Origin of the sequence: Arthrobacter sp. 2MCAF14 (assembly GCF_052115645.1) — a bacterium.
GTDB lineage: Bacteria > Actinomycetota > Actinomycetes > Actinomycetales > Micrococcaceae > Arthrobacter.
The window spans coordinates 1-57,553 of sequence record NZ_JBFRHB010000026.1; the positions used below are offsets into that span (position 1 = coordinate 1).

A 57,553-nucleotide genomic window follows, 5' to 3' on the forward strand; every position below is an offset into this window, starting at 1 on the left:
GCGAATGTCAGCCTGACACTGCAGTCGGAAAAACGACTCGCCCGCACAACACCACAACCGGCCGGTACACGATGAGCGGCCTCCGGAACAAAACCCAGGAGCCGCTCATCCATGCACTCTTGACAACCAGACCTACATATCAGTGCGTGCTTTCCCCGGTTCGTGTCGCAGAAAACAGATGCGCCCCCTTCATGACCACCGGGTTCTTCATCACAGGATTCGACGCCAAGAACAACCCAAACCCGGACGACGAGAACGCCGGAATGAAACAGGTCACCGACCCCATCAAACAATGCAGCAGCGTGGGACACGGGACTGATGAACGCCGACGGGATCACCAACGACCTCATCCCCGCCGGTTTTAAATTCTGATCGTTACCTTGACACAAAATAGTGATACGTACGTGGCAACATACGCTGATGACAAGCGTCGCTAATCAAGTAACTGCTTCTTGCGCCGCGGCGGGCGAGGTCGAAGCCAACACCGCCATAAAAGACATCGAGCGAACCGTCCGCGGGGTTAATGCACCTCACCAACTACAAATCGGTCATTCAATTGTGAAGTGCCTCGAGCACCATAAGCCGTGCTGTTCATGCACCAGCTTTCCGTCCAAGCGCCCTGTCAAGAGAAGTGAGCAGGAACTCTGCCACGCTGCACGACTCTCGCACCACGAGCAGAGCTAATTCCCTTGAGACTCCGGTAGGCAGTGTCCGACCGTGCCCAGTCCCCTGCAGCTTGCGCAATTCGTTGACTTGGTCAGCAATTTTCCACGATGCCTGCAACACTTCGCGGATCGCCTGGTGGCCAGGGATGTTCGGGTCAATGTTATTGGGCAGGAGGCCCAGTCGATCGCGAGCCATGTACCAAAGCTGGTTGAAGCTCTCTTTGCCGGACATCGGGAATCTCAACTCTTCGAGTACGAATTTCGCCACTGCTTCCAGAACGTCTTTGGCTGAGCCGATAAGCAGCCCAGGGTCGTCAGTGCTCGCCCGCATCCTAGCAAGCTGTTCATCAAGGGCATCACGGCCGCCGGTCGAAAGATCTATCCCGGCAAGTGGCGAGAGCATTCCCTCGTCGCTTAGTGTCCAGCCGATGCGCGCGAAGGCCCGCCGAGCCGTCTGGACATTCTGATGACTGAAGTCTTTCGAACCGTCTGTAAAGCAGCCGTGAATGCGCAACTCGCTCAGCATCGCCTCAACCAATGCCTTGGATCCGGAAGGCTTACGCGCCCCAACAGCGAACACTTGCAACACGCGCTGCTGCTTGTTTGGGCTCGCGGGGCGGCCATTTTGCGCAGGGACATACGGGTCGTCGTCGCCATATCCACCAGCCATGAACACTCTGGTCAGCTGAGAGTGCGAAGGACCCGCGCCGCCAAAGAAGAACTTTCCGATGGCCGATCCAACGTCTTGGCTGATCGGATTCTCCCCCATGCCCGCACCTTCCCCAGAGATCCATATTGAACATAAACATAACGCTACCGGCTGCGATGGAGGAGCTACCCCACACATAGCGCTGGATAACCTTACCGCCCACGAGCTCCGAACGCGCTGGGAGATGGCAGAGCAGGACGCGCTTGATTTACTCGATATGTCATCGTCATATACGAAGGACGCCCACCCGTTTCACACCTGGGTGAGCTGCGTGAACTTGTTGATGCGCCCCTTCGGAAGTTGCATGCATGGAAGCACGCACTCCTGGTGCCCTGAACAATGGCGGGGATGCCTGTTGACCCATCGGCCGTTCGACGGCACACTAACGACTATCGTTATATCGATAGTCGTTAGTGTTTGGGGAAAAATGAAGCTGATCCAGTGTTTTGTTCGGTGGCTGGGTGGCACCAGGGCCATTTCGGCAGCGGACGCCGTCGCGATCATCGCATTGGCAGGAGTGGTGGCCCTCATCTTCACGATGACCACGGTGGCCGACATCGTCGGCAGATCCTCCGGTTCAGTGACCTTGTCGATGCCGCTGGAGTCCGACGGGCAAGACCCGTTACGGCTGGGGGGCGGTGCCACAGCCCGGTACACGCGGATGGAGGCCGCGATCCCGGCCCTTCCCGAAACCGAAGTGACACTGCTTCTCTGGTCTTCGGTCCTGAACCTGGTTGGCGTCCTTGCTGTGGCCGGCTTGGTTGTCCTGGTGACCTGGCGGTTGTGGGTCGGTAACCTGTTCACAGCCGGATCCGCCGCATTGATCGCCGCCTGCGGCGCGGTCCTCGCCCTGGCGGGAAGCGCGGGGCAGATTCTGGACTCCACGGCCCGGAACCGGCTTGCCGAGCTCATCGGGGCGAATCCACGGTTCCCAGGGGAATCCGTCGTCTACGTCACGGATTTCAACGTAGTCCCGCTGGTTGCCGGCGCCTCGCTCGTCCTCATTGCCGGGGTCTTCCAATTCGGCCGCAAGCTGCAGAAAGATACCGAGGGTCTGGTCTGATGCGGGCAGACGAGACGACGACAATTCACTGCAGGCTTGACGAGCTGTTGGCAGAACGTGGAATGACCGTGGCCGGACTCAGTCGCCAGATCGGCATCAGTCAAGTAAATCTGCACGTTCTGAAAAACGATCGGGCCCGGGCCGTCCGCTTCTCGACGCTGACGGCGATCTGCGAGGCACTGAGCTGCCAGGTCGGCGACCTGCTGATCCTCCGGGGACCCGGATGACGAAGAGAGCGGGATTGGCAGCCACGCATTTCCTGGCTTGTGGCGGAGGGCGGTTTCTGTACGTTTGCCTAGATCCGGGCCATTCCTTCCCCGTTGCATTTCCATCCTTCACGGCTTTCGAATGTGCGTTTTGTGATCAGGCTTCTTCTGTCGGCGTCTCACCAAGGTCGACGGCCGCAATTCGTTCTGCAGTTTTCCTGTATGCATCGTCAATGTAGTTCCGCAGACCATCGGCCCCGATGCGCCAGATGTTCCTCCCGCCCAACTGAAAACCACGCAGTTCACCGTTCTTCAGCAAGGCACGTATCAGAGGTTGGCCGATGTTCAGCTCCGTAGCCGCCTGTTCAATTGTCCGGAAGCGCGGAGCCGGTTTGTTGTCTTCGGGCATTGACCAATCGTATGGGGCCGAACGGGAAGCGACAGCGAACAACCGTGACATGTGGATAACGACACCTGTCGGGAACGTGGGCACTGCGGGTCAGGGGCCTTTCTGAGGCCCTTTGTCGCACCTCAAGACGCGCTGTGTGCATGACAGATTTCACTCGTAGTGCGGTCTGTAATGCCCTATTGCCCCCTAGCGGCCCTGTTGGTCAGAGCCTCTCAAGCCAGCCTGGACACTACACGTTCAAACCTCAGGGCGCGGTCCGCCCCTTATATCGATTGGAACTCAGACCGTCCAGCGGGAAGCCCTCCCCACGGTGTTGGTGTCATTTTCAATGAGTCGTCTGCGCCGCTCCCGGAAGCGAGCAGGGAAATCCTATCGGGTATGTTTACTTGATGATCAGTCATTTCCCGAAAGATGCGAATTCGTCTACCGGGGTATCGGGTGTGTCAATCTTGCGTGACAAACTCCAGTCCCATGACGTTGTGAGTTTCGTTTGGCCGCAGGAGGTGGATCGAGGGATTGACTTGGTGGCCTTCGCGGTCTCCAAAGACGGGACAAATGACGGCGTACATACGGCGTTTCTCGGCGCATTCCAATGTAAAGCTTCCGGCAATGATCAGAAGAAGCGCACAGTTCCGGTGGACCAGCACCATGGCTACTGGTCGTCGGCCACACCCCCAGTATTCGTTGCCAACGTTGACACCTCCACGAAGGAAGTCTTGGTAGAAGACGCGCAGTCGTTTCTCGCCGCCGACAAGACTGCAGCTAAAAACCAGACGAGCGTCAGGACCACGGTTACGCTTGAGGACGCCATGCCGGACATTCGTCTTCGGATGTACGCCCAGGCGCTGGCGCCGTGGGCGTCGCGGCATCTTCGTTCACGAACCCTTGCTCATAGGGATTCGAGTAACGGTCTGGATCCAAAGTCGACATGGTCTCTCATCGCCTATGCAGGGACCGCGTTTCGGCCCGGTGAGCCTAGCGACGGTATGACGCCCGGGAACTGGTATGAATGCAGCCAGTACTTCACTTTGATCGATTCCCTCTATCACGACCAAAAATGCAGGGATCAACTGCTCGCCGGATTCCCGTCCAACAAGGCTGCAGAATCGCAGCATGAGGGTGCCTCGTCCTTCAAGTTCCTGCTTCATTTGCTTGACGTCTACACGGCGTTCGGAGAGTTGCACATGTCAATGCCTGACAGGGAGGCAGCGAAAATTGATCTAGACCGGGCTGTCCTGATCATTCCTAGAATCTGGAACGATTCTGTGGATTCGACCCTTTGCAGTTCTTCGAAACTCGCGAGCAGGATCCTTAGTATCGGAAAGTTAAAGCGAGCCCGTGGCCGTAACCGTCCTAGGGATGTCAACTACCTGCTGACGGCCCTAGCCGACGGCCAACCTATGGAGGATGCACTGCGGCAACTAATTGAGCCGTGGTGGGACGCCGGGCACTCATTCGTGGATCCCAACTGGAGTTCGTCATGCTCCCAAGTGTGAAGGGAGAGCCTATGACGGAGATGGCGACCAAACCTGGGTTGTCCCGAATACTGCACGGCCACGTTCGCCCCTCCCTTCACATTACTGCCGCTGAATAGTCGGCAAGCCTGTACGCGCCATTTACGGGAAGCAGCTAGTCGGACCTAGGCGATGACCCTTTTGGGGCGGCCCGCTCTACCGGATCCGCCTGGACCCTGCAGATCGCGCCGAACACCTCACCGTCAGCTCTCTTCGCGCTGGATACGGAACTCACCACCGGCGACCCGGCCAGGGACTGCCCCCGGTTTTGTTGACTCCTTGACCTAGCGAGCTTGTGCTCGTGGAAGGATGTTGACCATGCCCACGGCTTATGGGGCGGAGTTCCGCCAGGATGTTATTGATGTGGCCCGCAAGGGCGAGGCGCCGTTGGCGCAGATTGCGAAGGATTTCGGGCTGTCGGTCACGACCTTGAAGCGCTGGATTGCCATCGCCGAACGCAGGGAAAACCGGGGCCGGGCCGGCGGCGGAGTCGGCCGAGATGCGGGAACTCAAGAAGCGGAACCGCCTGTTGGAGCAGGAGAACGAGATCCTGCGCCGGGCTGCCGCCTACCTGGCCAGGGACATCAACCCAAAATGACTCTTCTATGGGTTCTGTCAAGCCATGATGGTTTGGAGCTGGCGGAAGATGGAGCGGCAGACGTAGCGTTTGAGGTTCCGGCGGATCTCCCGGTTTGATTTCCCTGTTGCCCGGCTGCGCGTCACGTAGTCCTTGGTTGTGGGGTCGAAGCTCATGCGGGTGCGGACGATGACGTCGAAGGCCCGGTTGAGTTGGCGGTCTCCGCTGCGGTTGAGCCGGTGTCTGGTGGTGTTGCCGGAGGACGCAGGGCGTGGCGCAACGCCGCCCAGGGCGGCAAAGGCTGCCTCTGAACGGATCCGGCCATGATGGGAGTAGGCGCAGATGATGATCGCCCCTGTTACGGGACCGACTCCTGGCGTGGTTTGCAGTCCAGGAGCGAGTTCTTCGGTAAGTCGGGCCAATTCCTTGTGATTTTCGGCGAGCTGGATCGTGATGTCTTTGACGGCCAATGCCAGGCGTTTGGCCTCGGCGCGCGCGATCCGAACCATCGGGTCGACGATGTTTGAGCTGCGCCAGGCCGCGATCGTGCTGATCTGAGCGTCCCGCAGGGACGACCGGGCGTCGATCCCGAGGTCTGTGCCGCGGAGCAACGCTGTTAGGGCGTTGCGGTTCGCCGTGCGTTGGTGATCCAGCAGGGACCGGGAGGCCAGCAGGATCCTGATCGCCGCCCGGGTTCCGGCCGCGCGTGGTTCCATGACTTGCTCGCGGGGACGTCCGAGGACCGAACGGGCAGCGGCTTCGGCGTCGATGAGATCGGACTTGCCGGTCATGGCACGTGATGAACGTGTCGGTGGCCTGACTTCGCCTACATCGATGCCGGATGCAAGCAGTGCTTGGGTGAGCCGAGCGCCGTAGGAAGATGTGCCCTCGACGGCCGCGAAGACGCTCTGCCCGCCGGTGCGGCGCCGGATCCAGGTGATAGCACGGTCCATCCCCGCGGAGGTGGCCGGAAACGCCGCAGTGTCGACCACTGCGCCGGTTGCGGCATGCACGGCTGTGAATGTGTGGGTGCGGGCATGGGTGTCGACCCCGACGACGAACTCAAATTCCTCGGCGACAATCGCCATAGCGCTCTCCATTTCCTTATGAACCGGACAGGTGGCAGCAGCCTGCCGTGGGTCGCTTGGAGACGCTTCTGTAACGGGTCACACCCAAGTGGTGGACAGTCTTCTGATCAGGTCATCCGCGCGGGCAGGCCGGTGTCCGGAGAATGGTGCGGACGAGTCATTTTCAAGACACCGCCTGAGCGGGTCGGATATACCCTGAGTCACACGCCATCCTCCGGGACCAGCCTGCCAGCCAACCTCGGGCCGGCTACTGACCATTACAGATCTACCCGCTGGTCACGGATCTTGCCGCCGACGGTGTCCCCGTGGCGGTGACCTGCAGGGTGTTGGAATTCAGCAAGCAAGACTATTACCGGTGGAGATCCAGCCCGGTGACGGAACGGGACTGGGCGGATGCGCATCTGGACAACGCCGCCCTGGACATCCACGCGGACGATCCTGCCTTTGGTTATCGTTCATCGCCGACGAGCTCCCGGAGAAGGGCATCAGCGCGGGTGAGAACAGGGTCCAGCGCTTGTGCCAGGACCACGGCATCCGGTCGGTCTTCTCCAAGAAACGTGGTCTGAATCGGAAGCCGGGACCACCGGTTCACGACGACCTGGTGGAACGTGACTTCACCACCGCGGCGCCGAACGAACTGTGGCTGACAGACATCACCGAACACCCCACCGGTGAAGGAAAGCTCTACCTCTGCGCGGTGAAGGACGTTTACCCCCATGCCCCCTCACTTAAGCGCACCGCAATTGGGATGAGTGCCTCATCTCATGAATGCTTGCGAAATCCCGGCCACGGTTCATGTCACGTGCTGTCGATTTTGCTGGGCCAAACTCCAGAGCGTGCTGCTGTTGCATCGATGCCCGCAATTTGGCGTTGTGCTAGCCGGACCACGGCGAAATGCGGGGCGGGCGTTGTAATGCGGTGCGGATCTTTTGCGCTGACGAGAGCAACCAGGTCGGCTCGTTCACGGCCGCCAGATCTTCTTCCAGTTCCCTGAGCGCGGCCGCTTTCTGAATCTTCTCACGAACACCGGCCATGGGGTCTGCAGATTTATCTGGGCGGGCAAGCTCAGTGCGGACTCTGTCCGCGGCAGCCTGAAGGCTGTTCTTCTGGGAGGCGGACCTGTGGACCTCGCCTTCAGCCAAAGATAGTGGTAGTTCAGCGCACTCCCTGTAGTAGTGAAGCAAGTCTGCGGCGGCAAGAAGTTTGAGCGGCCCTCGAGCTTCATCAACCCGTTGCCTTGCGGATTCGCTTTCACGGGCAATGCCGCCTAGCCGCTCATCCGTTGGCCTGACGTTCATGACATGTCCAAGGAGCAATCCAAGTTCATTGCCGGCAGTCCGAGAGATCGCTACCGGGCCATCATCCGCCTCGCACGTGCCCTCGATGATGGGCTCTACTCTTGTCGCCGCATCGGGAGACAACGTGGCAGCCAGTTCAGGCGCAGCGCGCAAGGCTTCCTCCAAAGAACTCGTGTCGCCGCCCAGATTTATGGTCATTACGACCAGCTCGGGACATTCGGTGTGGAGTTCCTGGGTCGCGTCGAGGATTTCAAGTCCGGACTGCATGTCTCCGAGACTCATCGATGTGCGGGCTCCGAGAAGGGCAGCGCCGGCTGCGGTTGACGGGAAGTGCCGGATCCCATACTTAACGGCAAGACGGAAATCTGGGAGTGCCTCCGCTGCTCTGCCCAATCGGACCTTTACGAGCCCGAAGTACGCATGGCCTGGTGCAAAGTAGCGATCTTCTGCCACCGAGAGAGCCAGTTCCTCCAGGGCGTCGTCCGGCCAGTCGTTTTGGAGCGCGTAGATCCCTCGCCGGTAAGCTTCGGCGGCGGATGTGGATCGCGGGTTGCGCAGGGCGTCATCGATTGACGTCGTGTTCCTACTTAGCTCGGCCACTCCGGAAGCAATCAGCCCGAGATCTCGATCTAGGAGCGTGGCAACGGCAGTGAAGTTGTCACCCAAACTACGACCGAGTTGATCGATACCCGCCTGAACGCCGGAATTACCTCGCATCACCCCCTCGGCGATGAGAGCGACACCGCGCTCCGAATCTTGCCAGTTGTAAGAAGTCTCACGCCAGTGGGACCGCAGTGCTGCGTAGACCTCGTTCTGAAGACTCGCACCGGTCATTACGCTATCTCTCCAACCCGTGTTACGCGCCCGACTCCAAATGGGCGATCTTCCAGAAGCACAGCGAACTCAAGACCGGATTCCAGAATTGCTGGCCCACTGAGGTCAACCCGCACCATTGAATCCATGCCCGCCTCAACCAGTACGGCCCCATCGACGGCAGTCATCGTGCCTGTGACCTGCGTCGAACGAATGGCCAGCTGAACGACGGTGCTTGGAAAGATTTGACGGTCAGGGCCTCCTTCGTATGAAGTCAAGAGTCGAACAGAGGCCTCAAAATGCCTGTATGCCGCAACTGTCCCGACAGCAGCCAACACTGACCCGGGCTCGATCTGCTCTTTTCGGATCTTCGGAAGCAAGATCGATCGCATCTGGCCCGCGGACGCAACGCGATAAGGCTTGTGAAAGAGACTCACTCTGGCGATCCGCGCACAGATTCTTCGAGTCGGTCCCACTAGTTCGACGTCGTCGCCCTCTTCAATCCGACCCCTCTCAACGGTCCCGACGATCTCGGTTCCTTGGCCAGTAAGGGCAAAGACTTCATCGGCTGTGAAGGGCATGAGGAAGCCATCCATCGGATCAGGAGACTTTCCGATCATCGTGGCTGGCTCGATGTTGGGCTCGGACGAAGAGCTATTTGCGCCGAACCAATTTCTAATACCCACGGATAGCACATCCCTTTTCCCTGGCAGAATCACTGGACCTTCTGACTTTCGTCGTCAAAGCACTTGGTTGCCGCCGCCGTGTGCCGATGAATCATTTTGCGAGCACCGCGGTCTCGATTTTGTCTAGTCCGAGCTGAACAAGCTGGTCAGCAGTCCTCGGCGATACTCTAGACGATGTGTAAACGACCTGCCGTCCTGACACGACAGACTCTCCAATCTCCGTCACCTTGCCGCGTTGGTTCTTCGTAGGCGAAAGCACCCTTGATGTTAATTAGGGGGTTGAGGATGCTTTTGAAGACGTGGCGGACGATGATGAGGCTGATGACGGCGCCGGCCGGTCACCTTGGGGGTAGAGCTTGCCGTTATTCCACAAGACAAATGCATCGACGGAAAGAATCGGCATCATGCCGTCGTTGTCGCTCACGGTCTTTCCAGATCGGGCATCCACCACAGGTTTCCCGTCGGTGGTTCCGAGGTAGAGCAGGCCGTCATAGAATACGCTAATACCGAGTTTGAGCAGCCGGACCTGTGCGAAATCCACCCAGTACATCTTGGTGCCGGTAGCGGGATCGATGACTCCCAGCCCTTCATTTGGGGAGGTGTCATAGCTGTTGTATGGAACTCCGGCGAGAATCAGTCCGGACACCGGATCCAGCTCGATAATGTGCTCCGGCAGCGTTCTAGGCGCACCGGTCTTGATATCGAAATACTGGTATTTATTCTGATCTGTAACGACTTGGAGGTACGGCCCGAAGAATCCCGCACCGAGCATATTGCAGTGCTGATTGTTGATCGTTCTGTCGTCCAGAGTCAGGACGACCGACCCCGTCTCCACCGACATCAAGGACAGCCGGTTGCACGTGTACAAGCGGCTCGATTCACCAGTGATTTCCATCACCACTGCATTTCCCTCGGAGGCGTTGTGCAGTCGGCCCCCGTGACGCCACAGCTCCTTACCTGTCATGACATCCAATCCACGGGTCAGCGACGCGGCGTTGTACTCTGTCGTTGCTGATCCGTCGTCGACGGCAACAACGGACCCGTTGGAGCCCACCAGCCTGGCGGGGAAGATCTTCTCATCCGGTCCCCGATAGATCTCCGACTTGCTCAGGACTTTCAGAGTCTGCGGGTCAACCACGACCAGATACACGACATAGGCATTGGCCTGCATCCCCTTGGCCACTTCACGGACCTGAACCAACCCGGTGAGAGACGGCGAAGACTCGGTGCCCGTGCTCGTCCACTTTTCCTTGCCAACCTTGACATCCTGAAAGAACGTCTGGGCACTGATCGACTTCTTGAATCCCGGCGGCACAAGGAAATCGAAAGGCCCATCGATGCTGATCACGGAATCCCCCGTGGACACGCCGTATCGATTGACCAGAAAATGCCCGAGAACCGCATTCCACTCAGTACCCACTGTCACGGCCTCTCTCGAGGGTGTGGGTGAGGAACTGGCCGCAGGGGTCGTTGCTTCTGCAGCCGAGCCGGTTGTCGCCGGTGCCACCGTCACGGCCGGTCTGGCTTCCGGTGCACAACCACTAACTGTCAGGGCCAGGAGGACCACGGCGAGTAAAGCAGCGCAGGTCAATCCGCTGAAACGCCTCATGATGCACCGCCGATAATGGTGCCTTTAAGAGTCAGTCCGCGCGGGCTGATACTTGCCGACCCATTTCCTTCAATGTCGTGGTAAATGCTTGACGGGTCTTTAGCGTCGCCTGCCTGCATCGGACGAATCACCATCCAGTCCAGCAGCGCTGCGTCACCGTTGGGGGTCGCCGGACTGTAATAGTTCTTGATGACGATAAAGAACTCAAACCTTCCATGCTGACCTCTCTGGAATGGTTTCTCCCATTGGACTCCGAAGCCGCCTTCCTGGCCGTACCCGACACCGTTGGTGCTCGAAAATGTCGAGCAGACCACTCCGTCGTTGTAGGACCGCTCGACAGCAATCCTGTCGTCGCCGTCGGCAGGTGCGACCCCGGAACCGCCGTATGGAAGTTGCTTGTTGCCGCTTGTAATGGTCGGGCCAGCACCTCTGTTCAAGATCATCTGAGCGTTGATCGGCGTGTCGAATTTATCGGTGGTTGCCGTGACAAAAGCAGCCCCGGGGATAAGAACGTCGCGCTTAGGGTCTGCGGTGCATTTTAAGCCGAACTCAAAGTTCGCGTCCAGAGGATGGGCGAGTTTCCCAGAAGTAGGTATGGGCACCGGTGAGGCAACATCGATAGAGAGATCGTAAGTAAACCCGTTTGCGTTCTTCAGCGACCAAGTTGCCGTGTAGCGAAGCGTCGTGGTGTGCCTTGCAGGCCCGGATGGCGCCGGCTCAGGCGTGGGCGTTATGGACGCTTGCCGCGTGGGATCGGGGGTGGGCGAACTGCTGGACACTGGGGCTTCGGCGTGGGTCACCTGCTCAGTCCCGCAGCCGGCCAAAACCACGGAGCCGAGGACAAGCGTTGCTATGGCGGCGTGAGTCGTACGCAGCCAGTCGCTGGTTGACCTGTGCCGCTTGCCTATTTGTCGCCCATCGACATTGTTTTCCATTGAAGATCCCCTTTTTTAGTTCGCCGGTTTAAGCATGTCGGCAGGCGTAAACGTGAAACCTAAACGACCTGGAAGATGAAAAAGCCCCTGCGGTCGCTCCCGTAGTGAGAGACGGGATAGGCAATCATGGGACGCTCGGCTGACAGTTCTGCGGCCGCGCATCCGATTGGCAAAATCCCTAGGACGAAGACTCAATCGGCAATCGCAATGTCCCGCGGCCAGCCCGCCAATATTCCATCGGTAATGCCCCCTCCTGGTCGCCACGACGGCTTCAACCAACTAATCCTTGAGGGAATCTAACAGGCACTGCATGACCAAACTCGCCCCTGAGCGAAGTTCCTTCGCTTTGTAGCAACAATGGGTGACAACTCCACGAAAAAAGAAGACATGTCCCGTTTTCTGTCATTCCATGGACATACATTTTTGCTGCAGAGCATCGACAACAAGGAGGCAAATCATGGACAAGATCAACGAGCCGGCAACACAATCGCCCAGTACCGTGCGGGTCCAGCGTCGCAGGCCGCACTACATCGCCGGGACATTCTGGGCGATCATCACCCTGGCCGCAGTCTTCTACACGTTCTCGTCCGCTCCCGGGCACCTCAACGGCATCTGGATAGGCCTGATCACGTTGGCCTACACCGTCTATCTTTACCGTGGCGGACGCTGGGTCATTTTCTTCTTCTAGCCTCTCAACCAAAACAACTCAGGAGAAATGATGAGAAGAACGACTCAACTTCTAGGGGCGTCACTGGTGCTGGCCTCGGGCCTGGCTCTCACGGCCTGCGACAGCACGCCAAAGATCGCCGGAAACTGGAAGGCCGATGACGGCACTCCCGTGAAGGTCATCGCCCAGGACAGCCGGTGCCAAGGCATGTTCTACAACGGCACCAAGCCCCTGGACATCGGCGGCGGCATGACCTGCTCGTTCAGCACGAAGAAGGACGCCAACGGCCGCTACAGCCTTGTCGTCTCCCAGCCACCGAACCAGGCCAGCTACACGGTCGATTTCACCGGCTCGGACACTGTCGCCGTCTACTCCGGCACAAGCAAGATCTACACCATGACCCGGCAATAGGCCCCGTACCCAGCAGGCAGTGAAGGGAAAACAATTGACTACTCAACGAGACCGGTTCATCGATGCGATGACCAAAGCCGCGGAACTCGCCGGCGATGCGGATTTCGGCAAAGCAAGCGCGGGCGTCTACACCGACAACGAGGCAGAGCTCCTGTCTCTTGTCCCGGCAGAGGAGCACCCGATCCTCGCGTTCCTGGCCTTCCTCCAAGACGGGAATGCGAATCGAACAGCTCTGGCCGTCCTTCTCGAGGACCGGCTGGTTCTTGTCTGGACCTACGGGGCCTTCGGCAGGAAGAAAGGTTCCACTGTCATCCCGTTCAGCGCAATCACCCGCCTGGAGTTCTCCGAAACTTCATCCAGCCCTTCCTTTGGGGGCAACCCGGAAATATCCATCGCCACCGATCGGCTCTGGAATCTCGCGATTCCACCCAAGGGAACACCCCTGGCGGTCGACGTTCGGGACAAGATCGCGCTTGCTATTCCAGCGGCCGGATGAGCTTCGAGCACTGATCATGTTCGGTGGCCCCGACGGACAAGATGTGCGCGGCGCGGCTGGAATCCCTCACCGACGCTTCTGGGACCGTTACGGTGTCCTCATGGACATGTTGACTGTTGGAGGGCTGACCGTGGAGCCTGCCCAGGCGGAAGCCTGGGCGCGGGACTACCTGGTCGAGAGTCCCGGGCGATCCGGCTATCCGGCCTACGACGCCTATGAGGGCTCGGGGCGGGACAACCACGAACTAGGGGACGCTGACCTCCTCGCTCCCGCCCTTCTGAACGTCTCGCAGAACCCGATCCCGACCTACTACGCGCTGAAAAGCCTCGTACCGGGGCTGAACGAGTCGTTCCGCGGGATCCGCACCGGCTTAGCGCTGCAGGACGCCGAAGACAGCCAACTCGATGCCATCGCCCGGCTGTTCCGTGTCCTTGACAATCCGGCACCCAAGCATGTCGGCATGACTACACTCTCCAAGGTCCTGGCGCGCAAGAGGCCTGGCCTCATCCCGGTCTACGACAGCGCGGTCGCCCACTGCTACTCGGACAGCGACCGCGCCCCTGTGCCGTGGCAGGCCGGACGCTCCTGGGAGGCCTACGCCCGGGCCTGGCTCAAGGCCGTCCAGAACGACCTGCGCGGACAACTCGAGGCATGGCAGGAACTCGCGCACATCGCACCGGCGGACGATGTCGCGATCAGCCCATTGCGCGCCCTCGACATCGTCTCCTGGCGGGCAGGACTGCCAGCGGTCTCAAGACGCCACGGCCGCCGGGCAACGGAGACAGCAGAGCCTGAGTGAAGTCGTGTGGCCGACCGGCATCGATCCGGCGACGTCCCGGGCCACGACCAGACGCTCCACCAATGACCAGATGCTCCACCAATTGAGCTAGCACCAACGCGCCCTTGAGCAGCCGCACGCAGGCCAACGTCAGCGTTGCGCGAGGAATCAGGGCCGGGTAACGTCCAAGCACTGGCCCCATCCCCGACCCCCAACGAGGATGGGGCCTTTCTATGCCGCCGGTTCCCCGAACCCAAGAACCACTCAATGAACCACTCGCGCACCGTCGGCACCCTCGGGTTGCTCCCGTACTTCAAGGTAGAACTCATCGTCCGGGGTGTTCTCGTCGTAGGCGAGAATGGTGACCGCAATTTCTTGTCCGCGCGGCAGTGCTCTGGCCTTCACGAACCCGCTCTCGGCCCGGTCAAGTGCACCGATGAGCTGCGCCAAGGCCTCTTGCTGCACCGCGTCAGGAAGAGCGGCTTCCCGGTCATCGAAGATCTCCACGGCTACTCCTCGTTCCCGGGCGGCGCGGGCTGATTTGAGCACCGGCGGAGTTGCCAGAACCCTGCCCCGGACCTGATCCCGCAGCTCGTCCTGCAGATAGCCGCAGTCGGCCCTGTCCGAAGCGTCAAGGTTGCCCGTGGCGACCTTTGTCAGCGTTGGTTTGGTCGCGTGTTCCAGCTCGGTGACCCAATCGTTCTGTGAGAGCCAGCGGGCGTGTTCACGGGCGATCCGGGCGGCCGAGCGCTTTTCCTGGTCTTCGTAGTTGCGGACCAGAACATCGCATCGGCCAAATACCCGGCTGACCGCGTGGGCGATACCGATCCACATCAGCGGCGTCACCACCAACGCCAGCCCGTCGACCGGCGACAGCCGGTGAAGCATTGAGCCTGAGAAATCGAGCACGGAAAAGATACCGATCCCGAGCCATGCCAACCCGATCTGCTTCCGGAGGGCAACGGTCACGAGCAGCATTTGGATGGCCCCGCAGTGCCATGCGGCGTAGCCGGGGTGGATGCCGGTCGGGAGAACGCTTTGAACCAGGACATCCATGAGAGCGGTCCCGGCCACCGTGATGACCGCGTTCCTGCGGGACAAGCCACGGTCGCTCGCGGGCATTGTCACGACCACCATGAGGGCCACGCAGATGCCCATCGCAAGGAGAGCGGGCCACGGTGAGAGGAGCATGTCGAGGTTGAAGATGCCCAACACGATGTGGGAGGCGGGGAACGCCAAACCCATGGCGAGAATCAACGGGCGGCTGATTGCATTGTTCACGCGGCTTCGGGGCCCTTCCACATCAGCTGCACGCGCGTTTCCGTACCGGGCTTCGAGGTGATGGTCGCCTGGCCGGCTACATCGCGCATTCTCTTCATGATGGACACCCGGATGCCGAGCCGTTGTTCGGGAATGCTGGAGATGTCAAAGCCGGGTCCTTGATCGCTGATGTCGATGAGCGCCTGGCACATGCCGGTGCTGGAATCGCGGCTGAGTGTGATTGTCACTTCGCTTTGCCCGTTGCGGGAGTGCAGTGAACTGTTCCTTACCGCCTCGGTCGTCGCTTGAATCAGTGCGCGGCTGGGGGCCGGGGGAAGCGACGCCGGCGCCCTGTCCGAGGGGCCAACAAGGCTGATCGTTGTCGGGTAGCCTGCCGTTGCCGCCATGATCTGGTTGACCAGCTCATCGGGGCCCATTGAGTCAACTTCCTCTCGTGAGTGCAGTGACTCCAGCTGACGCAAAGAACTCTGTGCTGCCGCAGCTGCGGCGGCCATCAGGTCGGCAGACTCCGCCCGGGACGCGGCAGTAAGGGTGGCCATGATCGCGTCGTGGGTGAGCCCATCCAGGCGCGTCCGCTCGGCGCGCAGAGCCTCGGCCCTCGCCGCCGCCCCTGCCTCCAGCACCGCCCGGTCGGCAGCCTCGTCGGATGCCCTGGCCGCCTTGCGCAGCGCTGTGATGGGGCTGATAATCACCACGGTCATCGCCGCCGACAACAGTGCATCCTGCCCCGATTCGTACCAAGCACGGGCGTTGCCCGCCGCCGTGAGCGGCACCAGGAAAATGAAAGACGAAAAGATCGCACCGTAGACCGCGGAGATCCACGCGTCCGTGGCTACGCAGGCCAAGGCGTTGCCGATACCGGCGAACCCCCACGACCACGGACGGGAGGCCACCCGTCCACCGCCTCCGATCATGCCGAGGTGCCACAAGACAAAACTCACAAGAAGCAGCGCCGCGGCCGTCCCTGCGGCTCGGTGCCTCCAACGCCCCGGGCGTGCCATAGCCGTGCAGACGATCGCTGCCGGGATACCCAGCAGGAGCACCAGGCCCCCATCCCCCGCATTGAAACGCAGCTGGGCAAAGACATCAGGCAACGAGACACCATAAAGAACGAGCGCGAAGACGGAAATGGAACGAGCCAAGATGTCTTCAATACTCGTCCGTGAAATGGCCCGCGGCTGGCGGATCCCCGGGCTCCTACGCACAGGGCCCCTCACCGTCGAACATGTTGACCCCTTCCTGTGCAAATATCCCGACCCCCCGACGCCCCCGCACCTGGGTTCCACAAGCCTGTCGAAACCGCATGACGTCAGCCGTCCAATCAACGAAGATCTCCACCGGCTTGGTCCTCTGCGGTTCCTTGCTCGAGAACATCGTCCTCGGTGGCTCCTTCCTCGAGGATGCCGTCCTCCACGGCCCGTCGATAAAGGTCGGTTTTGTTCCGGGCGGCCCGGCCCGCCGCCTCGTACCTTTTCCGGACCCGCTTGATGTAGGTCGCAACCGTGTTCTCGGCGATATTCATCTTCCTGGCAACTTGTGTCCTGGTAAATCCCACCGCGTAGAGGCGCAAAGATTCACGCTCCTGGATAGGAAATTCCGTGGCCGCAACAAAGGCGGAATCCCCGTCAATGGCGGCCGCTAGGTCCTGATTGTCAATCGTCTCTCCCTCCGCGACCCTCCGCACGAGACCCAGCGTTTGCCCGTAACCCTCGCCCTTCCTTGACACCCCCGAAGCCCCGGCAGCAAGCGCCTCCCGCAAATCAGCCGCGTTACTGGCTTCGCTGTAAACAAGAACCGGGTAACCGGCCGCGATGATCCTTCGGACGTTCTCACCCGGGCGACTGCTATCAGCCAGGGACATATCCAATGCAACGACGTCATACATTCGTTCCCTACCGGACAGCAGCTCATCGACGGTTCCGCATTCGGTCACCACCACAATGGGTTCCAGGGAAGTCTTGGCATCGTGGTTGACCGCCGCCACAAATCCCATACGTAAAACCTGGTGGTCATCCACCACCCCGAGCCGAATCGCCCGTCGCACCATTGAATCCCCCTCAACAACCAGCGCTTGTGTTCAATTACTTCAGTCAGCCTCCCTCAAATCTGCCAACACGTCCACGGCTGCTACAACCGCTAGGACAAACGTCACCTTTTTGGGTGACAAGACGCTCGAAAGCAAGGCCTGCCCCAGACGCCGAGCCCTATCCTGAAGGCGGCAAATCAACTCGGCGATCACGCAAAGCCAAGCAGATTTCAGTGGTCACCATCCACTTCGATGACGGCTCGCTGCCGGACATATTGGAGGGAACTTGGCAATTGAGCTGACGGATATGTCAAAACCCGTTGGAACGGTGAAAGAACCCAGTCTCACTGACAGTCATGATGAAGAACCAATGAAAGGTCCGCATGGGCACGCAAACACGGGAAACATCTCCCTCCTTATCTCTTCTGATGTTCACCGGCCTAGGCTGCCTTCTCCTCGGCTTCGTCGTCGGTGACCTCCTTGCGAATTGGATTACCGGGGTTATGGTCGGCGCCGTTTTCTGGGCAGTCGGCGCACCGCTACTTATTAAAGTCATCAAGAGGAAAAGGGCCAGCGACTTGGCGGCAGCTGAGGAGTTCCTGAACCGCCCACCTGTACGGGTTGGGGTGACTGCCGACGGGGTCGCGGTCAACGCGACCGAACTCGCTCCAGGATTCCCGCCCGGGGTCGGGTCCGCAAGAGGAACCAACACGTTTGCCGTGCTAGCGTTGGTGTTCGGCGTGCTCGGGGGCGTTCTAGCGATTCCGTTCGGACACATCGCCCGGTCCCAGATAAGGCGTACACGCGAAGGCGGTGTTGGCCTGGCACTAGCGGGACTTATTCTGGGCTATTTCTGGTTGGCGGCACTTGTGGCGATTATCGTCGTCGGATTCGTCCTAGGGGGAATTCGACGATAGCCTCCGAAGACAGACTTGACGCTTCTTCCAGAAAGACCCCGGCAGACATTTTGACTCATTCCGCCGATCCCGAATCGGTCTTGCTAGAACCTCAGACATGTCACCCACGCACGACCCTACCGACTCAGGTCCAAAGAGGGTGGCTACGGATAACCAACAACACCGCAATAAAACACATCAGCTATTGAGAAGTGCAGCCCGGATGGCAGCATGGGCAATCATCTCAGCAGACCATTCCCCGGGAACCTTGAAGAACCCGCTTCGTCGACACCGTTCTTCGAATCGGTGAGTATCTAAGAGGTTCCGTCTATAGGTCAGGGGTCGGGTGGGGTGTCCATACGATGAAGGGCTCTCGAACCGAAGCGAGAGCCTGGGTGCTGGGCCGTGGCGAAGGTAGTTGAGCACGGGTTGATGCCTGGCGCGTAATTCTCTGGGCGGATTTTCAATGAGGCGTGTGCCGGCGAGACTGCTGCGGCACAAACGAACGGAGCGTCGTAGGTGGTGCTGGGCAGTGGCCCGGACGAGCCACAGGTCATTTAACTGCCGCCAGCGAGCAAACCACCCTGCCGTCACCTCAGTTTAGGTTGCTGTTGACAGGTGGCGCGATCTGGCCAAAAATCTGGCCAGATCGGGTCCCTTCGGCCGCAACCCTGTGAGCGAAGCAACGAGGCCCTTCGTGGAAGATCATCTGAGCACCGCGCAGGCCCATGCCACGCACTGGGGTGCCGCTGCCGGGATGGGGATCCCCATCACGGCCAGGCGAGGGTGGACTTTCCGGATCCTGACTCGCCGACCACAGCCACACATTCGCCGCAACATCGCGGTCGGATACGCTGATGGTCCCACCTAGACCATCTTTGAAGGACAACGCAAGTCGCCACTCCGGCCCTCGACCCGCGTCTATCACCGTTTCCCTGAAGACCGACCCTGGGCGGCTGGGTCCGTCCCCATCATCACCGTCGTGGTCGCACTGGCCGATGCCCAAAAGGATCCCTGTCAATATCGAGATCCGACGGGACAGTAGAACGACCACTCAGATGACAACAGATGACTAGTGGGCAGACGATGCCGCAGCACCGAACGATCCGGTCAGATCAGGCCTTCGGATCAAAAGATGTTTATCATCACTAAGCGTTCTTTATGTCTTTCAATTTTTACTAGTGATTGCGTCGCCGAAATACATTCGGTATAATGTCCTTTGAATGAAGTTAGTTTGGCGCATAATTTCCGAACGTGCGCAGGGGTCGTTGGCCTCGTGCTTCAAGGCGTTGGTCTTGTGGTTAATTTGGTGGATGAGCGTTCAGTCGCTTTTTATTGCCAACATTCCGTATCTCACGTACCTACTGACAAGCGGATCGCCCGTGCATAACTTCATTTGCTTCACTCTCATAATGTTGACATTGACCGGGGGAGCCGCCTGGATTTATCAGCTCAAAGTTGCGGACTATCGTTTCTTACGCGCGGATGCGAGAATCGGGGTTTTCTATGTAATTCCGGTGGGCCTCCTGATCCATATGCTTACTCATGCGGAGTCGTTTTCCGTCCCATCACCTCTTTATGCGGCGGGGATGGTTTTTTCAGCATTTGCGCAGGATGTCGTGACCTTCGGCTTCCTTCACTCACATTTCGAGAGCCTTCTGGGAAGGACCGTTGCAGGTGTCGCGGTCGCGGGGGTATTCTGGGCGGCTCATCTGCCGTTCGTCCATTCGGCGCAGATGGCGCTCGTTTATGCATTGGGGTTTGCATTGATGTCATTTCTCAGGTTTCGAACCAGGAGCATCTATGCGGCGAATATTGTGCACGTTTCGTTTCTGCTTCTTGGCTAGGGACGCCCGATTGCTGGCCGAGATGCTCGCCGTGGGCGCGGTCACCGAGGTGCATATCCCAGACTCGGAGGAAGAAGCGCTGCGGGACCCGCCCCGGCTGCGTTCGGGCACGGTCAGGGACCTCACATATGCCCGCCAGCACGAGGATGCCGTGCTGCGCCACTGTATCCGCTCAAAAGGACACACAGTAGACCAAGGAACACAACCGGTGGCTGCACCCCCAGATTCTCTAAGAACCGGTCCTGCGGCTTATCTACGAGGCCGGTGTCGAGCAGTCCGAGCTGCTGGCGTCGCGTCTGGCGCGTCTACGACAGGGCTTGTTCCGCAAGACCGCCCGCCAGGCACCGGGTTTCGTCGAAGGTCCTCATGAAGCATCTGATCTGCTCGAACTTACTTCTCGGAGGCTCAAAACCACGCTCCAAACAATCAGGGGACCGTGACAAGGCCGCCAATCGTTGAGTGCGCCTTCTCCAGAAGACCTTTGGCGAGGGCCACAACGGCCATCCGGTCAACGAGCTGTCCGACCGGCGAGCGGTCACCGCTCGACAGGCGCCCTGAATTCCAACGAGAACCCGGGTATGCCGCTTTCTCCGGGGTACTTGTCATTTCTCGCCAAGGAAGGAATGGAATGCGGTGCCCTTGCCAACAAGATCTTCGGCGTCTGTGGTCTAATCCGCCAGACCATGAACACCAACCCAGGGTGGGCGGCTAAAGCTCATCCTGATTTTGGTGAATCTTCTTAACAAATCGAGTTTCCGGTGAGTTCACTTACGCAGCGCCGGATGCTCATATAGCATCCAATCGTGAACAGTCTCATGGCGACCATACGTGTTAGCACCTATACCGGGCATGTCTCCTTCGAAGATGGCAAGACCCTAGTCTTCAACCTGCCCAGGCATGCAGCTGATATTTGGCCCGCCGACATCGCACAAATATTACTCAATGCTCCAGGTGAACTGCACCCCGATGTTTCAACTTACGCGCTGAGCACTGGCTACCTAACGTCCCTCTCCGAAGAGGAGGAGGTCGCGTGGTTCCAGACGGAGGTGGAAGCCGTCGAGACGCTTGATGGAAAAGCTGCCATTGTTTCCGTCGTCCCAACCAACACCTGTAATCTGGCATGTGCATATTGTTTTCAGGCCAACACGGAAATGCGGTCACTACTGTCCCGCCACTTGACGATGGATGCGGCCAAGAACATCATGAGCGCTATTGATGGTTTGCTGTCAACCCGTGGCATCACTCATCTCGAACTTTTTGGCGGAGAGCCTCTTCTTCCACGTACCCGCGAAGTTGTGCATTACTTGGTCCGGGCGGCCGCAGAGCGTGGGCTGACCACGAGAGCAACCACGAATGGCACATTCCTTCACGACTTTGAAGACTTACTCGACCCCCAACTTCTTTGCGACCTGCAGATAAGCCTGGATGGCTCCCGCGAGTATCACGATGCTAGGCGTGTGCCCATCACTGGTGCTCCAACATTCGATAAAATCTTCGAGAACATCAAACTTGCCTTGAACCGCGGAGTGAAAGTCTTTATCCGCCCAAACGTCGATCGAAGAAACCTAGAGGGTCTTGCGGAGCTCGTCTTGTTCCTGCAGGAGGAAAGGCTCTTCGATAACCCCCTAGTAACGTTTGACTACGTCAATGTCATTCCAGATCCTCTGACTCCTGATGCATCCGCCGATATTTTGGTGTCACGCGAGGCGACGGGCGAGTATTTGAAGAACGCTGGCATTGATCTTGGTGCCTTGGACAACAAATCTGACCTAGCGGGTTTTCTCGGCGACGCAATGAAGAAGCCCCTGATTTATGCTTGCGGGGCGCCCAACCGAAACATCTACTTCTCCCCCGAAGGTCAGATCTATAATTGTCATGAACTGGTAGGCCGCCCAGAAATGGCCGTTGGACATATGGAGAGCGGAACCTTCAAGCCACTCCCTATATGGAATGATTGGCAGGGTCGGCGTATCGATAAGCTGCAAAATTGCAAGCGCTGCCCCGTGGCATATCTTCACGGGGGCGGATGTGGTGCCCGGCTTTCCCCCGACAAGATCTCTTGGCTCGGAAACTGTGCTGGCTACCCAGAAGAGTTCGCTGATACCGTCCGAGCTATGTACGGCGCAAGTCAAACCGAAGCGTGATTTCGGTGGAAGGGCGTCCGCCGCAATCACTACACCTTGCCCCTAATGTAGAAATTGGCGCAGCTGGCAACCCTGTGGTCTACGTGCCGGGTCGCGGGTCCTACGTGGTTGACATCGAGACGCATCAGTTTTTACTGAGATCCATCAACGGCAATCTAACTGATGCCGGAGTCGACGTGGAAACTTCGGCATCCCTTGAGAAATTGCGGTCCGTGGGCATCCTGCAAGGTGGAACCCACTTACAGCAACACAAAGGCGACGCCAATTACAGCGCCGATTTCACGGACTTAACGGCACGCCACAATAGCAAGCTTCTTCGAGCAGTCGTAAGAGTCGTAGGTCAGCGACTAAGCCCCGTACTTCCCCCGCCAGTTGTGGCGCTCGGCGTCGTATTGCTCCTTCTGGAATTCATCTTGTGGGTCGCCACGGCATCCGTCTCCGCTGTGGCAGGTGCTTTATTGGATACGCCCCTGCTCCTATTTTCGTTAGTTTTCGTCCTTCAGGCAGTGCAGCTGGTCCTGCACGAAGCGGGCCACTACGCAATCGCGTGGAGGGCGGGATACGACCCGGATGTCGGAGTTGGACTCTACTTCACCGGCCCAGTTGCTTATGTGGATCTGTCGCCGCTCGATGTCGCTAGTAAGAAAGTACGCCTAACTGCCGACATGGCTGGCTTGTCCATTGACGGCTACTTTGTGGCAGCCGTGACGGTCGCCTACTGGATCACAGGATTACCTGTCCTTGCCGCGACATCGGTCATCCTGGCCTCGGTTTCAATGGCCTCATTTGAACCCGCTGCCAAGAGTGACGGATATTGGGCTCTCCGAGATCTGTTCAATGGTCGCGCGACTTCCGCCACTTGGTCGAGGCCTCGCCAACTCATGCGGGCCGCGTGGCGTCGCGACGACGGGGGACGCTTCGCAAGAGCACTGCTAGCCGTTTACGGGTTATTCGCGGTCATCGGCCTTTGCGCCGCTCCACGGTGGATTAGCGGCGTCGCAGCGAAGATAGCAGCGGCGGACTGGGTTGAACTTCTGTTCCCCGCGCTGGTCAGCGTAGTCTTCGTCTCTATCAGTGTTCTCGCTGCCTTGCGAGCCGGTGGGGTCAAAGCCCAGGACGGAGGCCATCAATGAGAGCGTTCTCCAAGGGTCTGTCCGGAGTGTCGACCACCGTAAAGAGACCATCCGGATTTATATCACACCAATACCGCTGACCGAGCTCGTCAACAAGGATGTCGGCCGTAAAGAGGTTGAGACCGAGCGCACTCGAAATCAGCCGAGCTTCGGCTTCGACATCACGGGACGAATATGATTCTCTGATCGATGGAGATGCAAACCTGTTGTCGACGGGACCTTCAGCATTAAACACTTGGCGCACAACTCCCACCCGGCCGAAGCTGTAGGCGAGTCTCCACTCTGCAGCTGCCTCAATGCGTTTTTGAAAGATCATCGGACATGGCTGACGCACGTCGAGATCTTCCGAAACGACGAGAGACGTCGCCACCCTGCCCTGGTCCCCCAATGATTGGTCGACATGGATGCTCTTCGCCACGAGCTGAGCGTGATCCAATCGAGTAGTGGTCCCAAGATCGTAATCGGGAACCAAAACGACGGCCTTAATCCGCTCCAAAACCGACAATTTGAAATCCTGATGGGTCGGATCACGTGACCAAACTCTGGGACGCTGCAAGTAGATTAGATGGAGACCCGCTAGAACCGCGGCGTCCCACTGGCGCTCCACGAAGTTCCGGTGAGCTGGGTCAGGCTCTGAGGAAACTACGAGGGGCCGGGGTGGTGAGCTACGCCAGCGGCGGACGACAACGCGATTTGCAGTCAGGAGTTCCTCGCTGGTGATCGTCGTGTCTTGGTATGAAAAGATCCACGAAGTGCCCTGGCCTTTGAGATGAAAGTCGTATTCCCGGGCGTCACCCGCCAGTCTTAACCATTGAAGCCCGGCGCCACCTGCTATTGCTTCCGCGTCCGGGTCATCCCAATCGGCAAACATGAAGCCGGTCATACAACGCCATGTTTCGACAGGGACGAAATGACGATACGTGCCAGTTCAAACGGCGGCTGTAAATGGTCACGAACAATCTCGGGAAGCCTTCGGCGCGGGTCCGTGAGATATGGGTATAGCCCCTCGGCGTACGCGTCCATCACCTGAACCGATCGAAGAATCAAGGGCCGGTACTTCGGGCTCTGTCGCAGTAGAGCTTGGTCTTTGGCTTCGCGATACAGCAGGTTTGAGATGGGGCCGACATGATGAGTTGAGATTCCTCCAGGTTTGATCAGCAGCATAAGGTCACGGGTGACCCAGTCAAGTGCTGTGCCGAGCCGTGCAGCGTCCCGCCACCAGATAGCTCTACCTGCGACCCTGCTGTGGTCATTCAGAATCTCGAATAGTACCCGCGACGGTGTGTGCTCCGCCGTCGTGCGGATCTCATGGGCAGACCATGACCAGCCCTCGTCGCGCGCAAGGCACAGGAGTGAGTCCAACCAGCCCTGCTGAATACTCGGGGGTACCGTCTCCGATCCAAGGAGAGACGTGGAAAGCTCGAGAAGGTGCAGGGACTGAATTTCTTGCCCGCGGCCCCGGCGCTGTGCAAGGGACCTCGCGACCCGCAGCAATGTAGCAAGAGCGTCAAGGTGCACCCGTCGCGCCTCGCTTAGGGACTGTGAATAAAGCCTCGTCATCACCTCAACTTCTGTGAGCAGTGAGAGCGAACGCTTCACATCATTTTCAAGCTCCTCAATACGCAGGCCTGCCGCTTCAAGGCATGCCACCCTTCGCTTGTAAGAACCGTCCGGAAATAGGGATTCCCAATACCGGTAATGGGAATCCGCGGGCGTTTTCCCTGGTAAATGTCCGATCCGTAAAAAGGTCAATTTCACCCCGACCGTCTGTAAAGGAAGATCGGACGAGCCGAAGCTCGTCCGATCAACCCAAGTAAGGAATTAATTGCCATAGAAGCTGGTTTTGCACATTTTCGGCAACTTCATCTCGACGCGTGCATCCACAGGGCTCACGACGCTCTTAAGAAAGAGCGGCTGTTCTGCCTCCTGGACCTCTCGGGTCTCGTTGTTTTCGTTCACTGGTTCACCCCCCTCGGTCGTCCTATTGGTCGATGCGAACCAACTCTCGGAGACTAGCATTACACGGACCCTAGAATCCATGGTTCGACCGCTTAGGAGTTATCGTTACGCAGGAGATCCTCTACCGCGCTGAACAAAATGCTCTCGCTGACGAACCTACAGCAGCCAGAATGGCGCGACGAACAATAAACGGCCTGCCGTCCCGGAAGAGGCAAGCTCCCGTCACGCGGCCTCTTGCCAACCAAAACAAGGCTTGCATCCAACCGTGGCGCTTTGGTGGACATCTTGCCACTCGAGCTGATATTGCCGAGGGCATAGTCCGAACCTACAGATGTAATTCACTCGGGCCGGCCGTCACCGCTCATTCATACATACCAGCCCGCGGGACGCCATCGCTGCTGTTACGTAGTTACTGTCCCCAGTTTGGGTGACTCCCGGAGGGTCCGAGATAGCCTGAGACCGTTTTCAACTAGAATCCTCTGAATATACTTCTGGCAGGGACTCGTCTCTGTCCATGGCGGGTGTTTGAGAGGGGGCGGCATGGAATCAAATTATTGCGAATGTGGCCAACAGGCCAACGCGCGGTGTACAGGGGGATGCGGTCGATTCCTGTGCTCCTCTCATATACGTCGGGGGGAAATTTCCGCCGAAAGGTTATTGGACTTTTTTTCAAGTTCCGGATCTATCGATAAGCCCCTCCTATGCGAGAGCTGCGTGCAAGTGCAAGTCGCCCAGACGTCTAATCACGTCGTCAGTCTCTTGAAATCCAAGGGATTCGAGACCGCCGAACAACTGGCGGTGGAGATGATCCGTGTTGGACTATGGTCGAAATACATGACGTGGAACGCCAAATGGGGTCCATCCGTCGTCCAGTCAGCGACGGGAAACCTGCCAAGCTGGGCGACCGGAACGGCCGTAGAAGTTCTGGAAGAGCTCATCCCCCGGTACGCCGATCGCACCCATACAGGCACTGTCAGTTGGCGAAAGACCAGACGCTACTTTAAGGGATTTTTCAAGCCCCGGCAAGCCGTGGCGGAGCTCGATTCCGGCAAGATCCAGTGCTGGGTCATTCCTGCGGAGACCACCTTTCGCAAGTCTCAATATTCAACGTCTTCCGAGTGGGTGGATTGGCCATATTCGCTCCTCTTTTCATTGGAAGGTCGTCTCATGTGCGCAGGGACTGCAGTCGATCATCGGCGTGTACTCGAATATGAGGAAAAGGAGTATTTCGGCGCCTTTTCGGATGGAGAGGGCGGCGGACAGCCTAGTGCTTGGTCAGTGGCCGACGCGATCCGCGATCAAATTCCGCTGTTGTCCAAGAGACAGGACAAGCGAAGTCCATGGCCAGATGGGCATTGGCTCGACACGTTCGCTTGCGTTGCGGCGAAGTGGCTCCAGGAATCAACGACGATTTGATCCTTCTCTGAACAACTCATCCAGCCACCAGGTACAAGGACGTCGGCCAGGAACATCGACACCGACGACAACTTCGCCGCCGGCTCGCTTCCTCGGCGAGTGCATCCGACCATGCCTACCTCAGCACTGGTTGGGGCGAGTCTTTAGTTGTTCTTGGTTTTGGACTTGGCTGTCGTATTCATGGTGTTCTTGACCTCGACTTCGGTGGTGGGCGCTGGTTCCTATACAGGCTTCAATTTCCTTCCACCACCAGGTCGTGCATACGACTGGCCTTGATCAGTCGCGAGTTCGAACGGATTTCTGACCCAATGCCTGTGGCCCGCGCGTGGTGCAGAATGGGCCGCACCTCATCCTACTGGCACCGCGGTCGTTGAATCAGTGGTGGTACCGTTGCCCAGCAAACCATTGGTATTCGAGCCCCAGGCTCTCACTGTACCGTCGTTCTTCAAACCGTAGGTTGAGGAGAATGATGAGGTGGTTGCCTTGACTCCGGATAGGCCGGTGACTTGCGCGGGCGACGTGGAATTGCTGGTCGTGCCAATTCCAAGCTGACCATAGGCGTTGTGACCCCAGGCCCACACCGTCCCGTCGGACTTCACCACAGCTACTGCGTTGTTGGCTGTTGTGACGCTCCGGATGCCGGACAGGGTGCTCACCTGCACAGGCGTCGTTGAGGCGTTCGTGCTGCCAATTCCGAGCTCGCCGTAGGAATTGGCACCCCAGGCCCATACTGTCCCATCTGTCTTGACCGTATAAACCGCTGCGTCCTCTGCGGGGGCCGTGGCAATCGCGCTGACAGCGGACAGACCCGTGACTTGGACAGGCACAGATGAGTTGGTGGTGGTCCCGTTCCCGAGCTGACCGGAAAAATTGTAGCCCCAAGCCCGCACCGTCCCGTCCAACTTCAAAGCAAGGGAGGTGCTTCCGTTCGACGCAATGCTCTGAACACCGGATAGACCGGCGACCTGAACTGGCACAGGTGAGTTGGTGGTCGTCCCGTTCCCGAGCTGGCCGAAGACGTTATTCCCCCAGGCCCACACTGTCCCGTCAGACTTCAAGGCAAGCGTTGTTTTGCCGTCGGAGGTGATGCTCTGAACACCGGATAGGCCGGCGATCAGAACTGGCACTGAGATGTTCGTGGTAGTCCCAATTCCAAGCTCACCTTGCGAATTGAGGCCCCAGGCCCACACGGATCCATCGTTCTTCACCGCGTATGCTGTGTAACCAGCGGAAGTGATGCTCTTGACGCCGGACAGGCTCGCAACCCGGACCGGCACGGCAGAGTTCGTGGTCGTCCCGTTCCCGAGCTGGCCGGCAAAATTGTATCCCCAAGCCCACACCGTCCCGTCAGTCTTCAAAGCAATTACTGACTGACTCGCCGGAGCGATTGTTTGGACCCCTGCCAAACCAGACACAGCCACGGGCACGTAGGTGTTGGTTGTGGTCCCGTTTCCCAGCTCACCGTAAGTATTCGCTCCCCACGACCACGCCGTCCCATCGATCTTCACCGCAAACACGGCGTAATTGTCATAAGTTGCAATACTTTGAATGCCGCCAAAGCCCGCTGGCACGCTAGGTTGAACGTTCAACGCCGCGGCCACTCTCTTACCTGCATAAGTCCCGGTCACCGTATGGACCCCGGACTTGGCCGCGGTACATCTCGATGCCGTGCAAGTTCCGTCAGGGGCGATGCTGAAGACGGTTGCGGCGGTCACGTCGCCCAAAGACAGGTTGGACGTATCCGCCCCCGAAACTGAGTACCCCTGCGATGCCCCGGCGACGATCGTTGATTGACTCGGTGAGATGACCAGATGGTCCAGAACACGTTTTGCGGGGAACAGGCTCTTCACGAAAAGAGCCGCTAAGAGGGTCTCCCCGGTTTCCCTGTAGGCAAGGTGGGGACAGCTAAGAGAATCGCTACCGAATACCTCGAAAGGATCGCATCCCACCAGGCCGTGTTGGAGTTCCCGGAGGACTCCGGCACACGTGACGATTCTCAGGATGCCTTCCGCGCAAGAAAGAGCACTGGCGGCATTGACCACCGAATTGCAGATGGGGTCATTCACGAGGCAGTAGCTTCGGGCTTTGGCTTGGAAGCCCGGCGGCGACGTCGGAACAGCTCGCGCACCCCATATCCCGTGCCCGCTCGGGCGCTGTGTGTAGGTTCCTTGATCCAAGGGGTGGGACTGAGGGTTGAAGTTAGGGTCAGCAAACAGGATGACGGAAACTACTCGGTCTTTCTGGCTCTGGTTCAGCCTTGCGTAGACCTCCATCATGATATCGGCGCCTTGCGAGTATCCGACCAGTACCAATTTTGTGTTCGTGCAAACAGAGCCCAGGTACGCCAGAGTGTTGTCAACGCCGTTCTGCTTGCTTTGCGAGTACGTACCATAGATTTCGAAATATCGGACCGACTGATCCAGGTAGGGAACTCCGTGTTCGGTGACCCGCGTTCCGGTCCCGTGATACGACGCGACCAGCTTGTCGTAGAAATCTGTGTTCGTTTGTCCTAAGAAGTCTGTGCCAGTAGTTTTCTTGCTGCGGAGTTCACCGCTTCCGGCGAGCCCTACTACTTGAATATCGCCGCATCCTTGGGCTGCGTTGCTCTGCGGCGCGGCCACCAGCAGTGCGGCGAGAGTAAAAAGAATGACCAAGGCCCCACCGGCTGACTTGCGCAGCGGTGAACGCCTTGGGTTCCTTCCGCGTGGGCGAGCCGATCCGGTTGAAGTTAGGCAGAACATGGTCATACACCCTGACTGAGACCATGTAGAGCCTGCTGGACCGGTAGTGGCCGTCGAACTTCCCCCGAGAAGCACGAACTCCAGTCATATCCGACGGATTGTCGCCATGTCAATGACCGCCACACACCGATTCAATCAGAAGACCCAAAAGTGGGTGGAGGAAAGAGCGGAGTCGGGTTCCAAGTGTCGACGGCCGGGGCTAGCGTCTGGGAGCAGGCACGACTTGGAACCATCGACGGGTCCGCTACGGGTCAGCGGCCTGCTGTCACATCCGGAGGATTCGCCGGCAAGATGTCTGTGATCTTCAAATCCATCGCCTGGCAAAGTGCCGTCAGAGTCATCAGCCGCGGGTTCATCGGCGTCCCCGGCTTCGATTCACCCTTCTCGAACTTCTGATACGTATAGGCAGAAATTCCGGCCACATGCGCGAGCCGCTCCTGGCTGAGTCCGCGCGCCAGCCGTGCCCGCTGGAGGTTCACACCAATCTCGCGGGCGTACTCGTCCCACGAGATCGAACGCTTCCTTCTGCCAGTCACAATTCAAGCCTGAACGAGGCTTCATCTGGCGATCCTCATACATGTATGGGAATCTTTAGATGACCATATTTGAGACGTTTACCATGGGGGCTCGGTGCCGGCTAGCAAGCGCAAGCTATTTACAAAATATTCCGTTTGTGGTATATATGGGTCATTGCCAAACGGCGGTTGCAGGCCAACGCCTCCCCCGGATCCTGGCGACTATCAAACTTCATGCGCCCAAGTAAGCGCGCAAGGAACCACCGGACATGAGTATCGAACGTCCAGAGCATCGAACCATCAGCAACGTCAGCCCAGAGGCACTGCCGGCGCACATCGAGCGTGTCGACGAGGCCTTCGACAACACCTCGCTCCCTCAAGCGCATGCGGAGGGCCTCGTGGATAACCAGGTCCCGGATCACGCCCAGGATGTCATCGACATCGCGAATCCAGACACGGCCAACTTCATCGAGCGCACTGCCCGCGACGAGCCGGTTTCCCACCGCCGCCGCAACCTACTCATCGGCCTCGGGGCTGGCGCGGCGGGTGTCGCACTGGCTGTCGGCGCGTTCGTTGGCATCAAGGGCGCAACTGACGGCAGTCACAACGCAGTGCCGGGTTCGGATCCGAAGTTGACAGGCCAGTTGAACGAAACCTCGCCAAGTCCATCGGCGCTCCAGGAACACACCTACACGGTCCAGGAACTCCTGATCCCCGCCACCCTGAGCGGTCAAGACGCAGCCAAGATGCTTTTCGAGCAACGGTTTTCCGCCTGGTACGCAGCCGGCGCGTCAGACAAGCTAAACAGCGACTGGCACAAATCTGCCGCTAACGGTGCAGATGCACTGAAACCAATAACTGCAAGTACAGCCAAAACCTTTGCTGATGCGCTTTTCGTGTCCGACTGGCAGAACCGCCTTTCGCTCGTCCGGCTTGAGCAAAGGGAAGAGGCAGTCAACTCCAACGCCCTCGAAACCTGGCTCATGACTTACAAGAGTCACGACGGACAGGACAAGGAACCATACAAACGTAGTCTGACAGTCGAGAAGGTGGATATTGTAAGTAGTTCCGACGCTTCGACGATCCTGACGGTCTACATGACTGAACATGAGAACGCAGATAAGAATCGCGCCATCCAGATCGACCCAAACCATACGAGCATCGAGGGTAACAAACTTGTCTGGCAGGTCCAGCTCGACAAAGTCGATGGCAGCTGGAAACTCGCTGACTTGAAATGACGGCTCTGACCTTGGAAGGGTAGAACTAGGCGCGCCTAGGACTTCTCAAACCATGCCGCCTGTGCTTAAATAAGCGCAGGTTATGCCGGATAAACGAAAATCGAATTACGCTCGGAACCTTGGTTTCCAAGTACTTGGAAAGGTACAGCCCTTGGGGCTGTACCTTTCGTGGTTTACCGGACAAAAGCGCCCACCGCGAATTCGCCTGATTCTTCTGGCCATGCTGACGACGGTATCGTTGGTGCTCGCGCCTCTGGCGCGCCCTGCAGCGGCTGCGGCGGTCCCAGATCCAGCGGCAATGAAGAACTTGAATGCCGAGATCACCAAGCTTTTCTACCGAAACGCTTTGGCAACGTGTGTTGGCTACTCGCCACTGACGGATGACGCATGGGTTATTCGCAGCCTGGACCGCATCAATGAACAGAACGCCTCGAATTACAAATGGTTTTGGGATGGCGGCGGGCTTTCTCCCTCATTTCAGCCTCTTGACGTTTTCGCCGGACGCTGGCTTCACGATGCCGGCGATTCCTCCGTCGATGAATACGGCCGGGCAAAGTGCTCAGACCCCACATTCATCTCGAACGCCGTCAAAGGAATCGGCTACTCCGCAGCTTCTGGTGACTCGGTCGGGGTGTTTCACGTCCTCTGCGACCTTGGATTCCAACGCGACGGCGGCGACCGCTGTCTGAGCGGAAAAGGTGCCTGGTACCGTAGCGCCTCCGGCGACGCCATGCGCGACAAGGTCGTCAACTCACCCAACGGCAAGGGCCTCCCCGGGATCGATGACGTCAAGACCTACAAATTGCTCACGCAGGGTCTCACTGATCTCTGCAATGCCACTATTGCCCCGAAGACCAGCGCGAACCTCACCCAGGGTGTCTACGACATCAGCGTCTACAACCAGGACACGGGCCAGCCCGAGACGCAGAACATATCCTTCGGCAACGACAAGCGATCGATTTCACCGACGACAGGGTCGTCCTTCAATATCTCAATCCCAGGCATCGGCATTGCATCTCCTGAGGCCTACACCGTGGGTATTACGGCCAACGACGGGGGCACCACTAACTTTCCCGCAGGCGTGCTAAACGCTGGGCAGAACATCGCAGGATCCGTTCGCATCGGTAGCCTCTACAACGGCTGCACGGACATGGTCAATCAGATCAACAACCGACACCTCGCGGATGCCTATACGGCATGGGTGGGCAACCACAAGTCGAGCAGCACCGACAAGCCTGCAGACTGCTCGAATGGTGGCACAACCGACGCTAAGGGTAATCCGTGCCCGGCTAAGGACAAGCCGTCCTGCGCGGTCACCGGCATTGGCTGGATAGTTTGCCCGGTGATTACGTTCCTGGCCAACATCATGGACAACGTCTATGGCTTCCTGGCCGATAATTTCCTGCGCACGGATATCAAGCTGGTCGACACCTCGAGCCCTACCTATGAGGCATGGGCCAAGATGCGGGACATCAGCAACGTCGTCCTGATCATCGTCTTCCTGATCATGATCTACTCCCAGCTCACCAGCTTTGGCATCTCCAACTACGGGCTGAAGAAGATGTTCCCGCGGCTGGTCATTGCGGCCATCCTGGTCAACATCTCCTTCATTGTCTGCCAGATCCTGGTTGACCTCTCCAACATCCTGGGCGCATCGATGCAGAGCTTCTTCCAAAGCCTTGGCCCCCAGATCCAACTCAAGGACGTCAACAGCACGACCGATGTCGCCACCGCCTCCAGCGCCCTGGGCGTGACGGGTATCGCTGTGAGTGTCCTCGGCGTCGCCGCAGGCATCTACCTCGTTCTGCCGTTCCTCGGTGCCATGATCCTCGCCGGGCTCGTCGCCGTCCTATTCGTCGGCTTCCTCCTCATCGCCCGCAAGGCGCTGATTGTGCTGCTGATCGTCATCGCGCCTTTGGCTGTGGCGGCCTACATGTTGCCCAACACCGAGCAGTGGTTCAAGAAGTGGCAGAAAATGCTCTTCTCGCTGCTGCTGCTGTACCCGATCATCGCCGTCGTCTTCGGCGCCTCGCAGCTGGCCTCACATATCCTGGCGCCCGTCGCCGACGCCACCACCGGCCAGCCCGACAACCTGCTGAAAGTCGTGGCCGCCGCGACCGCCGTGCTGCCGCTGTTTATCGTGCCGAGCCTGCTCAAAGGATCCCTTAACGCCATCGGCAATCTGGGCGGAGCTATCAACAAGATCGGAGGCAAGTTCCAAGGCGCTGCATCCAAAAAAGGTGGCGAACTGCAGAACACAGGCCTGGGCAAACTAGCCAACACCCGACTTGGACGAAACGCGTTCGTCCGCAGGATCGGAGGTCGGGCCACCGGACACGGCCGACGCGGCTACGACGCGCTGGGTGCCAAGGCCGAGAACGAGTCCTCCCAACAGATCCTCGATGGCTGGAACCGCGACGGCACTGCCAATGATTTCGCGAAACTTCAAAGTATTGCAGCCAAGAATCCGGGATCCGCCAAGGGCCAAGCGGCCCTCCGACAACTGGCGGCTACGGGAAGTGTGGTCGAACTTGCTGAGATCAGGAAAGGCATCACCTCAGACAAAGACATGGTCGCCTACAACCGCGCCATAGCCTCGCAGTTCACCGCACTAAAGGCAAAGCACCCTGGCGCGGTCATGCCGATGACGCCCAAGGCGTGGGGCGAGGTCAAACAAGCGGAAATGCATGCGATGAAAGACGTCGCTTTGGAAGAGGGCGCTGGCTCCAGTCCGGAATTCCGGGCCAACCTCGCATCAGCACTGGCCGATCCTGAGCAGGCCCGTCACTTCACCCCGAACATACACAACAAGTTCGGCGGTGGCACTCCTGCCAGCCCAACGACACTAGTCAGTCCTGTTGCCGGCACGTCAGCAACTCCGTCACCGCAACAACCGGCGCTGGCTGCCCCGACCGCGTCATCCGTGCCGCCAGAAACACCTGGCCAGCGCGCCGCGCGTGAATCCGTCGAAAAACACATGCAGGAGAGCGGCGAAGCTGACGGGTGGGCAAGGTGGCGCGAACAACAGCAAGCTCGTGAGTCCGGAGGCAGTCACGCCGATGAACAAGGCCGACAAACACCCAACGGCGCAAGCGATGACTACCACGACCGCATGAATCAATAGAAAGGACGGTGATGACCAAAACCACAACACGCGCCAAAAAGACAACGAACCGCCGGGCAAGCGAAGCTGCCCAACTGCCGACAGACAGCGTGCAACAAGAAACCTCCGGCGTTGACCTCAAATCCCGACTGCCGATGACCTGGCAGACCACCGAAGATATTCCGCGAAAACACTGGTGGTGGTTCGCCATCGTTGGCTATGTCGGAATCGCCGGAGTAGCACTGGCCTTGGAACTCCACGCATGGTCGGTCGCAGCGGTCTTCATTGCCGCCGCGACCGGACTCATCGTCACCTACGCCCGGAAACCACGAACCCTGACCTGCATCCTCGGCAAGGACAGCCTGACCATCGACGAGAAAGCTTTGGACCTAAACGACTACCGGGCCTTCACCATCGCAGAGACCCTGACCGGCAGGAACACCCCGACACGCTCACTGATCGTTCTGCTGCCCAAGAAACGCCTCGGCCTGGCATTGGAACTCAGCCTCACCGACGACGACCAGCAGAATCTCGTCATTGCCGAAGCATTCCAGGAAACCATGCCATTCGACGAAGCACTCTCATACCAGACCACCCAACGAGTCCTGAGCCGGATCGCCAAATGGCTGAGATTGTCCTAGCTTGGCCGGGCCTATTGCGAGGAGCCGACGGATTCACGCAGAGTCATGAGGTCTGGGCGGCCTCGTAGCGCGCCATAACCTCGGACTGAATCCGGCCTCTGGAGTTGATAGGAATGTTGTTCGCTCTGGCCCATTCACGGATTGCTTTGGTGTCCGAACCTGCGGCCACCTTGCGCGGGGACCGTGCCCGGCCACCGGCCCGTCGGCCCGCCGCCATGTATTTCGCAAGTGTCTCACGAAGTTCGCCGGCGTGAGTTTCATTGAGATCAATCACGTATTCCGCGCCGTCCAGCGCGAACGACACTGTTTCGCTTGCTTTGGAGCCGTCAAGGTCATCTTCCAAAAGAATTACCATTCGCTGAGTCATGAAACAAGACTATCACTTGAATTAGCCCCGTGAGACTTTAAGCCGTTCAAACCAGATCATAGCCACACTCGGAGGGCCGCCTTTGTAGTCGCTCATAGTCGTCCTAAGGATTCCCAAAGTCAGGGCAGGGATTTCCAGCCCTTCGCCCAAAGAAAAGAACCCACCGTCGAGATGGCTGCGACACCGATGACGGTGGAGCTCTTTCCCGTGGATGGGTTTTGTCATAATTGGACGGCGAAGGCACCACCGAGCGACATGTGATCAATCAGGTCGTCTACACTTTCGTCGGGATTAATCGTTGCCGGACTAGCACTCTGGGAAAAAACCAGGTGGCCCGCTCCGTAGATGAGGCGTCTGATTGTTGGCGAATAACTGGCATCGAAACCAGCCAGCCTTTGATTCGAGAACAGGGTGATTTGAGACGTGAATGAGACTGTCTTCTCACCCGCCTTGAATCGGTCCATGGCTGTCGCGACGACGAGTCCTGTGCAGACCTCAAATTGTTGCAAGTACAGGGTTGCCCGATCGAATGGACTCGCGGCTTCGAATTCGGCGCGCGACGTAAATGATGGTTTGCGATACCTTTTGAAATCGTTGACAGAAGCCAAGTGATTCACCTCCTCGACAGAGATGTGCGACCCTCACGGACCACACATCACATTGATTGTGGCCCGGACAATGGGTTGCAGGCATTTAAGCACGAAACTCGCAATGAGTCAAGCTTTATGCTTTATTCCGCGGTAGATTCTCCGGAACTTCATATTGTTTCCCGGTTTCTCAACGATCCATTTTGCAATTAAATATTGCCATTTGCCCCGTTCCTCAATGTCGTAGATCACGGCGCATAAGAGTTCAATGGAGCTGCCCAGCCTCAGGGCGAAGTCGTCTGTCAGCTGGTATTCATCCCAACCGACCGGGATGCCACCCGCGTCGCTTCCATGAGGGGTGAAGCTTGCCGCAATTAGCTCGGGTTTCACTTGCTCATATATTTCTTCCTGGATCCCCGGTACTCTCGCATTCAGGAACAGGTGCGTCATGGAATTGGGGGAAAACAGTCTGACGTACGGATCTGCCTTTCTTTCCTTCTTGACTGCGGCTCCGTACTTCTGGTCAATCGCGACTTTGATGAGTTTTGAGACAAGGCGAATCGGGCTCGCCAGCCTGTTGTAATGATGGGCTGCTTTGATGCCTGAGGAAAGTAGATCCACGAGATCCTTGAAGGCCTCCTCGAAGCTAAGTCCTGGATTCAGCCGCTGATACTGGCGAAAGGCTGACCGGAGTTCGTCTTGTATCCGTGAGCGTTCGTACTCATGGAAGTCCACATCACCGGGTTGCCCGACCCCGCATGGGTAGGACTGCATGCGGGTCAGCAATCTGGCCAGCTCATAGTAGGCGCCGGCTTCTTCCTTCTTGTACATGGTCGCGGTGAGCCGAGGCGTGCGTGAGGCAATAAAAGCCCGTTGACGATCCCCAAGGTCGTCGCGGCTCCCGATCAAATTGAGTGTGGCGCACAAGATAGCTCGTTCGAGCTCATCAAGCTCAGCGGCAGGTTGCCGAATCAGAATGCATTCAAGGACATCCAGGACGATGCTTGCTGCCTCCTCCAGTCCCCAGTTTCTGGCGCGAAGTTCCTGGAGGACCGCCGGTGTCCGGTACAGCGCATCTCCGGAGTTCTTGATCTTTCTGATGCCTTCTTCACCCCGGAGCCCAAGGCGCCCACGCACACTGAAGAGAGCGGCTCTGATTTCAGTCACAGTCGCCGGGTCTGTGATCCGTTGGCGCCGTTGCCCTTGCTCCACACTCATCCCGGCCTCCCTCTACCCCTCCGGAAACCGCTCCGGTTGCAGTCCGCTTGGGTAAAGAGTACTGGGAGGGGTCGCCGTCGCCACGATATTTCGGTGATGAGTTGCACTTGGAAAGTCATCCGCAAGGATCCCATCTGCAGAGGAAGCGCAATGAAAATCAACCCACCGGTTCATGGACTCCTTCCGGTCCTGTTTCTTCTCTCCACCGTGGCGCTCACAATGAGTGGCTGCGCCGGAGCCAACACGCCAGGTGACCTCGGCGTGAATCAGAAGACCTTGGCCACCTGCCCATCGCGACCGCCAGCCGCCCAAGCTGCGATCGATGTCAGCGGCACAGATCGCATGCACAAGCTCCCGGAAGCCTACACAGCGGCGACCAGGGACCTTGTCCGCCGGACAGCTGTCTGTGATGGGCATTTGTCCGTGGTGGCGTTTTCGGCCAGCAGCACAGCCACGGTCAGCCTGTTCGAGGGCGACCTCAGAATGCCAGGGAGTACAGAGAACAGCCGCCTCCGCCGTGTTCCCCAGGCGACGGAAGATGTCATGAGGACCGTCGAGGAGGCCTACGCCACCAAGATCAGCTCCATTACCCCTGGCGGGACCGACATCCTCGCCCAGTACCGTCTTGCCTCCGAGGGCCGCCGGCAACTAGGCGGCGACCGTCCGCTGGATCTGCTGATCCTGACCGACGGCTTTCAGAACGCCGGCCTCGTCATCGGTGACCGCGTCCTGTCCGACGCTGAAGCCAAGACCCTCGCCACCGACGTCGACGTCCCCCTGCTGCCCGGTGCCACCATCACCGTGGCAGGCATCGGCAAAACCAGTGACCAAGCAGTCGTGGCCACCGACGTCGTCAACGGCATGAAGGCCTTCTACGAAGCCATCTGCCAGCGCACCGGGGCTGCAACTTGTGTCAGCGTCACCGACTACACCCCGGCCGGCGGCTGACCACCATGGCGAATTTGAATCTCTTTACCCCGGGCAGGTCCCGCCGATATGCCTCGGGCGACCCAGTTCATACCATGGCCAACGCCAGCGACGTGGTCAACCTGCAACGGGTCGATGAGGCCTCGGCGATCGCCGCTCCGGACCCTATCGCGGCGGGGACATGGATGGAACGCGGCTTCGGGAAACTGGCCGCCGAACAGGAACACCTGTGGCCCGCCGAGGGCGAACAGGCCAGCCGCGTGCACGCCGCGACCGCCGTCGGTCTGAACAGTGCCGCCGAGACAGAGCAGTTCCTCCTGAGTGAGTCAGCCAGCCTGGTCACCGCCAGCAAGGAGTCCTACCAACATTGCCAGAAGACACTCCTGCCGTGGGTGCACCGAGGACCGCACCACAATCTCCGCTACTGGGTCGGTTGGACTGTGCTGGGTCTCGGTGATGCGGTCGGTGTCGCTGGGGCGGCCATCCTCCTCGGTGAGGAGATCTGGATCGCCGTAGGCCAGGCGATGGCCACGGGGCTGGCGGCAGTCACCGCCGGTTCGGCCGGGCACGATCTAAAGGAAGTACGCATGGCCCGGCAACGCCGACGTGACCCGGACGATCTCACAGAGGATGAAAAACGCTACCGGCGCTTCTTCGACGACACCTCTGCCGGGGACTCACTGTTGAGGGTCGTGGCCTGGTTGGCGGGCGCCATCGTTGTCCTCATCGCTGCAGGGATCTTTGCCCTGCGGGCCAGCATCGAGGGCGGGCTGGCCGGGCTGGTATTCGGCGCCCTTGCCGCCGCCACCGCGCTGGCCTCCTTCTTTAACAGCTACTCGCATGCCGATGAGGTGGCTGACCTGATCGCGGTGGCGCTGCGGGACTTCCGGCAGGCCGTGCGCCGCTACCGGCGTATGGGGCGGGCCGCGCCACTACGGCGCCGGGCCCGCGCACACGAGATGGTCAAATCCATCACCGAGGAACATCGCCTTCGCGGCGAGGCCGCCGCCCACCACGTCCAGGCGCTGAAATTCCAATCGCTCACCGCCAACCCCGGAGTCGTCGGCCACGGCCCGGCCACTAATAATCAGGGCGCCGCACCAGCGGGGCAAACCACGCCACCCGCCAAGGATTCCCGGTGAAAGCGTCTCAATTGTTGCCCGGTGATATGCGTGGAGCATCGTTCCTGAGCGGGCCGGGACAACCCGCGGTCCTCCCCCGGGGCAAGCGGATCCGACTCGGCTACCCCGGTCGCTGCCCCAGGAAGCCAACATTCTCGCTCTGGATTTCGGACGATTCCGGCAGCCTATACGGCCCGGCCGGAAACGACCCGGTCAGCAACCGATACTCGGAGGCACAACTTGCCATGGATCAGGTCGCCCGGAACTGTTACTGCAAGCAGGAACTGATGGCAATCATCCACTTCGACACCCCCACGAGCGGATGCGTGGAGCCGAGGCCTTTCACCCGGGCCGGCCGGCACCAACTGGCCGCCGGGCTGGCAGTTCCGCCGGATGCAGCAGGCAGCAGCAAGCTCGAACCCAGCTTGGCCAAGGCGGAGAAGCTGGCCGCATCCTATCCGGACCATGACGTGGTGCTGACGGTCATGACCGATTGGGAGCTCTTCGACGAGAACCCGTCGGCTGTCTACGCCAGGCTGGCAAAATTTCCCGGCAAGGTCTTTGCGGCGGTCCTGCGGACCGGCCCGCAGCCCTGGATGCTGGATCCGAGGATCACGGTCGTGGCAATCACCGCCCAATCCGAGCCGGGAACCCTGGCCAAGACCATGTTCGAAGCTCTGACGATGCACCGGCCGGACCGAAAACCCACTATCTAACAGCACCCGAAGGCCCGGACGTTGTCAATTCCACAATACGGACGACCTCACCACCAACGCGCCAGGAATATCGATCTCCACCAAGGACCGCGCCCGTCCGGTGGCCCGACTTGTCGCCGAGCAGGCGAAGCGACCAGACGGTTTACCAACCGCATCATCTGATCTTAAGTACAGCCAGAGCACTCGCCAGACACCAAGGCAAACCAGTCATTAGCACCATCGCCCTGGATGACCGCACCCAAAAACAGGCTCAGAAAGGAGATTCCAACCATGATTACCGAATCCATGCCAAAAACGAGAGCGTGCCGCATGGAGGAACGTCGACCCGACACCATCGCCCCTCGCTTTTGCCATCCGGAACGGCTCCAGCACGAGAACGGACCACTGCGGTTCGTCGATCTTTTCGCCGGCATCGGCGGCTTTCACCTCGCCTTCGACCAGGCTGGGGCCGTCTGCGTCTTCGCCGCGGACAACGACCCTTCGGCCCGGAAAACCTACGAAGCGAACTTCGCCGGCACCGATCCCGACCTGTTCACGGAGGAGAGGTTCGCGGGAGACGTGCGGACGATCGATCCCACGGACCTACCGGATTTTGACATACTCTGCGCCGGCTTCCCCTGCCAACCCTTCAGCATTATTGGGCATCGTAAGGGCTTCGAGGACACCCGCGGCACCCTGTTCTTCGACATCGCCCGGATCATCGAAGCCAAGCAACCAGCCGCGTTCTTCCTCGAAAACGTCCAAGGACTGCTCAGCCACGACGGCGGCGCCACGTTCGCGACCATGAAATCGGTGATCGAAGAGGACCTCGGGTATTCACTGCACTACAAGATCGTCCGGGCCTGCGACTTCGGCCTCCCCCAGCTGCGGCCACGCCTGTTCATGGTCGGCTTCCGCGACCCGGACACGCCGTTCGAGTTTCCAGAGCCGCAGGCACTGACCACGACCATGAGCGACGTCCTGCGCGGCAAATGCCAGCGCGACATCGGCCGCACCGTTCTCGTGGGCGGACGCGGCCACCAGCTCGGTCACAGCCGCAACTGGGACGGCTACCTCGTCGACGGGCAACTGCACCGTCTCACCGTGACAGAGGCGGCCGCGATGCAGGGTTTCCCGCCCGATTTCCGGTTTCCCGTCTCGACGACGCAGGCCATGAAACAACTGGGCAACGCCATCGCAGTAGCCCCCGCAGAAGCGACTGCCCGCGCGCTCGTCAAGGCACTGCGAGCACGCCAGAAGGCCACCACCCCGGTCACTTGCCCGTCACGGACAACCCGCCACGTTTCGGCCACCCCGAAAACTAACATCGCCGCCGCTGAAAGGAACTACTCATGAACACCAACAAGTTCCCCCGCAAGCGCTACGCCTGCATTCTGGCCGACCCGCCCTGGGACATCGACCAAAAAGGCAAGCTCGGTGCCGAACGCCACTACGACCTCATGACCCTCGAACGCATCAAAGCCATGCCGGTGGCCGACCTCGCCGCCGAGAACAGCTGGTGCTTCCTCTGGGTCACCAACGGCACCCTCCGCGCCGGATACGACGTGCTCGAAGTCTGGGGATTCACGCCAAGAGTCCCCTTCACCTGGATCAAACCAAAATTCGGTTTGGGAAACTACCTGCGCCATGCCTCCGAGCACCTGCTGGTTGGGACACGGGGCAGGGTGAAGCCCAACTTCCGCAGCCAGCCAACCTGGCTAATGGCCCCTGTTCAGAACCATTCACACAAACCTGAGGAGTTCTACGCTCCAATTGAACGCCTCTGCGACGGGCCCCGCCTGGAACTGTTCGCCCGGAGGCACCAGCCTGGCTGGGATTCCTGGGGCAACGAGATCGACAGCCAGATCAGCATCCCCGGCTACCCAGTGCCGTCCGATTTTGACGAACAGGTCATCCAGCAGGCCGACTCGGAACAACTCCCCGTGGAGGAACAACCGGCGGTGCGCCGTGGCGGATAAGCCACAGCCCCGCAGCCCGCTGCGCTGGCTCTTCGACGCCAGCCTCCTGCTGCTCGGCGCAGCGTTGGCGATCAACTGGGCGGTCGGGCTCATCGCGCAGGTCTGGGCCGGAATCCTCATCGCGCTGGCTATCGGAGCCGTCATTGCCGGACTGGTCATTTGGTGGCGGCTCTGGCGGCGCCGGTGGTGAGCATAAGCGCCACATATGGCGTCGAAGATAGGCCGGCAGCCGCCAAATATCGGGATGAAATACCAGATCATTAATTCTCCAATTTATCTCTATAAAAGAGAGTTGCCAGGCCGTCAAGTCGGTGTTGTGAAATATACAAACTATATTGACGCCGCCAATTGGCTGGAATATAACCAACTGACCGTTTAGTGAAAATAAATTCTTCAGCATGAAAGGAGGATCACCGACATGGGAAAGCAATCAAATCGACGCGGAAAACAAGCGGAAAAGCGTCTCCGGGTGCGCAGCATCCGTCAGGATCCGCCGAACGTTGACCGTCTGACCAAGACGCTCCTGGACATGGCCATGCGCCAAGCAGCCCAGGAGCAGCAGGCACAGGCCGCTCGGGATGCGCCGTCGGAGGCAAGCCATGACTGACCACGGCGACAGTGAGCTTGTCTGGCGGGAAGTCCACTGGCCACGGCCTCTGACCAGCGAATCGGTGAGGGCGCTTGTCCGCCATCTCGCCTCCAACCGCCTCCCCGGGGCCGTACTTTGGGAAATCCGCGGAGAGAAAGGAAGAGTGCGCCATCAAGTGGCGACGAGCAAGCAGCATTCCCGCCGCTTCGCCCATCTTCTCCGGCAGCTGATACCGGGCATCGCTCTGACAGAGCCGGATACGAGGCGGCCAGTCACCACGGCTGCAGCCTTGCGGCTGGCGCCCTCGTCACTGGCCGCAAACATCGACGGTCCCGAGGCGATCAGCCGCTCACTGCTGGCGGCCATTTCGGCAGCCCGCTTCGCGGAAGACCTGCTCGTTCTGCAACTGGTCCTCGGGGAAGGGCTCGGGCCGGGGTTCGCCGACACCACGACGAACCCAACAGCCCCGTGGTGGCAGGCCATCAGCTCCGGGACAACGCAATCCCCGGGCGGCGTACGGTCAAGCCTTGCCAGCAAAGCCGCCCTGCATAGTGTCCGGGCAATCGTGCGTATCGGTGTCGCGGCGGACACCTCAGCCAAACGGCAGGCCTTGGCCCTCGGCGTCCTCGAGGCCGTCGGCACCATGGAAGGCCCTGGCATCCGCGCCGGCCTGGTCCCGGACTCCGCAGTCAAGCTCAATGACGCCCGGGTTCCGAAACTACGGTGGCCGTTGCGGTTGAGCATCGACGAGCTGGCCGCGTTGCTGGCGCCACCGCTGGGCGGATCGGATCTCCCGGGCGTGCCGCCCCTGCACCCCAAACTGTTGCCAGCCTCCCCCAAGGTCGACGGGACCGAACGGGTCTTCGCGTTCTCCGAAGCGCCCGGCAAGCCACGGCACTTGGGGATCGGACCAGAGGATGCCCTCAGGCATGCCGTCTACCTCGGACCCACGGGCAGCGGCAAGTCCACGGCTCTGTTGAACACCATCGTGGCGGACATGTTCGCTGGCCGGTCCATCTGCGTGATCGACCCCAAACGGGACCTCATCGACGATGTCCTGGCCCGCATCCCGGAGAGCCGCCAAGGCGACGTCGTCATCCTCGACGCCAGCGACGAACACCCCGTCGGATTCAATCCACTGGCCAGCACAGGCCGGAATGCCGAAGTCGTGGTCGATGGCATCCTGACCGCGATCAAGGACATCTTCGACGGCATCGGGCCACGCAGCCAGGACATCCTGCACGCCTGTCTGATCACCCTTGTTCGGGCCGGCGGCCACACCCTGGCCGACATCCCCCAACTGCTCAGCGACCCGGCGTTCCGTCGGCCCCTAACCGCCGCACAAGCAAGCGATCCCGTCCTGGCTGGTTTCTGGGCTTGGTACGACGGCCTGAAACCGGAGGCCCAGGCCTCAAGCACGGCACCCCTGCTGAACAAGCTGCGCGTCTTTCTGCTGCGCCCCCAGCTACGCCGAGTCCTCAGCCAGGCCGCACCCCGCTTCAGCATCAACGACCTGTTTACGAAATCGCGGATCCTGCTCGTCCCGCTCAACAAGGGCGTCATCGGAGCCGAGGCCGCCTCGCTACTGGGATCTTTGCTCGTCGCTGAGCTGTGGCAGTGCATCCAGGCCAGAGCGGCAGCACCAGCCAGCCACCGCCGGCCGGTCATTGTCACGGTCGATGAGGTACAGGACTACCTGAAGATCGGAGATTTGGCCGATGCCTTGGCCCAGTCCCGCTCGCTCGGTGTCGGATGGCAGCTCGCCCACCAGTTCCGCAAGCAGCTGTCGGCCTCGATGGCGGCTGCCATCGACAATAACGCCCGCAGCAAGATCGCCTTCGCCTTGGAGATCGACGACGCGAAAGCCATGGCCGCCATGGCGCCAGGACTGGAACCCATCGACTTCCAGTCCCTCGGCGAGTACGAGATCTACTGCAACCTCGTCGCAGGCGGCCAGCCCTCGGGATGGGCATCAGGGAAGACAATGCCGCCGCCGATCAAGATCAGCGACCCCGAAACCATCCGGAGAAGCAGCCGGAAACGGTACGGCCCCACCGAGGACATCAAGCCGCCGCCAACCACCCCGGCGACGCCGACACCAGGGAGCCCATCAACAGAAACCCCAACAGCTCAAGCCGTTGGAAGGAAAAGGAGGAAAGACACATGACTGAAAGCAACAGTGAACCTAACGAAACAGCCACGGCTGGCAGCGACACGGGGCATCCGGTCGCCCGTCCGACCGCTGTCACGAACATTGCCCACGATCGGCCTAACGGCGCCCCCGGCGGGACTTTAAGGACGGGGACTGATCCTCCCCTTGGGAGGACAGAGGCGCCGGTGGCCCGCGTGAGCAAATACCAGCGCCGGGAAATCTTGGCTCGGCTCAGCGCCCGCGACCGGAGCATCCTGCTCGGACTGGCAGCCCACCGCTACCTCAGCACCACCCAGCTTCAACGCCTGTTCTTTTACGACCACAAAAGCCAGCAGGGAGCCACACGAGCCACCGTCCGCGTCCTGCAACGGCTACACGAGCAACAACTCGTCACCCGTCTCCAGCGCCGCGTCGGCGGCTTCAGCGGGGGCTCCAGAGCCTTCGTCTGGACGGTGTCCGACACCGGCGAACGGACCATCGGCGAGCTGCAAGGTTCCCGCGGCAAACGCCGGAACAACAAGCTGCCCTCGGCCCACCACCTGGAGCACCTCCTGGCTGTCACCGACGCCCGGCTCGCCCTGATCGAAGCCGACCGCAAAGGGGCCTTCACCATCACGAAGACCGAGATGGAACCGGACTGCTGGCGGCCGTACCTGAACCGGCACGGCCAACCGGCCCACATCAAACCCGACCTCTACGCCGTCACGCAAACACCGGAATTCGAGGACCACTGGATGATCGAAGTCGACCGCGACACCGAACACCTGCCCGTGATCCTCCGCAAGTGTCTGGCGGTGCAGCTGTATCACGACCGCGGCATAGAACAGCAGCGGCACGGCGTCTTTCCACTGACTGTCTGGGTCGTGCCTGATCAAGCGCGGCGACAGAAAATCGAGGCCGCCATCAATGAAGAGGTAGACCTGAGCAATGAATTGTTCCGAGTCGTCGAAATGTCCGGACTCGCAGCGCTGGTAGCCGGTGGCGGGGACACCACAACACTCAAATCAGAAGGAGGCAAGTAATGGAAAATATCAAAGAACTACCCAAACGGCGCTCAAGCCCCGAACACGGCGACTATCCGGAAGACACCCCTTGGATCTACGTGACCTCAGTTGCCGACTTTTCCGTCAATGTCCGACACTCCGCCTGGATTCGAGCCGACCAGCCACCTGACAAGATGCAAGACCAGCTAGACGCCTTCTTAGCTGCCTCACCCGCCGCCCGGTCCGGCACTCCTGAGGCAACCGGCTGGTTCATTGAAGACACGCTCGGCTTTTACGGCCACGGCCCCTACCTAACTACGGACGTCGCCCACATCACCAACATAGGGCAAGGTATCGACCTTCACGGCGAAGCATTCGCCGCCTACGCCATGGAACACGCTAACGCGAGTTGCGAGGAACTGTTGACGGAGTTTGAAGAGTTCTACGTCGCGACCTTCCCCGATGCCGAGGCCTGCATCGATGAGTTTCTGAAAGCCATGGGTTGGAGCCAAGCACTCGAAGCGCTCGTCGCCGAGCAGGGAATCGACTGCCCGCTCGACTTCGACCGCTCGTGCATCTGGGAAAGATACAAGGAAGCCTGGGAAGTCATCGAAGGCAGAAACGGCACCATCTATGTCTTCAACACATAGTTATCCACAGGGTGTGAATAGTCCCCACGGGGGTCGATTTCGGTAAGGACATTGAAGCCGAAGAACACCGTTCCATTCCTCCGCACATCGAGCTATTGTCTGAGAGGCCTAACCGGAGAACAGCAATGAATTCAATAGCCCCACTGAGCGCCTACAGCGACACCGACACCGTGGTCCTGGACGTCGTCGACCAGGCGGACGCCGAAGATCTGACCTTCACGGCAGTCAGCAAAGACGCCCCACCGGGGACTCGTGCCGTTCTCTACCTCCGTGTCTCTTCCAAAGGCCAAGTCAACACCGACTACGACCCCGAAGGCATCTCCATCCCCGCCCAAAGGGAGGCCTGCCTGCGCAAAGTCGAGCAAATGGGCCTGAGCGTCGTCACGGAATACATCGAACCAGGCCGCAGCGGAACCGAGATGACCAAACGCATCGCCTTCCAGGAAATGCTGCGCCGCGTCCGCGCAGACAGGGACGTCGACTACGTCGTCGTCTACAAACTCTCCCGCTTCGCACGCAACCGCACCGATGACGCGATCGTCATGGCCGACCTCAAGAAACGCGGCGTCACTCTGATCAGCGCCACGGAGTCGATTGACGCCAGCCCTGTCGGCCAACTCATGCACGGCCTCCTCGCCGCCTTCAACGAATACCGCTCGGCCGAAGACGGCGCCGACATCAAATACAAGATGGCCCAAAAAGCGAAGAAAGGCGGCACGATCGGGCGGGCACCCGTCGGGTACCTCAACGTCAGGGAATACTTCGAAGGACGCGAAGTGCGCTCCGTCGCCGTCGACGACATCCGCGGCCCGCTCATCCGGCAAGCCTTTGAGCTCTACGCCACCGGCAACTACACCTTCGCCGAACTGTCAGAAGCCATGGAAGACCGTGGCCTCACCACCAAACCAAGTGCAAAGCGTCCGTCCAAGGCCATCGCCCCCACATATTTCTCGCGCCTGCTCCGAGACCGCTACTACTGCGGAATCATCACCTTGGACGGAGCCGAACATCCCGGACGCCACGAAGCCCTCGTCTCCGACGAGCTCTTCGACAAGGTCCAGCGGTTACTGGACAGCCGCGGGGTGGCAGGGGAACGCCGACGCGTGCACGAGCACTACCTCAAGGGCACGCTGTACTGCGACAACAGCCACAAGCGCGGCATCGTCCACCGCATGGTCATCCAACGCTCCATCGGCCGCAGCGGCAACGAATACTTTTACTTCTTCTGCGCCGGCCGAACAGTCAAAGACTGTTCCAGCAGCCACATCAGCACCGCCCGGCTCGAAGACGCCATGACCCGTGAATATGGCAAACTCCAGTTCACGCCAGACTTCCTCGACCTCGCCCGGACACGCATCCGAGAAGCCCTTCGCGAGAAGGAAGCCGCCAACCTGCTCCTCCAAAAGCAGCTTGCCGCCACACTGAAAGAATGCGACGCCAAGGAAGAGAACCTTCTTGATCTCGCCGCCGACGGCACCATCGCCAAAGAAAAGATCCGCACACGGCTGACCGACATCGAGCGCCAGCGCACCAGAGTCCGCGAGCAGCTCAACAGCGTCGAATCCAATCTCGAAGCCGGAGCGCGGCACCTCGAAACCTACCTCGATCTCCTGGCCGATCCGGAAGCCCTCTACCGTTCCGCCAGCGACCAGGAACGCCGACAGCTCAACCAAGCCATCTTCGTCAAAGTCCTCGTCGAAGACGAAGAAATCACCGGAACTCTACTTGCCGAACCGATCGCGACACTCGCTGCCGCACACGCAGGCCACCAAGCCCTCCAAGCGGGCCTCAGCCGCGCGGAGGCCCTGAACCGCGCTCAGGCCTTCCACGACGCCCACACGGACGCGCAAAAGGGAACCACCAGATCTGGTGATTCCCTTTTGGTATCCGTTGAAGACTTACTCGACGGCATCCACGATGTCGATGGTTCGAATAAGGTCAATATGGTGGAGCTGAGGGGACTCGAACCCCTGACCCCCTGCATGCCATGCAGGTGCGCTACCAGCTGCGCCACAGCCCCGAACTTTCCTCGCAGCGACTTGAATCCCCGCCGGAGCAACTCGTCAATACTAAACCACAAGGATGTGAGATAGGAAATCGAACGCGTTGACTCAAGGACAGATGGGGTGCGGTAGGACAGATGAGGTGCGGTCGATTGCTCGGCCGCACCTCCCCCCATTACTGCCCTTCAACTTGTTGCCGCAAACACAACGAGCCACTGGACTGAAGTCTAGAGACTGGAAGGCCATTAAACAAACCGTTCAACCGGTTTATGACCGATCGAGCTCCCGGGGGACTTGGTACGCAGAAGCAAATTCACCAAGAGCACTGAACTTCTCCGCTTCGCGCCCGGAGATCCGCCAAAGACCTTCAGAGGAATACCAGTGATCCTTCGTCACCAAGTCAATCTGATGGCTGCTGAATCCTGCAGCGCGCAAGGCCGAGCCGGCACGTTCGTCATCTCCCAGGAACTTCGGGTACTCCACACCGAATATCCGGGCAACGCTCTGCAAGAGGAATGACACCCGAACAGGTTCCGGATATGCGGCATGGTAAGCGTGCCCGGGTTGTCCAGGCGCCAACGCGAGCCCGGAAAGCAGCCTTCCCAGCGCCTCCACACCGATAAGCGAAAGCAGCGCCGAACCATCACCCGGCCACCCCCCGGCCACCTTCATCAGTTTGAGCAGGCCCGGAACAAACCAGCGGTCTCCCGCGCCGAACACAAGGTTGGGACGAACAACTTCGCCGCCGTAGCCGAGAATCAATTGTTCGGCGACGGCACGGCTGGCGCTGGCCACCGAGGCCGGGTGATACCCGGCTTGGGATTCATGGATGCCGCTGTGAGGGCCGCTCCCGTAAACACTGCAAGTACTGACATAGATCAGCCGGGCAACTCCGGCCTGCCGGCATTGCTCGACGACGTGACCGGTGCCGGCCTCGTTGATCTCTTGGGCAAGGCGAGGCTCGGAGCCCACATATGATGCGGCATGGATGACAACATCCGTATCGGCCAAGAAGGGGATCAGGCTCCCCGGCACCGAAATGTCGGCGGTCGCAATGGTAGCGTTATTGTTTCGTAGTCTTGCAACCGGTTTTCGTGAGAGTGCCACAACGTGCGCCCCTCTGGATCCGGCGAGTGAGGCTACAACCCGGCTTCCAATGAAACCTGACGAACCCAGGACCAGGACCCGGGGCACATGGTCAACACACGTTGACATGGCCCCCACCGATCTTCGGGTCCGTCAGTTTCATGTACACAAGTATCCCGGACGCAGAAACCGGAGAGGTCTCCACGCGGATCATGCAACAACGTGCCAAAGCCACCCGAACGGCGGTCATTGAGGGTGCAGCGTCGATCTTTGAAGAGGTCGGCTACGGGAATGCAAGCCTGAGCGACGTCACTGACCGCGCCTCGGTCACTAAAGGCGCGCTCTATTTCCATTTCAAGTCGAAGGAAGACCTGGCGCTGGCAGTCATCGCCGAACAGCACAACATTGTGCGTGTCGCCGGGGAGAAGATCGCCGCCGCCGGACTGCCTGCACTGGAGACCATGATCGCCATGTGCAGGACATTCGGGCAACAGCTACTCGACGAGCCAATCGTCAGGGCTGGAATCCGGCTGACATTTGAAGCTTCGGCTTTCAATGGGGACGTCAAAGGTCCCTACCAGGACTGGGTCACGACCATGGAAATGCTAACGCGCCAAGCCCAACTGGAGGGTGTCGTGCGACCCGAAGTTGATGCAGCAGACTTCGCACGGTATTTGGTTGCGTCTTTCACGGGCGTCCAGATGGTTTCCAACGTGCTGACCGAACGACGCGACGTTCTCAAACGGATTGACGACATGTGGCGTTTCATGATGCCGGCCATCGCGCAGATTCACCCGCGGGGCCCAGGGACCCCGTGAACTAACGCGGCCTTTTAACCCGAGCCAACAAGGACATCAGGGTCTCTTCTTCGTGCAGCAACCGGACCCTCATCACACCGTGGGCGCTATGTGATTCGAGTTGCGTCACAGCAACGTCCACGGGATAGCTGAACTCGACCAACTTCATGAATTCCGCCTCAAACAAGGCAAAATCGGCATCCGGTCGGGAACACGCTGCGCGCACAGCCTGCCTCGCAGCCTCCACCAAAAGCATTCCCGGTACGTGGTCAAGGGGATGATCAAAGAAGATCGGGTGGGTTGGATCAACCCGCAGCGGCCAGACGAACCGGCGTGGACTTTGCCCGAGCATCACGTTCCGCTGGGTGGCATGCCCGACGTCGGCACACGCCAGTAAGTCTTCGCCAGGGGCGGGCAACCCGGCAGGGACTGACCCACGCAATCGCTCGTACGTCGCCGGATTCACAATGCGGGCCGCCGCCACCCCTTCCCCTACGGGAGCACCGTCAACAACGAACCTCGCAGACACAGCCAGGGCCGACAAGTGCCCTCCACTGAGCTTCATGTCCTTGACATCGAGTTCGACAGCAACCTGCGCGGGGACCAGGGGATCCAGGATCGCGGCTTCTACCGAGATGCTCATGTACGGCATGAGGAATTTGTGGGTCAAGGGTACTCCGCACAAATGGGACAAGAAGATTACTGCCTGCCTCAACGTCTCAGCCATGATCGCCGAATCCGGCGAACCGTCCGGCGAACCATAAAAGACGTGCCATCGCGGCCATTGCGCTCCCGCAATGAACCGCCTAGAACCTGATTGAACGAAGTCAGTCAAGAAGACTTCCGAAACCGAGCGCTTATGAACGAGCTCCCGCTTGACGGAAGCTTCGAAGAGCGCTTCATCGCGCATTGGGTCCCCCACTCCTCCCAGGATCTGCCACACCAGCCAACACTGCTGTTGCGCCCCCCATTAAACGAGCAAATCCTATCGGCAAGCTGTACCCATCGGATTATCGAGGTCGGCGAACTGTCCGGATTGACATACCTACTGGTCGGTTTGTAGTTTAGCAATATGGAGTTTGGCGACACAGGCAGTACGCCCAAGGGCGCGGCCACCCGGATTGAGATCCTTCGGGTTGCCGCGGACGTTTTTGCACGCAAGGGTTTCGAGCAGACCCGAATGGACGACATCATCCGCGAAGTCGGGCTCACGAAGGGAGCCATCTACTTCCACTTCTCTTCGAAAGCAACATTGGCCCAGGCCGTCGTCGACGAACAAAAGGCACGTTGGCTACGTCGCGTGCAAGAGGAAATTCTCAGCAAGAACAACCCGCTGGAGGAGTTACGCGGCCTCGGGGAGTTCATGGTCAGAACAGTCTTGAGCGACTCTTCCGCGTGGGGCGTCGTGCACTTGGCCAATCAACTGGCTTCCACGAAAGAGCCGTCCGGCGGTTCCTCTCCACTAGCCGCATGGGTGGACCTCGTGGCCGGGATCCTTCAACGGGGCCGCGCAAGCGGCGTCTTGACGTTTCCAGGGGATCCCGGCGACGCAGCAACGGTTATTGTGGCCGCATTCGATGGCTTGAAATCGGTCACCGACGCCCTTGACCCCAAAGATCTCGATGCCTTTGAACGACGCGCGACGCTACTGTTGCAACTCCTCGAACAGCAGTTCATCTCCAGCCAGTAACGCAGCAACCCACGAGTCAAAGACTTCAACACTTGGCCAAAAAACAAACCGCACAGTCAGTTTATTAGCTCAGTTTACTAGGAGTAGAAATGAATATTTCAGCCAAAACAGCCCTTATCACTGGAGCGTCTACCGGCATTGGTTCAGTCTTTGCCCGACGGCTGGCCGCCGAGGGCGCACGCTTGATCCTGGTTGCGCGTAGCCAGGACAAACTTGACGCGCTTGCGGGTGAACTCCGCGAGCACGGCACCGAAGTGACCGTCCTGGCGATGGACTTGAGCCTGCCGGACTCCGCAAAGGAACTCCAGCTCGCCACCGATTCCCTGGGACTCACAGTGGACATCCTGGTCAACAACGCGGGATTCGGAACACACGGACAAGTTCTCCATGCAGACGCCGATCGATATGTCGAACAGATCCAGTTGAACTGCTCCACCTTGGTCGGTACCACCACACGCTATCTGCCCGGCATGGTTGAGCGCGGATCGGGGGCCATCATCAACATCGCGAGTACGGCCGCATTCCAGCCGATACCCCACATGGCCGTCTACGGGGCCACAAAGGCCTTCGTACTCTCGTTCACCCAGGCGCTGTGGGCCGAGACGCAAGGCACAGGCGTGAAAGTCCTCGCCGTTTGTCCCGGGGCTACGGACACGCCGTTCTTTGAAATCGCCGGCGACGCTGCAGCCGCCGGATCCATGAGGACCCCGGAGCAGGTGGTGGACACCGCCATGTCCGCGATCCGCGGGAACAAGCCGAGCGTCGTCGATGGCCGTCTCAACTCCTTTGTTGCCCGGGTGGCCGTCAAACTCCTGCCGGAGAAGCTGGTGATCGCAGCCGCGGGTCGGGCCGTGCGCCCGGCCAACTAGTCCCCACCGCCACCCTCGCCTCGCAAGCTCGGCCAGGGAACCCTGGCGGCGTGGGCCCAAGCAGTAGGTGTCGTTCTGAGCGCCCAAAACGACACCTACTGCCAGTCAGTTGGGCTGCCACACGACAACGGGCAGCCCCGCACTCAGGTTCCCTGGATGATTCCGATCTGGACCACTCCCGTGTTGACCAGCGTCTTTGCCAAATAGACAACCCGCCCGGAATGCTCGACGGTCTGGGTCAGGATCAGCACAGGGTCCTTGGCGTCCAGCTCAAGCAGCTCGCCTCGCGCGACGCCCGGGGTGCCAGCCGCGATATCGGTCTCGCCCGGACCAAAGGCCGGGCCGACAGCCGCAATTAAGTTAGCCAGCAGCGTGGCCTCTCTCTCGACGTCGTCCACAATGGCGCGTGCCGCTTCAGGGTCACGATCAATGAGAGCCCCCGTACTTGCCATGTGTTCCTGGACCAGGGCAATGGGTGAGCCGTCCCGTTTGAGGACACTCTCGAAGAACCAGGAGGGCTCTTCTTCGCGGATTCCGAGGGGCTCCGCAGTGAAAACCGACGACGACGGGTGCAGTACATGCTGTGTACGGCTGACCTGAATGGCGGATCCGGCCTCGGCCAGGATCTCCTCCATGGGCCTGATCCGTTCGAGGCCGACCCGCGGCAGTCGGGTGGCCACAAAACGTCCAATGCCTCGGCGGGAGCGTACGTATCCGTCTTCCTCGAGGAGCATGAGAGCCTCACGGACAACCGTCCGGCTGACCTTCATTGCCGAACCCAGGTCCGTTTCCGAGGGCAACAGCGACGAAACGGGGAAGTGCCCCGCCCGGATCGCATTCATGATGCGCGAGTACACGGCAACGCGGAGCGGGATGTTGGCGGTGGCATCCAACGGCTCCGAAAGAACGCCCTCAGCATTGCGGTCCAAAATGGCTCCCTTCGTCGATATTGAGAGTTTACGCGATGGGTATTCCAATCTTGTATAACAAGCGTGTATGATGAACATATAAGCCATCTTGTGCTCTGCGCCACACCTGCATCGAGCCGCCCCCGAAGCCGTTTTGTTTCAAACAAGGAAGTTTGTCCATGACAACCCAAGCCACCAGCACCGCAGGGCTCCCCCTTCGGCGAAAAGCAGCCCGAGTGCCCGTACTCATCGCCACGCTGATCCTTTCGATCCTCAGCTACCAGCTCAACGCCAGCCTGTTCTCTGCGGCCCTGCCGGCCATGGCCGCTCACTTCCAGGAATCCACGGAAAATGTGGCCAAAGTCCAGTCCCTGTTCTTCCTGACCGGCGCGGTCCTGGGCATGGCATTTTCCCGATGGAGCGACTTCCTGGGACGCCGCCGCACCCTGCTGATCGTCCTCTCCATGATGTTGTGCGGCACGGTCCTGTGCCTGCTGGCACCAAACCTGACCGTCCTTCTCGTCGGGCGGGTCCTGCAAAGTGCAACGAGCGCCACGTTCACCATTTCCTTCCTGCTCCTGTCCGAGCGCTTCAGCAAACGCCTCTTCGGTATTTCCGTCGGCATTATTTCGGCAGTGAACGGCGGCATTGGCGGGCTCGACGGCTTCCTGGGTGGTTTCATCACCGACACCATCGGCTGGCAATTCCTCTTTGTCCTGGTCCTCGGCGTGGGCGTTCTGGCGATCGTCTTAGTCGCCGTCGTGGTCCCGAAGAGACCCGCCCGGACACGTGAGGGACGCATGGACTGGTGGGGCGCGGGCACCCTGGGCACGTTCCTGGTCCTCTTGAGCAACCTGATCGGACAGGCTTCCACGTCCGGATGGGGCGATATCTGGACCCTTGGCTATCTCGCCGGCGCAGTGATTGCCGGGCTGGCGTTCGTCGCCGTGGAAAGGCGGGTTGAGCGTCCGTTGATCGCGATCGAACAATTGCGGTCCCGCCAGGTGTGGCCGGTTTTGGCGAGCACGACGCTGACGCTTGCCGGCATCTTCTCGGCGTTGAACTTCACCGTGATCCTCCTGAGCCAGGACGCAAAAGCCGGATACGGACTGTCCGCTTCCATGTCGGCCCTCCTGTACCTGACGCCGACGGCATTCGTGGGCGTGCTCACCGCGGTGTTCTCCGGCTGGTTCGCACAGCGCATCGGCTGGTTCAAGGCCCTGCGGATCAGCAGCGGCCTGATCGTCGTGGCAGCGGTTGCGGTCGCGATCTTTGCCGCGGACCGCTGGATGGTGTTCGCCTTGCTGATCATCATGGGAGTCCTGTATCTCGGCCAGTTCCAGAGCACCGTCAGCGGCATCGCGGTGCTGAACTCACCCAAATCGGCGCCGGGTTCCGTGCCCGGCCTGAATGGAGCATGCTTTGGAATCGGAGCCAGTGTGGGAATCGCCGTTGTCGCACCCGTCGTCGCCGCCGGAACCATCGCCGGTTACCAAACTGCCCTGTGGATCTCTGCCGGCTTCGCCCTCGCGGCCTTTGCCGCTTCCCTGATCCTGCGCCCTGTCGCTGCGAGCGCCTCTGCGGCGCCCGCCGTCGTCGTCGCCCACGCCTAAGCCCGAACAAGAGTCACCAAACCTACGAAGGAGCACCATGACCACCACCACACCGCAGCCGTTCTATCTCGATTGCGATACCGGCATCGACGATTCCCTGGCAATCGCCTATCTCCTGGCGAGCCCTGAGGTGGAGCTGGCCGGGATCGGAACCGTCAGCGGCAACGTCAGCGCCGTAGTCGGCGCCGTCAACACGTTGAACCTGCTCCACGCTGCCGGGAGGGCCGGGATCCCGGTTGCCGTGGGTGCACACGATCCGCTCATGGGCACGTTCGACGGCGGAGCGCCGCACGTTCACGGCGAGAACGGCATCGGCGGGGTCTCCTTGGAAGACTCGGGACTGACGTCAGAATCAGAGACAGCCGCGGAGATGCTGGTGCGGCTCGCCAACGAGCACCCAGGCGAACTGCGCGTCATCGCCGTCGGTCCGCTCACCAATCTGGCCCTCGCATTGCAACTGGACCCGAAGCTCCCGTCGCTCGTCCGCGATGTGACGATCATGGGCGGAGCGGCGTTTGTGCCGGGCAACATCAGCCCTGTCGCCGAGGCCAACATCTTCAACGACGCCGAGGCAGCCGCCGTGGTGATGGAGGCCGATTGGCTGGTCACCATGGTTCCCTTGGACGTCACCATGAACCACCGCTTCGATGAGACCCATCGTGCGGCCCTTGCGACAGCCGGACATCCGGTGGCCAGCGCACTCTCCGGCATGCTCGTCCAGTACTTCGCCTTCTACAACACGATTTTCGGCGAGTATTGCGCTGCCCTCCACGATCCGCTGGCAGCGGCAATCGCCGTGGGTGCCCTCGAGCTCGACGACGCCCCGTACGTCGGAATTTCCGTGGACACGAGCGAGAGCGCGGCTCATGGCAAGACCCGCTGTGAGCGGCTCGACGGCGGAGCCGCCGGCGCGGGCCCAGTGCCGGAACGGGCGTCCCGGGTTGTGCTGTCCGTCAAGGGCGACGCCGCTGCGCATCTCCTGGAGCGGATCCTGTCCTTGCCGGCTGCGAACTGACGGGCTTTTGATGAACACTTCCAAAGGCACTGCTTCTTCGCCCACCGAGCCCAGCCAGGCCGACCTCAAGTTGCTGAACCGCGCCATTTCCCTCGCGAGGGCAGCCCGGGACCGCGGCGACCACCCGTTCGGCGCACTTCTGTTGGCACCGGACGGAACAATTGTGGAAGCCATGAACACCGTCAACACGGAACACGATCCCACCGGTCATGCCGAGACCAATCTGGTCCGCCTGAGCGCCAGGAAGCTCGACGCCGGCGCATTGGCCGCCAGCACGCTGTACACGAGCACCGAACCGTGTGCCATGTGCACCGGGGCGATCTATTGGGCGGGAATCGGACGCGTGGTCTATGCCTTGTCCGAGAAGGACCTTGCCTCGATTGTCACCGAGCAGTCCGGCGTGCCCACTCTTGACCTGCCCTGCCGCGAAGTCCTTGCCCATGGCGGGAGTAGCGTCACCGTGACGGGTCCCGTTCCGCTTGCCGAGGCAACAGAGGTCCACCTTGGCTTCTGGCACTAGACCGGAAACCCGACACCGCAATCCAGCACCACCCAAAGGACAGCTCATGCCCATCCCCAGCACGCTCACTGTTGTCGGCAGCCTCAACGTCGATCTCACGTGCCGCGTCCACCGCCTACCCTCCCCCGGCGAAACCATCGGCGGCGGCACCCTCACCCGTCAGCCCGGCGGAAAGGGAGGCAACCAGGCCGCGGCTGCTGCACGGCTGGCCGGGGCTGCCCGCATGGTGGGCGCCGTCGGAGCGGATCCGGACGGCCGGCTTCTGACGGAGGCCCTGGACCGGGCAGGGGTCGACATTTCGGCGGTGGAGCAGGTTTCCGCGCCGACCGGCACCGCGCTGATCGTGATCGACAGCGAGGGCGAAAACCAAATCGCCGTGGCGCCGGGAGCCAACGCGGTGGTTTCGCTGGATCGCGCCGATTTCTCCGAAGGCGGGCCGGTGCTCGCCCAGTTGGAGATCGCCGTCGACACCGTGCTGGAAGCCGCGTGCCGGACCAACGGGTTCTTCGCCCTCAACGCGGCCCCTGCCCAGGCACTCCCGGCAGAGCTTCTGGAACGGTGTGACCTGGTGATCGTCAACGAGTCCGAGTACGAACTCATTCCCGAGCTCCGGAGCGCCGAACGTGTGGCCGTCACCTACGGGGCAGGCGGCGCGTCGATGTACACGCAAGGGGTCAAGACCGCCCATGCGCCCGCGACAAAGACGAGCGTTGTCAACAGCGTCGGGGCCGGTGACGCCTTCTGCGCGGCGCTCGTGCTGGCACTTGCGTCGGGCCTGGACGACGAAAGCAGCCTCGCGGCGGCTTGCGCGGTGGGGGCCGCCGCCGTAGCGAGCGAGCTTTCCCAACCGGAGTTCGAGCGGCTGGAACACTACCTGGGGATCTAAGAATCCGAGCTTGAGATCCGCCCGAGGTGCTGGA

General features: G+C 59.9%; 54 protein-coding genes, 1 tRNA gene and 3 pseudogenes (1 of these 58 cut by a window edge). 35 read left to right on the forward strand and 23 right to left on the reverse strand.

Annotated features, from left to right (window positions below; genetic code table 11):
* Positions 1-591 precede the first annotated feature (591 nt).
* Positions 592-1,434, reverse strand: a complete 843-nt coding sequence (locus AB4074_RS16700; RefSeq protein WP_441414387.1) for an abortive infection family protein — start codon at positions 1,432-1,434, stop codon at positions 592-594.
* 367 nt (positions 1,435-1,801) lie between these two features.
* Between AB4074_RS16700 and AB4074_RS16705 the strand changes: the two genes are divergently transcribed.
* Positions 1,802-2,437 carry a hypothetical protein gene (locus AB4074_RS16705; protein ID WP_441414388.1) on the forward strand — a complete coding sequence of 212 codons (636 nt, stop codon included), beginning with the start codon at positions 1,802-1,804 and terminating at the stop codon, positions 2,435-2,437.
* Positions 2,437-2,664: a helix-turn-helix domain-containing protein gene (locus tag AB4074_RS16710; protein WP_441414389.1), complete on the forward strand. Its 228-nt coding sequence runs from the start codon at positions 2,437-2,439 to the stop codon at positions 2,662-2,664. Before AB4074_RS16705 ends, AB4074_RS16710 begins: the two co-directional genes overlap by 1 nt.
* A 136-nt stretch (positions 2,665-2,800) precedes the next feature.
* Here the strand turns inward: AB4074_RS16710 and AB4074_RS16715 are convergent, their stop codons facing one another.
* Complete coding sequence (locus tag AB4074_RS16715) at positions 2,801-3,052, reverse strand: helix-turn-helix domain-containing protein (protein WP_441414390.1); 252 nt, start codon at positions 3,050-3,052, stop codon at positions 2,801-2,803.
* Positions 3,053-3,441: 389 nt separating this feature from the next.
* On the opposite strand from AB4074_RS16715, the gene AB4074_RS16720 reads away from it, so the two are divergent.
* Both AB4074_RS16720 and AB4074_RS16725 read left to right on the forward strand, forming a co-directional pair.
* Positions 3,442-4,548, forward strand: coding sequence for a hypothetical protein (locus AB4074_RS16720; RefSeq protein ID WP_441414391.1), 1,107 nt, complete (start codon positions 3,442-3,444; stop codon positions 4,546-4,548).
* A 336-nt stretch (positions 4,549-4,884) separates the two neighbouring features.
* Positions 4,885-5,161, forward strand: a pseudogene (locus AB4074_RS16725) (transposase); the annotation flags it as partial.
* A 20-nt stretch (positions 5,162-5,181) separates the two neighbouring features.
* Here the strand turns inward: AB4074_RS16725 and AB4074_RS16730 are convergent.
* Positions 5,182-6,231 carry an IS110 family transposase gene (locus AB4074_RS16730; RefSeq protein WP_441414392.1) on the reverse strand — a complete coding sequence of 350 codons (1,050 nt, stop codon included), beginning with the start codon at positions 6,229-6,231 and terminating at the stop codon, positions 5,182-5,184.
* 254 nt (positions 6,232-6,485) lie between these two features.
* Here AB4074_RS16730 and AB4074_RS16735 point away from each other — a divergent pair.
* A pseudogene (locus AB4074_RS16735) lies at positions 6,486-6,943 on the forward strand (IS3 family transposase); the annotation flags it as partial.
* 163 nt (positions 6,944-7,106) lie between these two features.
* On the opposite strand, the gene AB4074_RS16740 reads toward AB4074_RS16735, so the two are convergent.
* The 4 genes from AB4074_RS16740 to AB4074_RS16755 all read right to left on the reverse strand — a co-directional run bounded on the left by AB4074_RS16740 (position 7,107) and on the right by AB4074_RS16755 (position 11,572).
* The gene (locus AB4074_RS16740; protein WP_441414393.1) at positions 7,107-8,363 is read right to left on the reverse strand and encodes a hypothetical protein; all 1,257 of its coding nucleotides are present in this window, start codon (positions 8,361-8,363) and stop codon (positions 7,107-7,109) included.
* Complete coding sequence (locus AB4074_RS16745) at positions 8,363-8,962, reverse strand: EF-Tu/IF-2/RF-3 family GTPase (protein ID WP_441414455.1); 600 nt, start codon at positions 8,960-8,962, stop codon at positions 8,363-8,365. Before AB4074_RS16745 ends, AB4074_RS16740 begins: the two co-directional genes overlap by 1 nt.
* 337 nt (positions 8,963-9,299) lie before the next feature.
* A complete protein-coding gene (locus AB4074_RS16750) occupies positions 9,300-10,448 on the reverse strand; it encodes a hypothetical protein (RefSeq protein ID WP_441414394.1) in 1,149 nt (382 codons plus the stop codon).
* Between the two features lie 185 nt (positions 10,449-10,633).
* Positions 10,634-11,572: a hypothetical protein gene (locus AB4074_RS16755; RefSeq protein ID WP_441414395.1), complete on the reverse strand. Its 939-nt coding sequence runs from the start codon at positions 11,570-11,572 to the stop codon at positions 10,634-10,636.
* Positions 11,573-12,029: 457 nt separating this feature from the next.
* On the opposite strand from AB4074_RS16755, the gene AB4074_RS16760 reads away from it, so the two are divergent.
* The 4 genes from AB4074_RS16760 (at position 12,030) to AB4074_RS16775 (ending at position 13,945) form a co-directional block, all read left to right on the forward strand.
* Positions 12,030-12,260: a hypothetical protein gene (locus AB4074_RS16760; RefSeq protein ID WP_441414396.1), complete on the forward strand. Its 231-nt coding sequence runs from the start codon at positions 12,030-12,032 to the stop codon at positions 12,258-12,260.
* A 30-nt stretch (positions 12,261-12,290) separates the two neighbouring features.
* Positions 12,291-12,650 (forward strand): hypothetical protein, encoded by a 360-nt coding sequence (locus AB4074_RS16765; protein WP_441414397.1) that lies wholly within the window; start codon positions 12,291-12,293, stop codon positions 12,648-12,650.
* 34 nt (positions 12,651-12,684) lie between these two features.
* A complete protein-coding gene (locus AB4074_RS16770) occupies positions 12,685-13,146 on the forward strand; it encodes a hypothetical protein (RefSeq protein WP_441414398.1) in 462 nt (153 codons plus the stop codon).
* Between the two features lie 100 nt (positions 13,147-13,246).
* A complete protein-coding gene (locus tag AB4074_RS16775; protein ID WP_441414399.1) occupies positions 13,247-13,945 on the forward strand; it encodes a DUF6308 family protein in 699 nt (232 codons plus the stop codon).
* A gap of 243 nt (positions 13,946-14,188) precedes the next feature.
* On the opposite strand, the gene AB4074_RS16780 is transcribed toward AB4074_RS16775, so the two are convergent.
* The 3 genes from AB4074_RS16780 to AB4074_RS16790 form a co-directional block, all read right to left on the reverse strand.
* The gene (locus AB4074_RS16780) at positions 14,189-15,205 is read right to left on the reverse strand and encodes a hypothetical protein (RefSeq protein WP_441414400.1); all 1,017 of its coding nucleotides are present in this window, start codon (positions 15,203-15,205) and stop codon (positions 14,189-14,191) included.
* A complete protein-coding gene (locus AB4074_RS16785) occupies positions 15,202-16,299 on the reverse strand; it encodes an ATP-binding protein (RefSeq protein ID WP_441414401.1) in 1,098 nt (365 codons plus the stop codon). Before AB4074_RS16785 ends, AB4074_RS16780 begins: the two co-directional genes overlap by 4 nt.
* Before the next feature lie 227 nt (positions 16,300-16,526).
* A complete protein-coding gene (locus tag AB4074_RS16790) occupies positions 16,527-17,222 on the reverse strand; it encodes a LuxR C-terminal-related transcriptional regulator (protein WP_441414402.1) in 696 nt (231 codons plus the stop codon).
* Positions 17,223-17,614: 392 nt separating this feature from the next.
* Between AB4074_RS16790 and AB4074_RS16795 the strand changes: the two genes are divergently transcribed.
* The 4 genes from AB4074_RS16795 (at position 17,615) to AB4074_RS16810 (ending at position 23,251) form a co-directional block, all read left to right on the forward strand.
* Entirely contained in the window at positions 17,615-18,148 is a 534-nt protein-coding gene (locus AB4074_RS16795) for a DUF4190 domain-containing protein (protein WP_441414403.1), read from the forward strand.
* 1,391 nt (positions 18,149-19,539) lie between these two features.
* The gene (locus AB4074_RS16800) at positions 19,540-19,974 is read left to right on the forward strand and encodes a CPBP family glutamic-type intramembrane protease (protein ID WP_441414404.1); all 435 of its coding nucleotides are present in this window, start codon (positions 19,540-19,542) and stop codon (positions 19,972-19,974) included.
* Between the two features lie 803 nt (positions 19,975-20,777).
* Positions 20,778-22,118, forward strand: a complete 1,341-nt coding sequence (locus tag AB4074_RS16805) for a radical SAM protein (protein WP_441414405.1) — start codon at positions 20,778-20,780, stop codon at positions 22,116-22,118.
* Between the two features lie 104 nt (positions 22,119-22,222).
* Positions 22,223-23,251 carry a hypothetical protein gene (locus AB4074_RS16810; RefSeq protein WP_441414406.1) on the forward strand — a complete coding sequence of 343 codons (1,029 nt, stop codon included), beginning with the start codon at positions 22,223-22,225 and terminating at the stop codon, positions 23,249-23,251.
* On the opposite strand, the gene AB4074_RS16815 is transcribed toward AB4074_RS16810, so the two are convergent.
* A complete protein-coding gene (locus AB4074_RS16815; RefSeq protein ID WP_441414407.1) occupies positions 23,223-24,134 on the reverse strand; it encodes a hypothetical protein in 912 nt (303 codons plus the stop codon). The two genes, AB4074_RS16810 and AB4074_RS16815, sit on opposite strands and share 29 nt — an antisense overlap.
* Positions 24,131-25,009 carry a hypothetical protein gene (locus tag AB4074_RS16820; protein ID WP_441414408.1) on the reverse strand — a complete coding sequence of 293 codons (879 nt, stop codon included), beginning with the start codon at positions 25,007-25,009 and terminating at the stop codon, positions 24,131-24,133. Before AB4074_RS16820 ends, AB4074_RS16815 begins: the two co-directional genes overlap by 4 nt.
* 921 nt (positions 25,010-25,930) lie before the next feature.
* On the opposite strand from AB4074_RS16820, the gene AB4074_RS16825 reads away from it, so the two are divergent.
* Positions 25,931-26,626, forward strand: coding sequence for a hypothetical protein (locus AB4074_RS16825; protein WP_441414409.1), 696 nt, complete (start codon positions 25,931-25,933; stop codon positions 26,624-26,626).
* 347 nt (positions 26,627-26,973) lie between these two features.
* Here AB4074_RS16825 and AB4074_RS16830 read toward each other — a convergent pair whose 3' ends face one another.
* Together AB4074_RS16830 and AB4074_RS16835 are read right to left on the reverse strand one after the other, a co-directional pair.
* Positions 26,974-29,280: an RCC1 domain-containing protein gene (locus tag AB4074_RS16830; RefSeq protein ID WP_441414410.1), complete on the reverse strand. Its 2,307-nt coding sequence runs from the start codon at positions 29,278-29,280 to the stop codon at positions 26,974-26,976.
* A gap of 338 nt (positions 29,281-29,618) precedes the next feature.
* On the reverse strand, positions 29,619-29,903 hold the full coding sequence (locus tag AB4074_RS16835; protein ID WP_441414411.1) for a helix-turn-helix domain-containing protein: 285 nt from the start codon (positions 29,901-29,903) through the stop codon (positions 29,619-29,621).
* 248 nt (positions 29,904-30,151) lie between these two features.
* On the opposite strand from AB4074_RS16835, the gene AB4074_RS16840 reads away from it, so the two are divergent.
* The 3 genes from AB4074_RS16840 (at position 30,152) to AB4074_RS16850 (ending at position 34,864) form a co-directional block, all read left to right on the forward strand.
* Complete coding sequence (locus tag AB4074_RS16840) at positions 30,152-31,120, forward strand: hypothetical protein (protein WP_441414412.1); 969 nt, start codon at positions 30,152-30,154, stop codon at positions 31,118-31,120.
* A 298-nt stretch (positions 31,121-31,418) separates the two neighbouring features.
* On the forward strand, positions 31,419-34,244 hold the full coding sequence (locus tag AB4074_RS16845; RefSeq protein WP_441414413.1) for a hypothetical protein: 2,826 nt from the start codon (positions 31,419-31,421) through the stop codon (positions 34,242-34,244).
* 11 nt (positions 34,245-34,255) lie between these two features.
* On the forward strand, positions 34,256-34,864 hold the full coding sequence (locus AB4074_RS16850) for a hypothetical protein (protein ID WP_441414414.1): 609 nt from the start codon (positions 34,256-34,258) through the stop codon (positions 34,862-34,864).
* Positions 34,865-34,907: 43 nt separating this feature from the next.
* Here the strand turns inward: AB4074_RS16850 and AB4074_RS16855 are convergent, their stop codons facing one another.
* The 3 genes from AB4074_RS16855 to AB4074_RS16865 all read right to left on the reverse strand — a co-directional run bounded on the left by AB4074_RS16855 (position 34,908) and on the right by AB4074_RS16865 (position 37,036).
* The gene (locus AB4074_RS16855; protein ID WP_441414415.1) at positions 34,908-35,231 is read right to left on the reverse strand and encodes a histone-like nucleoid-structuring protein Lsr2; all 324 of its coding nucleotides are present in this window, start codon (positions 35,229-35,231) and stop codon (positions 34,908-34,910) included.
* A 221-nt stretch (positions 35,232-35,452) separates the two neighbouring features.
* Positions 35,453-35,839, reverse strand: a complete 387-nt coding sequence (locus tag AB4074_RS16860) for a hypothetical protein (RefSeq protein WP_441414416.1) — start codon at positions 35,837-35,839, stop codon at positions 35,453-35,455.
* 108 nt (positions 35,840-35,947) lie between these two features.
* On the reverse strand, positions 35,948-37,036 hold the full coding sequence (locus AB4074_RS16865; RefSeq protein WP_441414417.1) for a hypothetical protein: 1,089 nt from the start codon (positions 37,034-37,036) through the stop codon (positions 35,948-35,950).
* Between the two features lie 150 nt (positions 37,037-37,186).
* Between AB4074_RS16865 and AB4074_RS16870 the strand changes: the two genes are divergently transcribed.
* The 11 genes and pseudogenes from AB4074_RS16870 to AB4074_RS16920 all read left to right on the forward strand — a co-directional run.
* The gene (locus tag AB4074_RS16870; protein ID WP_441414418.1) at positions 37,187-37,984 is read left to right on the forward strand and encodes a hypothetical protein; all 798 of its coding nucleotides are present in this window, start codon (positions 37,187-37,189) and stop codon (positions 37,982-37,984) included.
* A 74-nt stretch (positions 37,985-38,058) separates the two neighbouring features.
* Complete coding sequence (locus AB4074_RS16875) at positions 38,059-39,105, forward strand: hypothetical protein (RefSeq protein WP_441414419.1); 1,047 nt, start codon at positions 38,059-38,061, stop codon at positions 39,103-39,105.
* A gap of 266 nt (positions 39,106-39,371) precedes the next feature.
* A complete protein-coding gene (locus AB4074_RS16880; protein ID WP_441414420.1) occupies positions 39,372-39,800 on the forward strand; it encodes a hypothetical protein in 429 nt (142 codons plus the stop codon).
* Between the two features lie 270 nt (positions 39,801-40,070).
* Positions 40,071-41,135, forward strand: coding sequence for a DNA cytosine methyltransferase (locus tag AB4074_RS16885; protein WP_441414421.1), 1,065 nt, complete (start codon positions 40,071-40,073; stop codon positions 41,133-41,135).
* Positions 41,132-41,758, forward strand: coding sequence for an MT-A70 family methyltransferase (locus AB4074_RS16890; protein WP_441414422.1), 627 nt, complete (start codon positions 41,132-41,134; stop codon positions 41,756-41,758). The genes AB4074_RS16885 and AB4074_RS16890 overlap by 4 nt, the downstream gene beginning before the upstream one ends.
* A complete protein-coding gene (locus AB4074_RS16895) occupies positions 41,748-41,948 on the forward strand; it encodes a hypothetical protein (protein ID WP_441414423.1) in 201 nt (66 codons plus the stop codon). The genes AB4074_RS16890 and AB4074_RS16895 overlap by 11 nt, the downstream gene beginning before the upstream one ends.
* Positions 41,949-42,176: 228 nt before the next feature.
* The gene (locus AB4074_RS16900) at positions 42,177-42,365 is read left to right on the forward strand and encodes a hypothetical protein (RefSeq protein WP_441414424.1); all 189 of its coding nucleotides are present in this window, start codon (positions 42,177-42,179) and stop codon (positions 42,363-42,365) included.
* Positions 42,358-44,514, forward strand: coding sequence for a type IV secretory system conjugative DNA transfer family protein (locus tag AB4074_RS16905; RefSeq protein ID WP_441414425.1), 2,157 nt, complete (start codon positions 42,358-42,360; stop codon positions 44,512-44,514). Before AB4074_RS16900 ends, AB4074_RS16905 begins: the two co-directional genes overlap by 8 nt.
* Positions 44,515-44,693: 179 nt before the next feature.
* Positions 44,694-45,521, forward strand: coding sequence for a replication-relaxation family protein (locus AB4074_RS16910; RefSeq protein WP_441414426.1), 828 nt, complete (start codon positions 44,694-44,696; stop codon positions 45,519-45,521).
* Positions 45,521-46,132, forward strand: coding sequence for an antirestriction protein ArdA (locus AB4074_RS16915; protein ID WP_441414427.1), 612 nt, complete (start codon positions 45,521-45,523; stop codon positions 46,130-46,132). Before AB4074_RS16910 ends, AB4074_RS16915 begins: the two co-directional genes overlap by 1 nt.
* Positions 46,133-46,257: 125 nt before the next feature.
* Positions 46,258-47,151 (forward strand): annotated as a pseudogene (locus AB4074_RS16920) (recombinase family protein); the annotation flags it as partial.
* 45 nt (positions 47,152-47,196) lie between these two features.
* Here the strand turns inward: AB4074_RS16920 and AB4074_RS16925 are convergent.
* The 3 genes from AB4074_RS16925 to AB4074_RS16935 all read right to left on the reverse strand — a co-directional run bounded on the left by AB4074_RS16925 (position 47,197) and on the right by AB4074_RS16935 (position 49,350).
* A complete protein-coding gene (locus AB4074_RS16925; protein WP_441414428.1) occupies positions 47,197-47,805 on the reverse strand; it encodes a hypothetical protein in 609 nt (202 codons plus the stop codon).
* Positions 47,806-48,076: 271 nt separating this feature from the next.
* Positions 48,077-48,152, reverse strand: a tRNA-Ala gene (locus AB4074_RS16930).
* Positions 48,153-48,402: 250 nt separating this feature from the next.
* Positions 48,403-49,350, reverse strand: coding sequence for an NAD-dependent epimerase/dehydratase family protein (locus AB4074_RS16935; protein WP_441414429.1), 948 nt, complete (start codon positions 49,348-49,350; stop codon positions 48,403-48,405).
* A 32-nt stretch (positions 49,351-49,382) separates the two neighbouring features.
* Between AB4074_RS16935 and AB4074_RS16940 the strand changes: the two genes are divergently transcribed.
* A complete protein-coding gene (locus tag AB4074_RS16940; protein ID WP_441414430.1) occupies positions 49,383-50,039 on the forward strand; it encodes a ScbR family autoregulator-binding transcription factor in 657 nt (218 codons plus the stop codon).
* 1 nt (position 50,040) lies between these two features.
* Here AB4074_RS16940 and AB4074_RS16945 read toward each other — a convergent pair whose 3' ends face one another.
* Positions 50,041-50,928 (reverse strand): ScbA/BarX family gamma-butyrolactone biosynthesis protein, encoded by an 888-nt coding sequence (locus AB4074_RS16945; RefSeq protein ID WP_441414431.1) that lies wholly within the window; start codon positions 50,926-50,928, stop codon positions 50,041-50,043.
* A gap of 162 nt (positions 50,929-51,090) precedes the next feature.
* On the opposite strand from AB4074_RS16945, the gene AB4074_RS16950 reads away from it, so the two are divergent.
* A complete protein-coding gene (locus AB4074_RS16950; RefSeq protein WP_441414432.1) occupies positions 51,091-51,708 on the forward strand; it encodes a TetR family transcriptional regulator in 618 nt (205 codons plus the stop codon).
* Positions 51,709-51,797: 89 nt separating this feature from the next.
* On the forward strand, positions 51,798-52,577 hold the full coding sequence (locus AB4074_RS16955) for an SDR family NAD(P)-dependent oxidoreductase (protein WP_441414433.1): 780 nt from the start codon (positions 51,798-51,800) through the stop codon (positions 52,575-52,577).
* A gap of 143 nt (positions 52,578-52,720) precedes the next feature.
* Here the strand turns inward: AB4074_RS16955 and AB4074_RS16960 are convergent, their stop codons facing one another.
* Complete coding sequence (locus AB4074_RS16960) at positions 52,721-53,506, reverse strand: GntR family transcriptional regulator (protein WP_441414434.1); 786 nt, start codon at positions 53,504-53,506, stop codon at positions 52,721-52,723.
* Between the two features lie 158 nt (positions 53,507-53,664).
* On the opposite strand from AB4074_RS16960, the gene AB4074_RS16965 reads away from it, so the two are divergent.
* Genes AB4074_RS16965 through AB4074_RS16980 form a run of 4 tightly spaced genes read left to right on the forward strand, consistent with a single transcriptional unit; the run spans position 53,665 to position 57,519 of the window.
* The gene (locus AB4074_RS16965; protein WP_441414435.1) at positions 53,665-55,098 is read left to right on the forward strand and encodes an MFS transporter; all 1,434 of its coding nucleotides are present in this window, start codon (positions 53,665-53,667) and stop codon (positions 55,096-55,098) included.
* Between the two features lie 37 nt (positions 55,099-55,135).
* Positions 55,136-56,113, forward strand: coding sequence for a nucleoside hydrolase (locus tag AB4074_RS16970; protein ID WP_441414436.1), 978 nt, complete (start codon positions 55,136-55,138; stop codon positions 56,111-56,113).
* 10 nt (positions 56,114-56,123) lie between these two features.
* On the forward strand, positions 56,124-56,633 hold the full coding sequence (locus AB4074_RS16975; RefSeq protein ID WP_441414437.1) for a nucleoside deaminase: 510 nt from the start codon (positions 56,124-56,126) through the stop codon (positions 56,631-56,633).
* 46 nt (positions 56,634-56,679) lie between these two features.
* Positions 56,680-57,519 (forward strand): ribokinase, encoded by an 840-nt coding sequence (locus AB4074_RS16980; protein ID WP_441414438.1) that lies wholly within the window; start codon positions 56,680-56,682, stop codon positions 57,517-57,519.
* Here the strand turns inward: AB4074_RS16980 and AB4074_RS16985 are convergent.
* Positions 57,516-57,553, reverse strand: partial view of a TetR/AcrR family transcriptional regulator gene (locus AB4074_RS16985; RefSeq protein WP_441414439.1) — the 3' portion only. Its footprint extends 628 nt past the window's final position; 38 of the gene's 666 nt are visible here — the last part of the coding sequence; its start codon lies beyond the right edge, outside the window; it ends in the stop codon at positions 57,516-57,518. The two genes, AB4074_RS16980 and AB4074_RS16985, sit on opposite strands and share 4 nt — an antisense overlap.

Excerpts from the sequence above, each read along its gene's own strand:
- AB4074_RS16915 (WP_441414427.1), top strand. The coding sequence starts at position 45,521 with ATGGAAAATATCAAAGAACTACCCAAACGGCGCTCAAGCCCCGAACAC.
- AB4074_RS16710 (WP_441414389.1), top strand. The coding sequence starts at position 2,437 with ATGCGGGCAGACGAGACGACGACAATTCACTGCAGGCTTGACGAGCTG.
- AB4074_RS16740 (WP_441414393.1), bottom strand. The coding sequence starts at position 8,363 with ATGACCGGTGCGAGTCTTCAGAACGAGGTCTACGCAGCACTGCGGTCC.
- AB4074_RS16940 (WP_441414430.1), top strand. The coding sequence starts at position 49,383 with ATGTACACAAGTATCCCGGACGCAGAAACCGGAGAGGTCTCCACGCGG.
- AB4074_RS16945 (WP_441414431.1), bottom strand. The coding sequence starts at position 50,928 with ATGCGCGATGAAGCGCTCTTCGAAGCTTCCGTCAAGCGGGAGCTCGTT.
- AB4074_RS16845 (WP_441414413.1), top strand. The coding sequence starts at position 31,419 with ATGAAGAACTTGAATGCCGAGATCACCAAGCTTTTCTACCGAAACGCT.
- AB4074_RS16855 (WP_441414415.1), bottom strand. The coding sequence starts at position 35,231 with ATGACTCAGCGAATGGTAATTCTTTTGGAAGATGACCTTGACGGCTCC.
- AB4074_RS16700 (WP_441414387.1), bottom strand. The coding sequence starts at position 1,434 with ATGGGGGAGAATCCGATCAGCCAAGACGTTGGATCGGCCATCGGAAAG.
- AB4074_RS16935 (WP_441414429.1), bottom strand. The coding sequence starts at position 49,350 with ATGTCAACGTGTGTTGACCATGTGCCCCGGGTCCTGGTCCTGGGTTCG.
- AB4074_RS16965 (WP_441414435.1), top strand. The coding sequence starts at position 53,665 with ATGACAACCCAAGCCACCAGCACCGCAGGGCTCCCCCTTCGGCGAAAA.
- AB4074_RS16950 (WP_441414432.1), top strand. The coding sequence starts at position 51,091 with ATGGAGTTTGGCGACACAGGCAGTACGCCCAAGGGCGCGGCCACCCGG.
- AB4074_RS16795 (WP_441414403.1), top strand. The coding sequence starts at position 17,615 with ATGGGCACGCAAACACGGGAAACATCTCCCTCCTTATCTCTTCTGATG.
- AB4074_RS16850 (WP_441414414.1), top strand. The coding sequence starts at position 34,256 with ATGACCAAAACCACAACACGCGCCAAAAAGACAACGAACCGCCGGGCA.
- AB4074_RS16765 (WP_441414397.1), top strand. The coding sequence starts at position 12,291 with ATGAGAAGAACGACTCAACTTCTAGGGGCGTCACTGGTGCTGGCCTCG.
- AB4074_RS16880 (WP_441414420.1), top strand. The coding sequence starts at position 39,372 with ATGGCAATCATCCACTTCGACACCCCCACGAGCGGATGCGTGGAGCCG.
- AB4074_RS16720 (WP_441414391.1), top strand. The coding sequence starts at position 3,442 with ATGATCAGTCATTTCCCGAAAGATGCGAATTCGTCTACCGGGGTATCG.
- AB4074_RS16715 (WP_441414390.1), bottom strand. The coding sequence starts at position 3,052 with ATGCCCGAAGACAACAAACCGGCTCCGCGCTTCCGGACAATTGAACAG.
- AB4074_RS16890 (WP_441414422.1), top strand. The coding sequence starts at position 41,132 with ATGAACACCAACAAGTTCCCCCGCAAGCGCTACGCCTGCATTCTGGCC.
- AB4074_RS16975 (WP_441414437.1), top strand. The coding sequence starts at position 56,124 with ATGAACACTTCCAAAGGCACTGCTTCTTCGCCCACCGAGCCCAGCCAG.
- AB4074_RS16775 (WP_441414399.1), top strand. The coding sequence starts at position 13,247 with ATGGACATGTTGACTGTTGGAGGGCTGACCGTGGAGCCTGCCCAGGCG.
- AB4074_RS16970 (WP_441414436.1), top strand. The coding sequence starts at position 55,136 with ATGACCACCACCACACCGCAGCCGTTCTATCTCGATTGCGATACCGGC.
- AB4074_RS16800 (WP_441414404.1), top strand. The coding sequence starts at position 19,540 with ATGTTGACATTGACCGGGGGAGCCGCCTGGATTTATCAGCTCAAAGTT.
- AB4074_RS16745 (WP_441414455.1), bottom strand. The coding sequence starts at position 8,962 with ATGATCGGAAAGTCTCCTGATCCGATGGATGGCTTCCTCATGCCCTTC.
- AB4074_RS16705 (WP_441414388.1), top strand. The coding sequence starts at position 1,802 with ATGAAGCTGATCCAGTGTTTTGTTCGGTGGCTGGGTGGCACCAGGGCC.
- AB4074_RS16870 (WP_441414418.1), top strand. The coding sequence starts at position 37,187 with ATGAAAATCAACCCACCGGTTCATGGACTCCTTCCGGTCCTGTTTCTT.
- AB4074_RS16815 (WP_441414407.1), bottom strand. The coding sequence starts at position 24,134 with ATGACCGGCTTCATGTTTGCCGATTGGGATGACCCGGACGCGGAAGCA.
- AB4074_RS16885 (WP_441414421.1), top strand. The coding sequence starts at position 40,071 with ATGATTACCGAATCCATGCCAAAAACGAGAGCGTGCCGCATGGAGGAA.
- AB4074_RS16955 (WP_441414433.1), top strand. The coding sequence starts at position 51,798 with ATGAATATTTCAGCCAAAACAGCCCTTATCACTGGAGCGTCTACCGGC.
- AB4074_RS16840 (WP_441414412.1), top strand. The coding sequence starts at position 30,152 with ATGAGTATCGAACGTCCAGAGCATCGAACCATCAGCAACGTCAGCCCA.
- AB4074_RS16760 (WP_441414396.1), top strand. The coding sequence starts at position 12,030 with ATGGACAAGATCAACGAGCCGGCAACACAATCGCCCAGTACCGTGCGG.
- AB4074_RS16905 (WP_441414425.1), top strand. The coding sequence starts at position 42,358 with ATGACTGACCACGGCGACAGTGAGCTTGTCTGGCGGGAAGTCCACTGG.
- AB4074_RS16755 (WP_441414395.1), bottom strand. The coding sequence starts at position 11,572 with ATGGAAAACAATGTCGATGGGCGACAAATAGGCAAGCGGCACAGGTCA.
- AB4074_RS16900 (WP_441414424.1), top strand. The coding sequence starts at position 42,177 with ATGGGAAAGCAATCAAATCGACGCGGAAAACAAGCGGAAAAGCGTCTC.
- AB4074_RS16865 (WP_441414417.1), bottom strand. The coding sequence starts at position 37,036 with ATGAGTGTGGAGCAAGGGCAACGGCGCCAACGGATCACAGACCCGGCG.
- AB4074_RS16730 (WP_441414392.1), bottom strand. The coding sequence starts at position 6,231 with ATGGCGATTGTCGCCGAGGAATTTGAGTTCGTCGTCGGGGTCGACACC.
- AB4074_RS16980 (WP_441414438.1), top strand. The coding sequence starts at position 56,680 with ATGCCCATCCCCAGCACGCTCACTGTTGTCGGCAGCCTCAACGTCGAT.
- AB4074_RS16875 (WP_441414419.1), top strand. The coding sequence starts at position 38,059 with ATGGCCAACGCCAGCGACGTGGTCAACCTGCAACGGGTCGATGAGGCC.